The organism is Vibrio sp. ED004 (assembly GCF_023206395.1).
In the GTDB taxonomy this organism is placed as follows: Bacteria; Pseudomonadota; Gammaproteobacteria; order Enterobacterales; family Vibrionaceae; genus Vibrio.
Genome location: NZ_CP066149.1, coordinates 1,672,296 through 1,729,966, shown reverse-complemented (window position 1 = coordinate 1,729,966; position 57,671 = coordinate 1,672,296). Strand labels below are relative to the sequence as shown.

Here is a 57,671-nt window from a genome sequence, read left to right as displayed (position 1 = left end):
GCCATCGCAATGAAACTGACCACCAGCACCCACTTTAAGACTTCTGGCGACAGGTAATCTGCGATCACCACACCGAGCCATGCAGCGAGGGCATGATTGACGATAGTGGCAAAGAAAATAGCAGCTATGATCGGTATCGGTTTTCGATATCGACTGGCTAACAAAAGGGACAGCAACTGGGTTTTATCACCGATCTCGGCAAGGGCCACAGTTGTAATTGAAATAGCTAAAACGCTCACGACATGCTCATTTGGGATGGAGATTATTATATTTAACCAAAGACAAACCTCGCGCCCCATCCCGGTTCACGATGCTTGTCTAAGGTCTTGCTAAGCGCCACCAAGGTGGTGGTTGCCTCGAACGCCATGATGATTTTGCATCAATTATGTTGACGAACGAACTCATTCAATAGGATATGAATAAGTAAGCTACTCCCCAAAGACCGCGAGATTCTAATCACCCACGTAGTCAAACACAAGTGTCAAACTTATCAAAATATCCACTTGTGCCGAAAAACAAACATTAAAGGCAAAAAAATCCACTAAACGACATTTTAGACCACTAATTAAACAAGATTACCCCTACTCGCTTTACGAATATCTCGGTATACTCAGAGGTTATTTTTCTCATTCATTTAAAAGAATCGCGCGAACCTGACTATGCAAAAATACGATATCAAAACCTTCCAGGGAATGATCCTCGCGCTGCAGGATTACTGGGCTCAAAACGGTTGTACCATTGTTCAACCTCTAGATATGGAAGTAGGTGCAGGCACCTCTCACCCAATGACATGTCTACGAGCACTTGGCCCAGAGCCAATGTCTACAGCTTACGTACAACCTTCACGTCGTCCTACTGATGGCCGTTACGGTGAAAACCCTAACCGTCTGCAGCACTACTACCAATTCCAAGTAGCGCTAAAACCATCGCCAGACAATATCCAAGAGTTGTACCTAGGCTCACTAGAGGTTCTTGGTGTTGACCCACTTGTTCACGACATTCGCTTCGTTGAAGATAACTGGGAAAACCCAACACTAGGCGCATGGGGTCTTGGTTGGGAAGTATGGCTAAACGGCATGGAAGTAACTCAGTTTACTTACTTCCAACAGGTTGGCGGCCTTGAGTGTAAGCCAGTAACTGGCGAGATCACTTACGGTATCGAGCGTCTAGCAATGTACATTCAGGAAGTAGATTCTGTTTACGACCTAGTATGGAACGTAGCACCAGACGGTTCTAACGTGACTTACGGTGACATATTCCACCAAAACGAAGTTGAGCAATCAACATACAACTTCGAGCACGCAGACGTAGATTTCCTATTCACTTTCTTCGACCAGTGCGAAAAAGAGTGTAAAGAGCTACTTGAGCTTGAGAAGCCACTTCCGCTTCCAGCTTACGAGCGCATTCTAAAAGCAGGCCACGCATTCAACATCCTTGATGCGCGCAAAGCTATCTCTGTAACAGAGCGTCAACGTTACATCCTTCGTATCCGCAACCTGACTAAATCAGTTGCTGAGGCGTACTACGCGTCACGTGAAGCGCTTGGCTTCCCAATGTGTAAGAAGGACAAATAATCATGGCGAAGAATTTTCTAATTGAACTGGGTACGGAAGAGCTTCCACCAACAGCACTTCGTTCTCTAGCAGAAGCATTTGCTTCTAACTTTGAAGCAGGTCTTAAAACAGCTGAGCTTTCTCACGAAGGCATCAAGTGGTACGCAGCACCTCGTCGTCTAGCACTTAAAGTAACAGCACTGGCTGAAGGCCAAGCGGACAAAGTCGTTGAAAAACGTGGTCCTGCTGTTTCTGTAGCATTCGATGCAGAAGGCAACGCGACTAAAGCAGCACAAGGTTGGGCTCGTGGTAACGGTATCACTGTTGAGCAAGCTGACCGTCTGAAAACAGACAAAGGCGAGTGGCTTCTTTTCAAACAAGAAGTAGCTGGCAAACCTGTTCAAGAATTGGTGATGGACATCGCTGCGAAAGCACTAGCTGGCCTACCAATTCCTAAAGCAATGCGCTGGGGTAACTCAGACATTCAGTTTATCCGTCCAGTGAAAACACTGACAGTACTACTAGGTGATGAGCTTGTTGAAGGCGAAATCCTAGGTGTAGCATCTGCTCGTACTATCCGTGGCCACCGTTTCATGGGCGAACAAGAGTTCACAATCGATTCAGCTGACCAATACCCTGCGATCCTAGAAGAGCGCGGTAAAGTAATGGCAGATTACGAAGCACGTAAAGCGATCATCCTTGCTGACTCTCAAAAAGCGGCAGCAGCGGTTGGCGGTAAAGCTGACCTAGAAGATGACCTTGTTGAAGAAGTAACGTCTCTGGTTGAATGGCCAGTAGTACTTACAGCGAAGTTTGAAGAAGAGTTCCTAAAAGTACCTTCTGAAGCTTTGGTTTACACCATGAAGGGTGACCAAAAGTACTTCCCTGTTTACGACGAAAACAAGAAGCTACTTCCTAACTTTATCTTCGTATCAAACATCGAGTCTAAAGAGCCTCGTCACGTTATCGAAGGTAACGAGAAAGTTGTACGTCCACGTCTTGCTGATGCTGAGTTCTTCTTCAACACAGACCGTAAGCATCCGCTGATCGACCGTCTTCCTGAACTAGACCAAGCGATCTTCCAGAAGCAGCTTGGTACTATCAAAGACAAAACAGACCGCATCACAGAGCTTGCTGGCTACATCGCTGAGCAAATCGATGCTGACGTTGAGAAGTCTAAGCGCGCAGGCCTACTGGCTAAGTGTGACCTAATGACATCTATGGTATTCGAATTCACGGATACACAAGGTGTAATGGGCATGCACTACGCAACTCACGATGGTGAAGACGAGCAAGTTGCACTAGCACTTTACGAGCAGTACATGCCTCGTTTCGCTGGTGACGATCTACCAAGCACGGGTATCTCTTCTGCAGTTGCAATGGCAGACAAGCTAGACACTATCGTAGGTATCTTCGGTATTGGCCAAGCACCTAAAGGTTCTGACCCATTCGCGCTACGTCGTGCATCACTAGGTGTACTACGTATCATCGTTGAAAACGGCTACAACCTAGACCTAACGGATCTGATCGGTAAAGCGAAAGAGCTACTAGGCGACAAGCTGACTAACGAAAACGTAGAAGCTGACGTTATCGACTTCATGCTAGGTCGTTTCCGTGCATGGTACCAAGATGCTGGTTTCAGCGTTGATATCATCCAAGCGGTACTAGCACGTCGTCCAACTAAGCCAGCTGACTTTGACCAACGTGTTAAAGCGGTTTCTCACTTCCGTGAACTGGAAGCAGCAGAAGCACTAGCAGCAGCGAACAAGCGTGTAGGTAACATCCTTGCGAAATTCGATGGCGAGCTACCAGCTGAAATCGACCTAACGCTTCTTCAAGAAGATGCAGAGAAAGCACTGGCTGAAAACGTTGAAGTAATGACGGAAGCACTAGAGCCAGCATTCGCAACAGGCAACTACCAAGAAGCCCTAAGCAAGCTTGCTGATCTACGTGAACCGGTTGATGCATTCTTCGATAACGTAATGGTTATGGCTGATGACGAAGCGCTTAAGAAGAATCGTCTAACGCTACTGAACAACCTACGTAACCTGTTCCTACAGATTGCTGACATCTCTCTACTGCAAAAATAAGCACGAGTGAGGCAGTTGCTTTAAGTCATACTCTGAGCAACTAAAGGTAAATACCCAAAGGGAAGCGAAAGCTTCCCTTTTTGTTTTTGTGAACCAAGCATTTGTTTGTAGAGGTGTTATTGATTATCTGAATGAATCAGCGCTCAGACTGTAGAGGGCATTGTTTGCTATAATTGACCTGTTTATTCAGGGGAAGGGAACAATGAAAAAAACAGTACTCGCGCTTTCAATACTCGCACTCAGCGCATGCAGCCAAACCAGTGATGACAGCTTATTGCTGACGATTGATAACAACACTGTCGTATTTGAATCGACAGGAAAAGGCACTGTTATTGCTGAACAGGAACTCGCTAAAGGTAGCTATACCTTCTCTATCAGCGATACTCAAAATACCTGTGGCACCAACTATGCACTGGCTGAAGAAAACCGCATCAAATTCAATAAACCCCTTCGCCTAGACGACTGCGCCGAGAAGTCTGAATTAGATATCAAGGTCTTTCGCGCTAACACCTATCAGTTTACGCTCAATCCACAAACCAATGAGCTGACCGTTCAGATAAAGCCGAAGCAACAACAAGTACAAAGCTTTGCTTGTCCGGTTCCTAGTGACGAACCAACCATCATCGACGTTGCTCAAACCTTTGATAATGGCACCGTGGTTAGAGACGCTCTTTCAGGCAAACAAGTCACAGTAACTAATGGCAGCGTCACCATGCAGCCAGCAGAAAATAGCCAAGGTGTCTTGTTGCTAGAAAAGGTTGAACCCGAAACCAAAGCTGAATTTAGTTGGGATAACGCCACGGTTTACTTCGTGATGACCGACCGCTTCCACAACGGCAACCCTGACAACGACAACAGTTACGGGCGCAGCCAAGACGGACAAGAAGAAATCGGCACCTTCCACGGCGGCGATTTAGCAGGCTTAACCGAAAAGCTCGATTACATAGAATCACTCGGTGCTAATGCTATCTGGATAACGTCTCCGTTAGAACAGATCCACGGTTGGGTTGGCGGTGGTGATCGCGGTGATTTCAAGCATTATGGCTACCATGGTTACTACCACCAAGATTGGACCAAGCTTGATGACAACATGGGCACAGAAGATGAACTGAAAACCTTCATCGATACCGCGCACAGCAAAGGCATTCGTGTCGTGTGGGACGTGGTAATGAACCACACTGGTTACGCCACACTTGCTGATATGCAAGAGTTCGACTTTGGTAAACTCAACCTCACCGATGAAGAAGCAACAAAAACACTTGGCGAAAACTGGACAGACTGGCAACCCGCTAAAGGCCAAAACTGGCACTACTTCAATAACTACATCTCATACAGCGATAAAGAAGCGTGGGAAAAATGGTGGGGCAAGGCATGGCTGCGCAGCGATATCGGCGCTTATGATTCTCCGGGTTACAACAACCTCACCATGTCTTTGGCGCACCTGCCCGATTTCAAAACAGAATCGACAGAAACCACTGGGCTACCGAACTTCTATCGCAACAAATCCACCAGCGCGACCGATGAACTTAAAACACCTCGAGAACATCTAATTACTTGGTTATCTGATTGGGTGCGTGAATACGGCGTTGATGGCTTTAGGGTTGATACCGCCAAGCACGTTGAACTGGACGCTTGGGCTGAATTGAAGGAGAGCACCAATCAAGCACTTGCTGAGTGGAAGCAGAACAACCCAGACAAAGCCTTGGATGACCTGCCATTTTGGATGACAGGCGAAGTGTGGGCACACAGCGTGGTGAAGTCAGATTACTTCGCTAACGGTTTTGATTCGATCATCAACTTTGAATTCCAAAGCGATATCGCCCCTAAGGCGCTTAAGTGTCTATCCGATCTCGATGCTGATTACCTCCGTTACGCAGACAAGATCAACAGTGACAGCGAGTTCAACGTGTTGAGTTACCTATCGTCTCACGATACATCGCTATTCTGGACACAGCACGGCAGTGACTTTGCTAAACAAACCAAAGCCGCGAATGCATTAATGCTTGCTCCGGGCGCGGTACAGATCTATTACGGTGATGAAATCGCCCGTGACTTTGGCCCAACAGGTTCCGATCCAATGCAAGGCACTCGCTCGGATATGCCATGGGATCAAATCACCGGCGAGCGTGCAGAGTTGTTAGAACACTGGCAAGCGCTTGGCCAATTTCGCCAACGCCACCCAGCCATCGCGCAAGGTAAGCACATCATCCGCAACAACAAAGGCTATTACGCCTTCGAACGCCAATACCAAGATGACAAGGTGTTGGTTGTGTATACCGGTTCGAAGTAAGCACGCATGGTTTTCAAACGAAATTAATCAAAGGGGAAGCTTCGGCGTCCCCTTTTTGATCACTAAAAGCACGTTCAATAGGCAAGCTGTCACTCATTAGCCAAACTTTATAGAAGTTTTTTTCGTGTTAGAGCATTTGGCGCTATGCGTCGCAAAAACATTGCGGTATGTTCAAGGAACACACTGATGGCAGGCATAAGGTCTGCCTTAATGACACATAACAAGCAATCACAATGAATTAGGTAAAATAAGTAATGCAGTTCTCTAAGTTTGGTGAAAAGTTTAATCGATACTCTGGAATCACTCGTTTAATGGATGATTTGAATGATGGCCTGCGCACTCCAGGCGCTATCATGCTCGGTGGTGGCAACCCAGCCGCTATCCCAGCCATGCTCGATTACTTTAACCAAGCCAGTGCCGACATGCTCGCCAGTGGAGAACTCATCGCCGCCCTCGCTAACTACGATGGTCCACAGGGCAAAGACAGCTTCATTAAGTCATTAGCTGCAATGCTAAAAGAGACCTATGGCTGGGACATCAGCGAAAAGAACATCAGCCTGACTAACGGCAGTCAAAGCGGCTTCTTTTACCTGTTTAACCTATTAGCAGGTCAACAACCAGACGGTTCACACAAGAAAATCTTGCTGCCGATCGCTCCTGAATATATAGGCTACGGTGATGCAGGGATTGATGATGACATTTTTATCTCTTACCACCCAGAGATCGAGCTGCTAGAAAACCGTCAGTTCAAATACCACGTCGACTTTGAACAACTCAAGGTTGATGACTCAGTGGCCGCTATTTGTGCTTCTCGCCCAACCAACCCTACGGGTAATGTGCTGACAGACGAAGAAGTGCGTAAGTTGGACAAACTCGCACGTGAAAACAACATCCCGCTACTGATCGATAACGCTTACGGCCTACCATTTCCAAACATCATCTTTGAAGACGTGGAACCGTTCTGGAATGAAAACACAATTCTGTGTATGAGCCTATCTAAGCTTGGTTTGCCAGGTGTGCGTTGCGGTATCGTGATCGCGAGCGAAGAGGTTACGCAAGCGCTGACTAACATGAATGGCATTATCAGCTTAGCGCCAAGCAGTGTGGGTCCTGCGATTGCCAACCATATGATTGAGAACGGTGACTTACTACGCTTAAGCAGCGAAGTGATTAAGCCTTTCTATAAAGATAAGTCTTTGCGCGCTGTTGAACTGCTGCAAGACACTATCGACGATCCACGCTTTCGAATCCACAAACCAGAAGGCGCTATCTTCTTGTGGTTATGGTTTGATGAATTGCCTATCACGACAATGGAGCTGTATGACAGATTGAAAGCTCGCGGCGTATTGATTGTTCCAGGTGAATACTTCTTTATCGGTCAAGAAGACGAGTGGGATCATGCTCACCAGTGCTTACGTATGAACTACGTACAAGACGATGAAGCGATGCAGAAAGGCATTAAGATCATTGCTGAAGAAGTGAAAAAGGCTTACTCAGAGCAGTAATCAGAGCTTTTAGCTTACCGTAGACCAAATACAAAAAGAGCACCTCATTGGGTGCTCTTTCACTTTTACTTCCCGATTGTTTTTGTCACTTGAATACCCTAAATAATTGGGGGTTCAGCTAGGCGACTAGAAAATTCAGCCCAATGAGCATAGGGAACCTATGTGATTAGGGGGAATTTACGACGTCAACAACGCTGTAGCTTCAAGTATGACGGGTATTAGCCTTCTAGTAGACTATTACCATTAATAGCAATCTTACGAGGTTGCATCGCTTCTGGGATTTCGCGTTCTAGGTCGATGTGAAGAAGACCATTTTCCATGCTTGCGCCTACCACTTTTACGTAGTCTGCCAGTTGGAATTTACGCTCGAAATCACGCTCTGCGATACCTTGGTATACGAAGGTTTTCTCTACTTCTGCTTTACGCTCACCTTTAACAATTAGCATGTTCTCTTTCTGAGTAAGATCTAATTGGTCATCAGCAAAACCAGCAACGGCCATAGTAATACGGTAGTTGTTCTCGTCTTTTTGCTCGATGTTGTATGGAGGGTAACCGCCAGAAGAGTTCTTCGATGTGTTCGCTTCCATCATGTTGAATAGACGATCGAAGCCGATTGCGTTGCGGTAAAGTGGAGTGAAATCTACAGTTCTCATAATGCTATCCTTTTAGTAAGCAATAGTCTTAGCCGTGAATTTTACTTAGATCGAACCTGTTTGATCCAGTAAACAGCTAAGAGATTCAATTCGCATTCCTCGGGCTTCACCTCTATTGGCGACAACACTGGGACATGACAATGAATCAATTTTTAAGTTGTGTGCTGCAAAAGTTATCCTCTATTGAGCGACACTTCGTCAGCGGTAATGAAGGTTCTGTTTCTTCTCTTGTAGAGCAAGACAGTCATCCTCTTCATAAATAGATATGTGGATTGAACAAAACAGTTTCAAGGGATTATTTTTAAATATTTTTCTAGCCCATTATTTTTCAATCACTTAAAAACAAAAAAGACCGCCATTTCTGGCAGTCTTTTACGGAATTTAGATTGCTTTTGGGGACAATCTACACATCCAAGTTGGCAACCTTCAATGCGTTCTCTTCGATGAAGTTACGACGAGGCTCAACTTGGTCACCCATTAGCGTGGTGAACAGTTGGTCAGCGCCAACCGCATCTTCGATCGTTACTTGCATCATACGACGAGTTTCAGGATCCATTGTGGTTTCCCAAAGCTGATCTGGGTTCATCTCACCTAGACCTTTGTATCGTTGTAGGCTTAGACCACGACGAGACTCTTTAACCAACCAGTTCAGAGCTTCAACGAAGTTCGTTACCGCTTGAGTACGCTCACCACGTTTGATGTAAGCGCCTTCTTCGATAAGACCGTCTAGTGCTTCTGCTAGGCTTGCTAGCTTGCCGTATTCTTTCGAGTTGAATAGCTCAATACTTAGCGCATGTTCGTGTGTCACACCGTGAGTACGAACCACAATCTTAGGTAGGCTTAGACCTAGCTCTTCATGTTTTTCAACTTCTAGAGAGTACTGGCTTGCACCAACCTCTTTCGCGTTTAGTTGCTCAACCAGCTGCTTACCCCAAGTTTCTACTGCTGATTCATCGTGACACTGCTCTGCAGTTAGACGAGGCATGTAGATCATTTCATGCATCAGTGCATGCGGGTAACGGCGGCTCATGCGCTCAACCAGTTTGATACCAGAGTTGTATTGTTGAACAAGCTTCTCTAGCGCTTCACCTGCCAATGCTGGTGCATCAGGGTTAACGTGTAGAGCTGCGTTGTCTAGTGCCAATGATACTTGGTACTGGTTCATTGCATCTTCATCTTTGATGTACTGCTCTTGCTTACCTTTCTTCACTTTGTAAAGTGGTGGCTGAGCGATGTAGATGTAACCACGTTCGATTAGCTCTGGCATTTGACGGTAGAAGAAGGTCAACAATAGCGTACGAATGTGCGAACCATCGACATCGGCATCGGTCATGATGATGATGTTGTGGTAACGCAGTTTATCTGGGTTGTATTCGTCACGGCCGATACCACAACCAAGTGCTGTGATTAGCGTTGCAACTTCTTGTGAAGAAAGCATCTTGTCGAAACGAGCTTTCTCTACGTTGAGGATCTTACCTTTAAGTGGAAGAATCGCTTGGTTCTTACGGTTACGCCCCTGCTTAGCTGATCCGCCAGCAGAGTCCCCTTCCACAATGTATAGTTCAGACAGTGCAGGATCTTTTTCCTGACAGTCAGCAAGCTTACCCGGTAGGCCAGCTAGGTCTAAAGCGCCTTTACGACGAGTCATTTCACGCGCTTTACGAGCGGCATCACGAGCACGTGCTGCATCGATAATCTTAGAACAAACAATCTTAGCTTCGCCCGGGTTCTCAATTAGGAACTCAGACAGTTTCTCACCCATCGCTTGCTCAACCGCAGACTTCACTTCAGAAGATACTAGTTTGTCTTTAGTTTGGCTTGAGAACTTAGGATCTGGCACTTTCACCGAAATTACAGCAGTTAGACCTTCACGAGCATCATCACCTGAAGTCGCAGTCTTCGCTTTCTTAGAGAAGCCTTCCTTGTCCATGAAGCTGTTCAGAGTACGCGTAAGCGCAGCACGGAAGCCAGCAAGGTGAGTACCACCATCACGTTGAGGAATGTTGTTTGTGAAACAGTAGATGTTTTCTTGGTAACCATCATTCCACTGCATCGCTACTTCTACAGTGATCCCATCTTCACGTTCGTGGTCGAAGTGGAAGATTTTTTGGATGATCGGTGTCTTGTTGGTGTTTAGGTGATCAACGAACGCCTGAATACCACCTTCAAACATGAAGTGATCTGATTTATCTTCTTCACGCTCATCAATTAGCTTGATAGATACGCCAGAGTTTAGGAACGACAGTTCACGTAGACGCTTAGCAAGAATATCGTAGTGGAAAAGTACATTTGAGAATGTATCTTCACTTGGCCAGAAACGAATCTCTGTACCCGTTTTATCTGTATCGCCGATAGCAGCAAGAGGAGCTTGCGGCTCACCGTGGTGATACGTTTGAGTATGGATTTTACCACCGCGGTGGATAGTAAGAGTAACCTGCTTAGACAGTGCGTTTACTACTGAAACACCAACACCGTGCAAGCCACCTGATACCTTGTATGAGTTATCATCAAACTTACCACCAGCGTGAAGAACCGTCATGATTACTTCAGCAGCAGACACTTGCTCTTCTGGGTGTAGTTCAGTTGGAATACCACGGCCGTCATCGCGTACCGATACTGAATTGTCTTCATGGATAGTAACAATGATGTCATTACAGTGACCAGCAAGTGCTTCATCAATAGAGTTATCTACTACCTCGAAGACCATGTGGTGCAGACCGGTACCATCATCCGTGTCGCCAATGTACATTCCAGGACGCTTACGAACCGCATCCAGACCCTTCAGTACTTTAATACTCGATGAATCGTAATTATCTGACATAGTTACTCTCTGACTAATTATCCTTGCTCTATTTTGCCATGTTCCACATGAAACATCCTGCTATTTTCATCATGCATATCTGCAATCTGATCAGCGGTAATAGAGCTTACAAAAACTTGAGCCTCGGTCGCCTTTAAACACTCAGCAAGACGTGCGCGGCGTTGGCTATCTAATTCGGAAGCGAAGTCATCTATTAAATAGATACACTGCTTTCCTGTCATTTGAGTGAGGTGTTGCCCTTGTGCTACTCGCAATGCACACACCATCAACTTCAATTGACCTCGTGACAAGACATCTTCCACAGGAGTGCCGTTCACTTTTATCTTTAGATCCGCTTTGTTTGGTCCACTAAAGGTGTAACCAAGCTGCTGATCCCTTTCAAAATTCTTTTCTAATATCTCGGCGTATGGGGTGTCTTTATCCCAACCGCGATAGTAGTTAATCTTTATCTCAAACTCAGGTAGGAAGGTCGCGCAGATTTCTTCGGCGACTTCTTTAAGCTGATCAACGTAGGTGGCACGCCACTGGCTGATACTTTCAGCTAAACGGGCCAGTTCTTGATCCCAATAGCTCAACTCTCGATAGTGGGTTGCCGTTTTCAATAATGCGTTTCGCTGTTTATTGAGGCGCTTTACCCTACCCCAAGCATCATAAAAACCCGACTCACTGTGGAAGACTCCCCAATCAATGAATGCTCGGCGATGCTTAGGTCCATCTGTCAGTAAATCAAACCCTTCAGGGTGAATCAACTGCAAAGGTAAGACTTGAGCTAACTGAGCCAACTTTTGCCCAGTTTGACCGCTTATTTTAACCTCTGTCGTGCCATCGCGCTGCTTATTAATGCCAATTGGCAGCTCAAATTGATCCGAGGTCATAAAACGGCCATGTACAAACAGCTCACTACACTCGTTTTGTATGATACGACCGGTGAGTGAACTCTTGAATGAGCGGCCGTGTCCGAGCAGATACACCGCTTCAAGGACGCTGGTTTTGCCGCTTCCGTTAGCCCCTATAAGAAAGTTAAAGCCTGATGACGGTTGAATGTCACAGGCTTCAATATTTCTAAACTGCTTAACGATTAAGCGCGATAAAGGCATAACGTCTTCATATTAATCTTCAATCACGACTCGGTAGGTAAACGTTGTTGATCGGTAAACATGGTTGATTCACAAACAACGCTTATAAGCGAATTGGCATAACAACGTACATTGCGCTGTCATCTTGTGCATTTTCAATCAAAGCACTCGCATTCGCGTCTGACATTGAGATACGAACTTGTTCGCAACGCAGTGTGTTCAGAACGTCCAATACGTAACTTACGTTGAAGCCAATCTCTAGTGCATCACCGTCGAAGGTAACGTCTAGCATCTCTTCCGCTTCTTCTTGCTCTGGGTTGTTCGCGGTAATACGCATCTCGCTATCAGCAAGGTTAACGCGAACACCACGGAATTTTTCATTCGAAAGAATCGCAGCGCGAGAGAATGCAGAGCGTAATTCATCACAACCCGCTTCTAGCGTTTTGGTGGTATTTTGCGGCATTACACGACGATAATCAGGGAAGCGACCATCAACGAGCTTAGAAGTGAAGACATAGTTGTTCACTTCAGCACGCACGTTTGAGTTACCAATTTGCAGCGTTACTGGCTGTTCTGGAGCATCCAATAGCTTCACTAGCTCTTGAACACCCTTACGAGGAACAATGATCTGCTTTTGAGCAAAATCCGCACCTAGCTGTGCTTGAGATACCGCCATACGGTGACCATCAGTCGCGACGCTGCGCAGGATAGAACCTTCAATCTCAAACAACATACCGTTGAGGTAGTAACGAACGTCTTGGTTCGCCATTGAGAATTGAGTTTTCTCGATAAGACCGCGTAGCTCAGCTTGTGTTACTGACACTTCAACTTCACTGCTCCAGTCTTCAATATTTGGGAAATCAGCCGCAGGCAAGGTTGCCAATGAGAAACGGCTACGACCAGAGCGTACTTGAACACGGTCGCCATCCAATACCACAGTGATGACTGAGCTATCAGGTAAACCACGACAGATATCTAGGAATTTACGAGAAGGAACAGTGATGCTGCCTGCTTCGAAATCACCTTCAAGCGTTACACGGCTGATCAGTTCAACTTCTAGATCCGTTGCTGTCATCGACAACACGTTATCTTCTACTTTAATCAGTAGGTTTCCTAGAATTGGAAGCGTTGGCCTGCCACCTAGCGCGCCAGACACTTGTTGTAATGGCTTAATCAGATGACTACGTTCAATGGTAAATTTCATATCTTGCTCTTACGGTCTAAATGGCACACATCATAGTGCGTGGCCAAGATTCTGCTTATTAAGGTTAAGAATACTGTGTATTAAGAAGAAAGGGTACGAATCAAGTTCGAATAATCTTCTTTAATGTCGTGGCTCTCTTCACGCAGCTGAGCAATCTTACGACAAGCGTGCAGTACGGTCGTGTGGTCACGGCCACCGAATGCATCACCAATCTCAGGCAAGCTGTGGTTAGTCAGCTCTTTCGCCAGTGCCATCGCCAATTGACGTGGACGAGCAACAGAACGAGAACGACGTTTAGACAGGAGATCGGCTACTTTGATTTTGTAGTACTCAGCCACTGTCTTTTGAATGTTATCAATGGTGACCAGCTTCTCTTGCAGTGCAAGAAGGTCACGCAGTGCTTCACGTACGAAATCGATCGTGATCGGGCGACCTGTGAAGTTTGCATTAGCAATCACACGGTTCAATGCGCCTTCAAGTTCACGAACGTTAGAGCGTAGACGCTTAGCAATAAAGAACGCCACTTCGTCCGCAAGGTGAATTTGGTGGTCTTCTGCTTTCTTCATTAAGATCGCAACACGCGTCTCAAGCTCTGGTGGCTCAATCGCTACCGTCAAACCCCAACCGAAGCGAGATTTAAGACGATCTTCTACGCCGTTGATCTCTTTTGGATAGCGGTCAGAAGTTAGGATGATCTGTTGGTTGCCTTCAAGCAGCGCATTAAAGGTATGGAAGAACTCTTCTTGAGAACGCTCTTTATTAGCGAAGAATTGGATGTCATCGATAAGCAATGCATCAACACTACGGTAGTAACGTTTGAATTCTTCGATCGCGTTGTTTTGCAGTGCCTTTACCATATCCTGAACAAAACGCTCAGAGTGCATGTACACCACTTTCGCATTTGGCTTGCCATCAACAATGGCGTTACCTACGGCGTGCAACAAGTGAGTTTTACCTAGACCTGTGCCACCGTATAGAAATAGAGGGTTGTACGCCGCGCCTGGGTTATCCGCCACCTGACGAGCTGCTGCCAAACCCAGTTGGTTCGACTTACCCTCAACAAAGTTATTGAACTTATGCTTAGGGTTCACGTTGGAACGGTGGTTAATGTCCACGGCTACAGGCTCTTCATCACGCCACGTGTTGTGAACAGGCTTACGAGCTTGCAATTGTGCCGGAGCAGATGACTCAGCGGCCACATCGGCTGCCGTACGTGTACGAGTCGGTGCTGGTGTCGCTGGCTTTGGTGCAACCACGCGCTTGCTTCCCACTTCAAAATGCAGATGTGGGATATCATTACCGCAATATTCTTGCAGCAAGCGGTTGATGCTATTTAAGTACTTATCACGAACCCAATCGAGTACGAATCGGTTCGGAGCAAATAGAGTTAGAGTATTGTCATTGAGCTCCGCTTGTAACGGACGAACCCACATACTGAATTCTGTAGCTGGTAACTCTTCTTGAAGCTGTTGCAAACACTGCAACCAAAGCGAAGATGACACGGTGCCCCCACTCTATTTAAGTAATATGAAATGACTGCTAATTTTACCTGTTGATAAGTCAGATCACCAGCAATTGATCACAGATCCAGTGAATAAGATCCAAGTTATTCACAATAAATTTGTAATTAATCGGTGGATCCACACATCTTGCCCCTAATTTACTCACATAACGATCCACTTATGCCCGGATCCTTGCTAGTTATCCCCAAATCAGGAATGCAATCTGGTTATGGTTAATAACATCTGGTTATTTATTCTATTGTGCATTTTCCCAGTAACATCCAATCCCATAAATATAAGGAGTTACCAAATGAATAACTGGATTAAGGCTGCAATTGCGGCTATCGCACTCTCTGCTGCTACTGTTCAAGCCGCGACTGAAGTTAAAGTCGGCATGTCTGGTCGCTACTTCCCGTTTACTTTCGTTAAACAAGACCAACTACAAGGTTTTGAAGTGGATTTATGGGATGAGATCGGTAAGCGTAACGACTACAAGGTTGAATACGTAACGGCAAACTTCTCTGGTCTGTTCGGTCTTCTTGAAACGGGTCGAATCGATACCATTTCAAACCAAATTACTATGACGGATGCACGTAAAGCGAAATACCTATTCGCAGACCCATACGTAGTAGACGGCGCACAGATTACCGTTCGTAAAGGTAATGACAGCATCAAAGGCATCGAAGACCTAGATGGCAAGACAGTTGCGGTAAACCTAGGCTCAAACTTTGAACAACTGCTTCGCAGCTACGACAAAGACGGCAAGATCAATGTGAAGACCTACGATACAGGTATTGAACATGATGTAGCACTAGGTCGTGCCGATGCATTCGTAATGGATCGCCTATCAGCACTAGAGCTTATCAAGAAGACTGGTCTACCATTACAACTAGCAGGTCAGCCATTCGAAACAATTGAAAACGCTTGGCCTTTCGTTGACAACGACAACGGTAAAAAACTGCAAGCAGAAGTAAATGAAGCATTAGCAGCAATGCGCGCAGATGGTACGCTAGAAAGTATCTCTCAGAAATGGTTTGGTGCGGACATTACTCAGAAGTAATGACTCACTTTCTCCATTGAAGGCCCACTGCTTTACACAGCGGTGGGCTTTTTGCTTTTGTGTAACCGATTAAAAAGCCTGATATAACCGTACTTCGAAAGATAACAACACTTCCAATAAAAATACGAGATAGATTATGGGATTTGACTTTAATTACATGCTAGAGCTGTTGCCGATACTGCTGAAGTATCTGGGCACCACCATGGAGATGGCTATTTGGGGCTTATTCTTTGCTCTGATCTTGTCTCTGATACTGGCGAACATTCGTGTATTCAAAATCCCAGTACTCGACCAGCTAAGCCAATTGTATATTAGCTTCTTCCGAGGCACGCCACTGCTGGTACAACTATTCCTCCTTTATTACGGCTTACCACAAGTATTCCCGTGGATGGTTGGCTTAGACGCCTTCAGCGCCGCTGTGATTGGTTTAACCTTGCACTTTGCCGCGTACATGGCTGAAAGTATTCGTGCGGCGATTATTGGTATTGATCGTAGCCAGATGGAAGCCAGCCTTTCAGTAGGTATGACGACCAGCCAAGCGATGCGCAGAGTGATCTTACCACAAGCCACCCGCGTGGCACTGCCATCATTGATGAACTACTTTATCGACATGATTAAGTCGACTTCACTTGCATTCACCCTAGGTGTAGCCGAAATCATGGCTAAAGCTCAGATGGAGGCCTCTTCAAGTTTCCGCTTCTTCGAGGCTTTCTTAGCAGTCGCGCTGATTTACTGGGGCGTGGTGGTTATCCTCACTCGTATTCAAATTTGGGCCGAAGTGAAACTGAATAAGGCGTATGTACGATGATCAAATTACAAAATATCCACAAGCAGTTTGGTGACACCGAAGTTTTGAAAGGGATCGACCTAGAAATCAAGCAAGGTGAGATAATTGTCATCATAGGTTCAAGTGGTACTGGTAAATCTACCTTACTGCGTTGTGTGAACTTTCTAGAGCAGGCCGATCAAGGCACCATTTCGATTGATGATATTAATGTCGATGCTCAGAAACACACCAAAGCAGAGGTACTTGCACTGCGTCGTAAGACCGGTTTTGTGTTCCAGAACTATGCCCTATTCGCTCACCAAACCGCGAGACAGAATATTGCCGAAGGTTTGATTACCGTTCGTGGTTGGAAAAAGCAGCAAGCCCATGAAAAAGCACAACAAATACTCGATGATACTGGTTTAGGTGACAAAGCCGATAGCTACCCAGCAGCGCTCTCTGGTGGCCAGCAGCAACGTGTAGGTATTGGCCGTGCAATGGCACTACAACCTGAGCTTTTGTTGTTTGATGAGCCGACATCTGCGCTTGATCCTGAATGGGTTGGCGAAGTGCTTAACTTAATGAAAAAGTTAGCAAATCAGCATCAAACCATGCTGGTGGTTACCCATGAAATGCAGTTTGCTCGAGAGGTTGCAGACCGAGTGATCTTCATGGCTGATGGCCATATTGTTGAGCAGGGATCTCCACAGGATATTTTTGGTAATCCACAGGATCCTAAATTAAAAAAATTCTTAAATAAGGTTGGGATCGACTAAGGATCCTTGTGATTTTAGTTAATCTACGTATAATCCCCCGACCGGAATTTTAGTTAACCCAATCATTGACACTTTTTGTGACAGTGATTACAATTCCGCCTCTTTGTTGAGAGGCGTCGGTTTTCCTTTCTTATATAAAGAAGAGAAAAAATGCCCACGCCGGGTTTAACAAAAACCTAAAACTACTGATCAGTAAGGTAATTACAAATGAAACGCACTTTTCAACCTACAGTTCTAAAGCGTAAGCGTACTCACGGTTTCCGTGCTCGCATGGCTACTAAGAACGGTCGCGCAACAATCAATGCACGTCGTGCAAAAGGCCGTAAGCGTCTTTCTAAGTAATCTTTGATTATTTTGAATAAGCTAGCCTTCGGTCGGGAGTTACGCTTGTTAACTCCCGAACATTATCAAAATGTCTTCAAGCAAGCTCATCGAGCTGGCTCTCCTCATTTCACCATCATTGCTCGAAATAACTCTCTTTCAAATCCTCGCCTTGGATTAGCCGTTCCGAAAAAGCAGATTAAAACCGCAGTTGGTCGTAACCGATTCAAGCGTCTTACTCGTGAAAGCTTTCGTAACACTCAACACAAACTTCCTAACAAAGATTTTGTTGTAATCGCTAAGAAGAGCGCGCAAGATTTAAGCAATGAAGAAATGTTCAAGCTACTCGACAAATTATGGCTTCGCCTGTCTCGCCCTTCGCGTGGATAGCGCTAATACCCATCTATTTTTATAGATGGTTTATTAGTCCACTCATCGGCCCACGCTGCCGATTTACTCCAACCTGCTCTTTATATGCGATAGAAGCGTTGAAAGCTCACGGTTTTGTAAAAGGGTGTTGGTTATCAGGCAAACGTCTATTAAAATGCCATCCTTTGAACGAAGGGGGCTTTGACCCCGTTCCACCAGTCCAAAAACAAGACAGAGATAAATAACGATGGATTCTCAACGTAATATCCTGTTAATCGCATTGGCATTGGTTTCTTTCCTACTTTTCCAACAATGGAACGTAGCTAAGAACCCAGCACCACAAGCGGTTGAGCAGGCACAATCTGGCAGCCCCCTACCAGCGCCATCTTATGCAGATGATCTAGACCCGGCTCCTGGTCAAGTTGCTTCTGCAAAAACTATCACAGTAACAACTGATGTACTGACTCTGTCAATTGATACGGTTGGTGGTGATGTCGTTAAAGCAAACCTAAATGATTACTCTGCTGAGTTCGATTCAGAAGATACTTTTGTTCTTCTTAAAAACGAACCAGGTCACCAATTTATCGCTCAAAGCGGTCTAGTTGGTCCTCAAGGTATCGATTTAAGCAGCACTAACCGCCCTAGCTACACGGTTTCAGCAGACAGCTTCAAGCTAGCTGAAGGTCAAGATGAACTACGCATCCCAATGACTTACCAAGCGAACGGCCTTGATTACACAAAAACATTCGTACTTAAGCGCGGCAGCTACGCGATTGACGTTGAATACGATGTAATCAACAACTCTGGTAACAATGCGACATTCGGCATGTACGCTCACCTACGTCAAAACGTTATGGATGACGGCGGTAGCCTAACAATGCCAACTTACCGTGGTGGTGCTTACTCTACGGAAGATACGCGTTACAAAAAATACAGCTTCGACGATATGCAAGATCGCAACCTGTCTCTTAACCTAGCAAACGGTCAAGGTTGGGCAGCGATGATTCAGCACTACTTTGCAAGTGCTTGGATCCCACGCGACGAAGCAGGCAGCAACCTTTACACTCGTGTAATCGGTAACCTTGGCGACATCGGTGTTCGTATGCCGAACAAAACCATCGCTACAGGCGACGAAGCAAGCTTTAAAGCAACGCTTTGGGTTGGTCCTAAACTTCAAGACCAAATGGCTGCTGTTGCACCGAACCTAGACCTAGTAGTTGATTACGGTTGGTTATGGTTCATTGCTAAACCACTTCATACTCTGCTTTCGTTCATTCAAGGCATCGTTGTGAACTGGGGTCTAGCGATCATCTGTCTAACGTTTATCGTTCGTGGCGCTATGTACCCACTAACGAAAGCTCAGTACACGTCTATGGCGAAAATGCGTATGCTTCAGCCTAAGCTGACTGCAATGCGTGAGCGTATTGGCGATGACCGTCAACGCATGAGCCAAGAAATGATGGAGCTTTACAAGAAAGAGAAAGTAAACCCACTAGGTGGTTGTTTACCTATCCTTCTGCAAATGCCTATCTTCATTTCGCTATACTGGGCACTAATGGAGTCTGTTGAACTACGTCACTCACCGTTCTTCGGTTGGATTACTGACCTTTCAGCACAAGACCCATACTACATCTTGCCACTTCTGATGGGTGCTTCAATGTTCCTAATCCAGAAGATGAGCCCGACAACTGTAACGGATCCAATGCAGCAGAAGATCATGACCTTTATGCCGGTTATGTTCACATTCTTCTTCCTGTTCTTCCCTTCAGGTCTGGTTCTATACTGGCTAGTATCGAACATCGTAACTCTGATTCAGCAAACGCTTATCTACCGCGCGCTGGAAAAGAAAGGCTTACATTCTAAGTAAGTTCGATAATAGAAAGAACTAAAGAAAGGCGACCAAAAGGTCGCCTTTTTGTTTTTAGCTGATTACAATTCAGCTAATTGATTAATCGTGAACGCCCCTTTTTGGCTTTCACATGCTAGCAGGCACACCTATGACTACAGATACGATTGTTGCTCAAGCGACCGCGCCCGGCCGTGGTGGCGTCGGTATTATCCGCGTTTCCGGCCCATTGGCGACTCAGGTTGCCCTAGAAGTAACAGGAAAGACACTTAAGCCTCGCTACGCTGAGTACCTGCCTTTTAAATCGGCCGATGGCATCGAGCTCGACCAAGGTATCGCGCTTTACTTCCCTAACCCACATTCGTTCACTGGCGAAGACGTGTTGGAGCTGCAAGGCCACGGCGGCCCAGTGGTTATGGACATGCTCATCAAGCACATACTAACCATCTCAGGCGTGCGTGCTGCGCGTCCAGGCGAGTTCTCTGAGCGTGCCTTCTTGAACGACAAGATGGATTTAACCCAAGCAGAAGCGATTGCTGACTTGATTGACGCAAGTTCAGAAGAAGCGGCAAAGTCAGCGCTGCAATCATTGCAAGGTGAGTTCTCTAAGCGCATTAACACACTGGTAGATTCACTGATTCATCTACGAATCTATGTTGAAGCAGCTATCGACTTCCCAGAAGAAGAAATTGATTTCCTGGCTGATGGTAAAGTAAGTGCTGACTTACAGGCTATCATCGACAATCTGGAAGCCGTGCGCCAAGAAGCCAATCAAGGTGCCATCATGCGTGAAGGTATGAAGGTAGTGATTGCTGGTCGCCCAAATGCAGGTAAATCGAGCCTATTGAATGCACTGTCTGGCAAAGAGTCAGCGATTGTGACCGACATTGCCGGTACTACACGTGATGTACTGCGTGAGCACATCCATATTGACGGTATGCCACTGCACATTATCGATACCGCAGGCCTGCGTGATGCGTCTGACGAAGTCGAAAAAATCGGTATTGAACGCGCTTGGGAAGAAATTGCTCAGGCTGACCGAGTTTTATTTATGGTGGATGGCACGACAACAGACGCTACTGACCCGAAAGATATCTGGCCAGATTTTGTTGATCGTTTACCAAATAACATCGGTATGACGGTGATTCGTAATAAAGCGGATCAAACCAGTGAAGAGCTGGGCATTTGCCATGTGAACGATCCAACCCTAATCCGCCTATCAGCGAAAACAGGCCAAGGTGTTGATGCTCTGCGCAGTCATCTTAAGGATTGCATGGGCTTTGCTGGTGGTCATGAAGGTGGATTTATGGCGCGTCGTCGCCACTTAGATGCCCTAGAACGCGCATCTGAGCACCTGGATATTGGCCAACAACAACTTGAAGGCTATATGGCTGGAGAGATCTTAGCGGAAGAGCTTCGTATCACTCAACAGCACCTCAATGAGATCACAGGTGAGTTCAGCTCAGACGATCTTTTAGGTCGCATCTTCTCTTCTTTCTGTATCGGTAAATAACCTTTAAAGGCCAGCATTAGTTGGCCTTTTTCTTTAATAAGGACAGTTTAATGATCCACATTATTACAGGCAGCACCCTAGGCGGCGCCGAATACGTTGGCGATCACCTTAATGATCTTCTTGAAGAACAAGGTCATGAGATCACCCTACATAATCAGCCTGAGTACGATGATATTCCACAACAAGGCTTTTGGTTATTGGTGACTTCAACTCATGGTGCGGGTGAGTTTCCAGACAATATTAAGCCTTTTATTGACGCATTAACCCAACACTCTCCAGACTTAAACCAAGTTCGCTTTGCTGTCGTGGCGCTTGGCGATTCAAGCTACGATACCTTCTGTTTAGCTGGGAAATCCGTCCACAACCAACTGGAAAACCTCGGTGCAAAACCGATTTCAGCGTGTTTTACCATCGATGTATTGGAAACTCCGGTACCTGAAGATGCTGCAGAAGCCTGGTTTAACGATCATAGCGACCAGTTTTAACCTCTCCTTTCTTCCCAGAAGCGGCTTATGCCGCTTTTTTTGGCTCCAAATATCGTGATTGTGAATAACTTTTTTCAAAAAAATCGAAAATAAGCGATTTATTTTCGATTTTATCTGTGGATAAGATCATACATATACGGTGATTAACCTATAGTTATCCAAATAACAAGTTTTAAGCCAATTTACCCCTGTTAATAAGTAGCCATTTTGATCCCAGCTAATCCTCATCCTGATCAAAGTTAGATCACATCATTTGATCCAAAAAAGATCCATGATCTCGTTGATCATTTCCGACTTATCCACAGACCACCTCGATCCTAATAATAGATCTAATAAAAGATCTCCTTAAAGATCTTATCTATATTAATTAAAAACAGCTTTCTCGAAAAATTCCAAAAACGTTTTCTCAGGCTATTAAAACAGGTAGAATATCGCTCCTTTTTATCAGTCTAGAAAACGTTTGAATACCTGAGGTCGGTTCATGCTTTATCACGAAAAATTTGACGTCATCGTTGTTGGTGGTGGCCATGCAGGAACGGAAGCCGCACTCGCATCTGCACGTACTGGTCAAAGTACGTTATTACTTACTCATAATATCGATACATTAGGACAAATGTCTTGTAACCCAGCCATTGGCGGGATTGGTAAGGGCCACTTGGTAAAAGAGGTCGATGCAATGGGTGGATTAATGGCGCAAGCTATTGATCATGCAGGTATTCAGTTCAGAACATTGAACGCATCAAAAGGCCCTGCGGTTCGTGCAACTCGTGCACAAGCTGACCGCGCGCTTTACAAAGCGTTTGTTCGTAACGTTCTTGAAAACACACCAAACCTGACTTTGTTCCAACAGTCGGTTGATGATTTGATCGTTGAACAGGATCAAGTGGTGGGTGTGGTGACACAGATGGGCCTTAAGTTCCGCGCTGATGCTGTGGTATTGACTGTAGGCACATTCCTAGGCGGAAAGATCCATATTGGTATGGAGAGTTCTTCAGGTGGTCGTGCGGGTGATCCACCATCGATCGCACTGGCTGACCGTCTTCGTGATCTTCCATTCCGAGTTGATCGCCTGAAAACAGGTACACCGCCACGTATCGATGCACGAAGCGTTGATTTTTCTGAGCTTGAAGTTCAGCACGGTGATAATCCAACCCCTGTTTTCTCGTTCATGGGTAGCCGAGCACAACAGCCTCGTCAAATCCCGTGTTACATCACGCATACCAACGAGAATACACACGACGTTATTCGTGCCAATCTTGATCGCAGCCCAATGTACGCGGGTGTGATTGAAGGTATTGGCCCTCGTTACTGTCCTTCGATTGAAGACAAAGTGATGCGTTTTGCTGACAAGAACAGCCACCAAATCTTTATTGAGCCTGAAGGTCTAACGACACATGAGCTATACCCGAACGGTATCTCAACCAGTCTGCCGTTTGATGTACAGGTTCAAATCGTTCGCTCTATGAAGGGCTTTGAAAATGCTCATATCGTTCGCCCAGGCTATGCGATTGAGTACGATTTCTTTGACCCTCGCGATCTTAAGCTGACTTACGAAACCAAGTTTATCAAGGGTCTGTTCTTTGCTGGTCAGATCAACGGTACAACGGGTTACGAAGAAGCAGCGGCACAAGGCTTAATGGCCGGCCTGAATGCGAGTTTGTTTACGCAAGGCAAAGAAGGCTGGAGTCCACGTCGTGACCAAGCTTACATGGGCGTTCTTATTGATGACCTATCAACAATGGGCACCAAAGAACCTTACCGTATGTTTACGTCTCGTGCGGAATACCGTCTGTTGCTTCGCGAAGATAACGCTGATATCCGATTGACTGAGAAGTCTCGTGAACTTGGCCTTGTTGACGATGCGCGTTGGGCCCGTTTCAACGAAAAAATGGACAGCATGGAGAAGGAGCGTCAACGTCTGAAAGAAACTTGGATTAATCCAAAGTCTGAGGACATCGGTGCATTAAACCAGATCCTAAAAACACCAATGTCTCGCGAAGCGAGTGGTGAAGATCTTCTTCGTCGTCCTGAAATGACTTATTCACAGCTCACCGCATTGGATCGTTTTGGCCCTGCATTGGAAGATCAACAAGCGTCTGAGCAAGTTGAGATCCAAGTGAAGTACGAAGGTTACATTCAGCGCCAACAAGACGAAATCGAAAAATCACTGCGTCATGAAAACACCAAACTGCCTGCTGATATCGATTACAGCGAGGTGAAAGGGCTTTCTAACGAAGTGGTTCTAAAACTGACAACTACTAAACCAGACTCTATTGGTATTGCTTCTCGTATTTCAGGTATCACACCTGCAGCAATCTCAATCTTATTGGTTTACCTGAAAAAGCACGGCCTATTAAAAAAAGGTGAGGAAGCATAATGAGCGCATTACGCGAGAAACTGGATCACCTGATTGGCCAGACTGAATTAGAAGTATCTGAAAAACAACGAGGCCAATTGGTTGGCTACGTTGAGTTGCTCAATAAGTGGAACAAGGCGTACAACCTAACGTCAGTTCGTGATCCGCTAGAAATGATGGTGAAACATATCTTAGATAGCATCATTGTTAGCACTCACTTACAAGGTAAGCGCTTTATTGACGTTGGCACTGGCCCTGGTCTTCCTGGGATTCCGCTCTCAATCATGAATCCTGACTGCGAGTTTTACTTGCTAGATAGCCTGGGTAAGCGTATTCGTTTTATCAAACAGGTGATTCATGAGCTGGGTATCGACAACGTTGTGCCGGTTCAAAGTCGTGTTGAAGAGTTTCAACCTGAAGAAAAGTTTGATGCAGTGCTCAGTCGTGCATTTGCATCAATGACAGACATGGTAGAGTGGTGTCACCATTTACCTAAAGAGCAATCCGGTGTATTTTTGGCTCTTAAGGGACAACATCCTAGAGATGAAATCGACCTGTTACCTGAATGGTGTTCAGTGACAGGCATTAAAGCTTTGCAAGTGCCAGAGCTTGATGGAGAGCGTCATCTAGTAACTTTATCGCGTCAGGGATAATCAGCGAGGCCATAGTGGGTAGAATCGTAGCAATTGCCAACCAGAAGGGCGGCGTAGGAAAAACAACAACTTGCATTAATTTAGCAGCATCAATGGCGGCGACAAAACGCAAGATATTGGTTGTTGACCTCGATCCTCAAGGTAATGCCACTATGGCGAGCGGTGTCGACAAATATCAAGTTGAAGCAACTGCTTACGATTTGTTGGTTGAAGACACCCCATTTGATGAGGTAGTTTGTCGAAGTACATCCGGCAATTACGACCTCATCGCCGCTAACGGTGATGTTACTGCGGCAGAAATCAAGCTGATGGAGGTCTTTGCTCGCGAAGTTCGCCTTAAGAATGCACTGGCATCCATTCGCGATAATTATGATTTCATCTTTATTGATTGCCCACCTTCTCTAAATCTTCTTACAATTAACGCGATGGCTGCGGCCGACTCCGTGTTAGTTCCAATGCAATGTGAATACTTTGCTCTGGAAGGTTTGACTGCGTTGATGGATACCATCAGTAAGCTCGCTGCGGTTGTTAATGAGAACCTGAAGATCGAAGGTCTTCTGCGTACTATGTATGACCCTCGAAACCGCTTATCGAACGAAGTATCTGATCAACTCAAAAAACACTTCGGTAGCAAAGTCTACCGAACTGTGATCCCTAGAAATGTGCGTCTGGCAGAAGCGCCAAGTCATGGCAAGCCAGCAATGTACTACGACAAATATTCCGCAGGTGCTAAAGCATATCTTGCTCTGGCAGGCGAAATGTTGCGTCGTGAAGAAGTCCCAGTATAGGTCTAACCAAAGGAATTCGCTCAATGTCTAAGCGTGGTTTAGGAAAGGGGCTAGATGCATTGCTTGCAACTAGCTCGTTGGCTCGTGAAAAACAGCAAGTTGCTTCTCATAGTCAGGCGTTGTCTGCAGATGGAGAGCTAACAGAATTGGCTGTTGGTTGCTTGAAGCCAGGTGTTTATCAACCGCGTAAGGATATTGCGCCTGAAGCGTTAGAAGAACTAGCCGCTTCAATCCAGTCTCAAGGCATTATTCAGCCAATCGTAGTACGTCCTTTAGCGCACGACCAGTTTGAGATCATCGCTGGTGAGCGTCGTTGGAGAGCGGCTCGTCAAGCAGGCCTAAAACAAGTGCCATGTCTGATCAAGCGAGTGGAAGATAAAGCCGCGATTGCGATGGCATTGATCGAGAATATTCAGCGTGAAGACCTGAATGTTATCGAAGAATCACAAGCGCTAGAGCGTCTACAGAACGAATTTGAACTAACGCACCAACAAGTCGCTGATGTGATCGGTAAATCGAGAGCGACGGTCAGTAACTTATTACGTCTAAATCAGCTCGAAAATGAAGTAAAAGGTTTAGTTTCCAATAAACAACTGGAAATGGGGCATGCTCGAGCACTGCTTGCGCTAGAGGGTGATACCCAGGTTGAAGCTGCAAATACTGCGGCAACCAAAAAAATGACCGTGCGTCAAACTGAGCAACTTGTCAAAAAGTGCTTAAAACCAGACGTTGAACCTGAATCGAAGCCTGAAGATACAGAAGCTATCGAACTTTCACGAAGACTCACGGAAAAATTGCAAGCAAACGTTTCAGTTACTCGTTCTGTTAGCGGTAAGTCAAAAGTGACAATTACTCTTGATGAGCCTCACAAATTAGAGCAACTTATTGCTAAACTAGAGTACTAAATGAGATAATTGATTTAGGTCAATTATGTAATAAACAAGTAATTTCGTACAAAAGTTGTAGGTTTGTATACAAAAATGTAAATGATTGCTGCATTGTTATTGCAATCAATTTGGCTGAACGTATAATTTTCGCCAATTTCTCAGCACGCTTTTAAGCGAGTAGTAAAGAAGGCTTAAAAGAGGAACGAATACATGGTAGCGGCGTTAGCAAGACCAGGACGAGTGCTTGCAAAGCAAATGTTATTGATCGAGCTTAGCGCGGTTATATTAGTGGCGATAGGGTTAGGTTTAGCTGTTAATCCTGATTGGGGTTTTGCTGCATTAATCGGTGGCGGTATTTTTGTCATCGCGAATGTAGTTTTTTGTGTGTGTGCTTTCCTATTTTGTGGAGCTCGCGCAACTAAGTTGGTTGCGGCGTCGTTCTATGCAGGCGAAGCGCTAAAAATCCTTATCACAGTTCTACTATTCTCTATTGTCTACATGTATATGCAGGTGGAATTAGTTCCCCTCAAACTGACCTATTTACTGGTTCTAGGTATTAATATCTTTGCGCCAGTGCTTTTCATTAACAATAAAAAATAGGATGAGTTATGGCTGCGCCAACAGCATCCGGATACATTGAGCACCACTTACAAAACCTTTCTTTAGCTAAGTTTGGTCTTGTAGAGGAGACAAGTTTCTGGAACGTACATATAGACAGTCTGTTTTTTTCGGTGTTGACAGGGATGTTATTCCTTTGGGTTTTTCGCTCAGTCGCTAAGAAAGCAACAGTAGGTGTACCTGGTAAGCTTCAGTGTTTTGTTGAAATGGTAGTGGAATTCGTTGGCGACAACGTTAAAGAAACTTTCCATGGCCGCAACCCTCTGATTGCCCCACTAGCACTGACTATATTCTGCTGGATTATCTTAATGAACTTGATGGACTTAGTGCCTATCGATTTCTTACCATATCCTGCAGAGCATTGGCTAGGTATCCCTTACTTGAAAGTGGTTCCTACAGCTGATGTAAATATAACCATGGCAATGGCTTTGGGTGTTTTTGCTCTGATGATCTACTACAGCATCAAAGTGAAAGGCCTAGGCGGATTTGCTAAAGAATTGGCACTGCATCCATTTAATCACCCAATCATGATTCCATTTAACTTGGTACTTGAGGTAATTTCGTTATTAGCGAAGCCACTATCTCTAGGTATGCGTTTATTTGGTAATATGTTTGCGGGTGAGGTGGTGTTTATTCTTATCGCGGCAATGCTACCGTGGTACTTACAATGGGTAGGTGCACTACCTTGGGCTATCTTCCATATCTTGGTTATTTTGATTCAAGCGTTTGTTTTCATGATGTTGACAATCGTTTACTTATCAATGGCTCATGAAGATAGTGATCACTAAAAAAATTTTTAAGCTTTATTCTAACTATTAATGTTAATCGGAGAACGTAAATGGAAACTGTACTAAGTTTTTCAGCAATCGCTGTTGCTATTATTGTTGGTCTTTGTGCCGTAGGTACTGCAATTGGTTTTGCTATTCTTGGTGGTAAATTCCTAGAAGGCGCTGCGCGTCAACCTGAAATGGCTCCAATGCTACAAGTTAAGATGTTCATCATCGCTGGTCTACTGGATGCTGTTCCAATGATCGGTATCGTAATCGCACTACTATTCACGTTTGCTAACCCATTTGTAGGTCAACTAGCAGGCTAATTAACTCTCAATAGTTAATTAAATTTTTGTAGTTGATTCTTAACGAGGGGTAGCTGTTGTGAATATGAACGCAACTCTGTTAGGTCAAGCAATTGCTTTTTCACTTTTTGTTTGGTTCTGCATGAAATATGTATGGCCACCAATTATGCAAGCAATTGAAGAGCGTCAGAAGAAAATTGCTGACGGTCTAGTAGCCGCTGAACGCGCTGCTAAAGACTTGAACCTGGCACAAGCCAACGCTTCTGAGCAAATGAAAGAAGCAAAGCGCACTGCAACTGAGGTTATTGAACAGGCAAACAAACGTAAAGCTCAAATTATTGATGAAGCTCGCGAAGAGGCTCAGGCAGAACGCCAGAAGATCTTAGCGCAAGCTGAAGCAGAAATTGAAGCTGAGCGCACACGTGCCCGTGATGACCTGCGCAAACAAGTCGCAACTCTGGCTATAGCTGGTGCTGAGAAAATCCTTGAACGTACTATCGATAAAGATGTACACGATGATCTTCTTAACAACATTACTGCAAAACTTTAAAGCAAGGGGCTGTATATGTCTGATTTGACTACAATCGCACGCCCCTATGCTAAAGCAGCGTTTGACTTTGCGGTAGATAAAGGTGAGCTCGACCAATGGGGTCAGATGCTTACTTTTGCTGCCGAAGTGGCACAAAATGATGATGTTCATAATTTATTAAGCGGTTCTATGACTGCTGAAAAATTAGCTGAAGTATTCATTGTAATTTGTGGCGAACAATTTGATGAATTCGGTCAGAACTTAATTAAAGTGATGGCAGAGAATGGCCGTTTAATGGCTTTTCCTGATGTTTGCAAAGAGTTCTTTATACTCAAAAAAGAGTATGAGAAAGAGATCGACGTTGAAGTGACTTCAGCCGTTGAACTTTCTGAAGAACAACGCGCAGATATCAGCAGCAAATTGGAACAGCGCCTAGCGCGCAAAGTTCAGCTGAATTGCAGTATAGATGAGACTCTACTTAGTGGAGTTATTATTCGAGCCGGAGACCTAGTCATCGATAACTCAGCGCGCAGTCGTTTAGACCGCCTGAGCGATGCATTGCAGTCTTAATGGGGATTGGAGCATGCAACTTAATTCCACTGAAATTAGCGATCTAATTAAACAACGTATTGAATCTTTCGACGTTGTTAGTGAAGCTCGCAATGAAGGTACTATCGTTTCGGTAAGCGATGGCATCCTTAGCATTCACGGCCTAGCGGACGTGATGCAAGGTGAAATGATTGAACTACCGGGTGGCCGTTACGCGCTAGCACTTAACTTGAACCGTGATTCGGTTGGTGCTGTTGTAATGGGCCCATATGCTGACCTACAGGAAGGCATGAAAGTTACAGGTACTGGTCGTATTCTAGAAGTACCAGTAGGTCCAGAAATGCTTGGTCGTGTTGTAAACACACTAGGTGAGCCAATTGATGGTAAAGGTCCTATCGAAGCGAAACTAACTTCGCCTGTAGAAATTATCGCACCAGGTGTAATCGACCGTAAATCGGTAGATCAACCTGTTCAAACTGGTTACAAGTCAGTTGACTCAATGATCCCTATCGGTCGTGGTCAACGTGAACTAGTAATCGGTGACCGTCAGACTGGTAAAACAGCAATGGCGATCGATGCGATTATTAACCAAAAAGATTCTGGTATTTTCTCTATCTACGTAGCTATCGGCCAAAAAGCGTCGACTATTGCTAACGTAGTTCGCAAACTAGAAGAGCACGGCGCACTAGCAAACACTGTTGTTGTTGTTGCATCGGCTTCTGAATCTGCAGCGCTACAATACCTAGCGCCATACGCAGGTTGTGCGATGGGTGAATACTTCCGTGATCGCGGTGAAGATGCACTGATTGTTTACGATGATCTATCTAAGCAAGCTGTAGCTTACCGTCAAATCTCGCTACTACTTAAGCGTCCACCAGGTCGTGAAGCGTTCCCAGGTGATGTTTTCTACCTTCACTCTCGTCTACTAGAGCGTGCTGCTCGTGTAAGCGAAGTATACGTAGAGAAGTTCACTAACGGCGAAGTGAAAGGCAAGACTGGTTCTTTAACTGCTCTTCCTATCATCGAAACGCAAGCTGGTGACGTATCTGCATTCGTACCAACGAACGTAATCTCGATTACTGATGGTCAGATCTTCCTACAAACTGAGCTATTCAACGCGGGCGTACGTCCAGCTGTTGACCCAGGTATCTCAGTTTCTCGTGTAGGTGGTTCGGCGCAGACTAAAATCATCAAGAAGCTATCTGGCGGTATCCGTACTGCACTAGCTCAATACCGTGAACTTGCAGCATTTGCACAGTTCTCATCGGATCTTGATGAAGCGACTAAGAAGCAGCTAGACCACGGTCAAAAAGTTACAGAACTGATGAAGCAGAAGCAATACGCTCCTATGTCTGTATTTGACCAAGCTCTAGTAATCTTCGCTGCAGAGCGTGGATACCTTCAAGACGTTGAACTTTCTAAAGTTCTAGACTTTGAAGCTGCTTTACTGTCGTTTGCTCGTGGTCAATATGCCGATCTAGCAACACAGATCGACACAACGGGTGCTTTCAATAAAGAAATCGAAGCTGAGCTGAAGAAGCTTGTTGACGATTTCAAGGCAACCCAGACCTGGTAATTGGTGGGTGGTCTTAGGGCCACCTCATACCATTAACGGAGAGTAACGATGGCCGGCGCAAAAGAGATACGTAATAAAATCGGTAGTGTTAAAAGCACACAGAAGATTACGAAAGCAATGGAAATGGTAGCAGCTTCAAAAATGCGTCGTTCTCAAGACGCAATGGAAGCTACTCGTCCATATGCAGAAACAATGCGTAAAGTGATCGGTCATTTGGCTAATGGTAGCCTCGAGTATAAGCATCCTTATCTTGAGGAACGTGAAGCCAAACGTGTTGGTTACATCATCGTTTCTACAGACCGTGGTCTTTGTGGTGGTTTGAACATTAATCTGTTCAAGAAAGCCATGAACGACATGAAAGATTGGTCTGAGAAAGGTGCTGATGTGGAGCTTGCAATTGTAGGTTCTAAAGCAACAGCATTTTTCAACAACAGCGGCGCGAAAGTAGCAGCTCAAGTTTCTGGTCTGGGCGATCGCCCAAGCCTTGAAGACTTGATTGGCTCTGTAAGCGTTATGCTGAAGAAATATGATGAAGGCGAATTAGATCGCCTGTTCGTAGTGTTCAACAAGTTTGAAAACACTATGGTACAAGAACCAACGATCGATCAATTACTTCCTTTGCCTAAATCAGACAGCGAAGACATGAAACGCGATCATGCTTGGGACTACATTTATGAGCCTGAGCCAAAACCACTACTAGATGCACTACTGGTTCGCTACGTCGAATCTCAAGTATATCAAGGTGTGGTCGAGAACCTTGCTTGTGAGCAAGCGGCTCGAATGATTGCTATGAAATCAGCAACAGATAACGCTGGTGACATTATTGATGACTTAGAACTTGTGTACAACAAAGCGCGTCAAGCGGCGATTACACAAGAACTTTCTGAGATCGTTTCAGGCGCAGCTGCGGTTTAAGCTTAGGTAAAACTAAATAGTTAGAGGATTAACGATGGCTACAGGTAAGATCGTACAGATCATCGGTGCGGTAGTCGACGTAGAGTTCCCACAGGGTGAAGTACCTCGTGTATACGACGCTCTGAATGTTAATGAAGTACAAGAACGTCTAGTTCTTGAAGTTCAGCAACAACTTGGCGGTGGCGTAGTTCGCGCAATCGTAATGGGTAGCTCTGATGGTTTACGTCGTGGTTTGACAGTTGAAAATACTGGCGCTCCAATCTCAGTACCAGTAGGTACTAAGACATTGGGTCGTATCATGAACGTCCTAGGTGACGCGATTGATGAGTGTGGTGAAATCGGTGCTGAAGAGCATTACGCAATTCACCGTGAAGCTCCAAGCTACGAAGAGCAGTCTAACGAGACAGCTCTTCTAGAAACTGGTGTTAAAGTAATCGACTTGATTTGTCCATTCGCTAAGGGTGGTAAAATCGGTCTATTCGGTGGTGCTGGTGTAGGTAAGACCGTTAACATGATGGAACTTATCAACAACATCGCACTTCAACACTCAGGCCTATCTGTATTTGCAGGTGTAGGTGAGCGTACTCGTGAAGGTAACGATTTCTACTTTGAGATGCAGGAAGCTGGCGTTGTAAACGTTGAAAAACCTGAAGAATCAAAAGTAGCGATGGTTTACGGTCAGATGAACGAGCCACCAGGTAACCGTCTACGTGTTGCACTGACTGGTCTAACAATGGCAGAGCGCTTCCGTGACGAAGGTCGTGACGTTCTACTGTTCGTTGATAACATCTACCGTTACACACTAGCAGGTACTGAAGTATCAGCACTTCTAGGTCGTATGCCTTCTGCGGTAGGTTACCAACCTACACTAGCTGAAGAAATGGGTGTTCTACAAGAGCGTATCACGTCAACTAAATCTGGTTCTATCACGTCTGTACAGGCGGTATACGTACCAGCGGATGACTTGACTGACCCGTCTCCAGCAACAACGTTCGCTCACTTGGATGCAACGGTTGTACTTAACCGTAACATCGCATCTATGGGTCTATACCCAGCGATCGACCCGCTAGATTCTACTTCACGTCAACTGGATCCATTGGTAGTTGGACAAGAGCACTACGATATCGCTCGTGGCGTTCAGTCTACTCTTCAGCGCTATAAAGAGCTGAAAGATATCATTGCTATCCTAGGTATGGACGAGCTATCTGAAGAAGATAAGCAAGTTGTATCTCGTGCTCGTAAGATTGAGAAGTTCCTAACTCAGCCTTACCACGTAGCGGAAGTATTTACAGGTGACCCAGGCGTTTACGTACCTCTTAAAGAGACTCTACGTGGCTTCCAAGGTCTTCTATCTGGTGAATACGATGACATTCCAGAGCAAGCGTTCATGTACTGTGGTGCAATTGACGAAGCTATCGAGAATGCTAAGAAGCTATAAGGCTAACTAGGAGGCGATATGGCAGCAATAACCTTTCACCTAGACGTTGTAAGTGCAGAGAAACAAATTTTCTCAGGCCTTGTTGAGACGTTTCAGGTGACCGGTAGTGAGGGTGAGCTTGGTATTTTCCATGGTCATACTCCACTGCTGACCGCTATCAAGCCTGGTATGGTGCGTATTGTTAAGCAGCACGGCCACGAAGAAATCATTTATGTTTCTGGTGGTATGGTAGAAGTTCAGCCTGGTACAGCGACTGTACTGGCTGATACAGCTATCCGTGGTGAAGAGCTAGACGCAGCAAAGGCGGAAGAAGCTAAACGCAAGGCTGTGGAGAATATCCAAAATCAGCATGGCGACATAGACTTCGCACAAGCGGCCGGTGAACTGGCTAAAGCCATTGCTCAGTTACGAGTTATCGAACTGACAAAACAGCGTCGTTAATCTTTTATAAGATTATAGACTCTGAGATAAAGGCGACCTAAGGGTCGCCTTTTTGCATTTCTAGATTCTCAAAAATGCCTCTTTTACGTATCACTACTGGTTAAATGGTTATTGCGATTTAATTTTTTGGCCAAAAACGGTTACAATATCGGCTTAATAAAAATAACGTTGGATAGGTTTACAATGAAGTTTAGCGCGGTAATTCTCGCGGCGGGCAAAGGCACTCGCATGTATTCAAACACACCAAAGGTTCTGCATACGCTTGCAGGTAAGCCAATGGTGAAGCATGTTATCGATACATGTAATGGTTTAGGCGCTCAAAATATCAACCTGGTTTACGGCCACGGTGGTGATCAGATGAAGGCTACTCTAGCTGAAGAATCTGTAAATTGGGCACTGCAAGCTGAGCAGCTGGGTACAGGCCACGCTGTGGATCAAGCATCTGCACATTTCGCTGATGATGAAAAAGTATTGGTGCTATACGGTGATGTTCCACTGATTTCACCTGAAACCATTGAAAACCTATTAGACGCTCAACCAAACGGTGGTATCGCGCTACTTACGGTCGTGCTAGACAACCCAATGGGATACGGTCGCATTATTCGTCGTAATGGACCTGTTGTGGCTATCGTTGAGCAGAAAGATGCAACGGATGAGCAGAAGCTTATCAAAGAGATCAATACTGGCGTTATGGTGGCGACTGGTGGTGATCTGAAGCGTTGGTTGTCTGGTTTAAGCAACGACAACGCACAGGGTGAATATTACCTGACTGACGTTATCGCAGCCGCTCACGATGAAGGTCGTGCGGTTGAAGCTGTGCACCCAGTAAGCCCAATTGAAGTAGAAGGTGTTAACGACCGCTCTCAACTGGCTCGTCTAGAGCGTGCTTACCAAGCAGAACAAGCTGACAAATTATTGAAGCAGGGCGTTATGTTACGCGATCCTAGCCGCTTTGATCTACGTGGCGAACTGCAATGTGGTATGGACGTTGAAATCGATACCAACGTTATCATCGAAGGCAGCGTAAGCATTGGTGATAACGTGGTTATCGGTACCGGCTGCGTGTTGAAAGACTGTGAGATTGATGATAACACCATCATTCGCCCATACAGCGTAATTGAAGGCGCAACGGTCGGTGAAGACTGTACGGTTGGTCCATTTACTCGCCTACGTCCAGGTGCAGACATGCGTAACGATTCGCACGTTGGTAACTTTGTTGAAGTAAAGAACACTCGCCTTGGTGAAGGTTCTAAAGCGAATCATTTAACGTATTTAGGCGATGCTGAAATTGGTCAGCGTGTAAACGTGGGTGCGGGTGCAATTACTTGTAACTACGATGGTGCGAATAAGTTTAAGACCATCATTGGCGACGACGTATTCGTTGGTTCAGATAGTCAATTAATCGCGCCTGTTACGATTGGTAATGGTGCAACTGTTGGTGCTGGCTCTACAGTAACACGTGATGTTTCTGAAAATGAGTTGGTTATCAGCCGTGCGAAAGAACGTAAGATTGCTGATTGGAAACGTCCAACTAAGAAGTAAACTCTAACGTTCAAAATATATTTTTATGAAAGCCAGTAGCATCGCTACTGGCTTTTTTGTATCGGCCACTCACTGCTAACAAAATAATCAATTTGGCAATTGTATTTTTTTAATAGATTGTTAATATTCGGGCTGTGGTTCGGTATAAATGGGTTGATGTACGGTGATATTGGTTGAAAAGAAATGGCAAACATTGCCGATCATTATTTTGTCTTTTTCAATGTTAATAGGTCTCTATGGCTTTTATGTAACGCTGGAAAAGTTGGTTGTTGAAAATGAGCGTGATCATCTTGTCTCTTTGATGTCAGATGTCGTGTTCGAGGTCCGTGAAGATAGTCGTTTATTCTCGGAAGGCGTAGATGTTGATGATTATATTGGTAATCTTACCCAAGCTAGTACACGATTAAGAATTCAGGTTATTAATCCTGATGGTGTTGTGATTGGGGATACGGACCTTTCTGATCATGCGCTTGCAGGCGTTGAAAACCACAGCGATCGACCTGAATTTCAACAAGCTCTAAAAACAGGCTTCGGCAGTGACGTGCGTTTTAGTACGGTCACTTCGGTTGATCGTATCTATTACTCCCATAAAGAATCCATGAACGGTAGCAGTTTCGTTATCGTTATCTCTTCACCGATGCATCAACTGAAACAGATGAACTTCCAATTGATGGGGATTCTGGTTGGTATGGTTGTGTTGAGTTTGAGCTTCTTGATTGGCACCTCATACGTGAGCAATCGCCAAATTGTTCATCGAGTGGAAGAAGAACAGAAAAAGCAAGACGAGCGCATTCGCCAACGAACCCATGAAATCGAGTTGATGCACCGCCTCGCGAATATGCTTGCCGCATGTAATAACATGGTCGAGGCACAACAGATCGTTTCGGATATCTTGCCGCGAATTCTCGGTAACGTGAACGGCAGTGTTTCTTTGATGCGTGCATCGCGTAACCAGTTGATCACTCAGCTCGATTGGGGAGAGACTTGGCCGGGAAGCGCGAGCTTTGCTCCAGAAGAGTGTTGGTCACTGCGTAAAGGACGTGCACATCAATCGAATGATGATTTCCACTCGTTAACCTGTGGTCACATGCATGAGATGGAAAACAACCAAACCTTGTGTATTCCGTTGACGGCACATGGCAACACCATCGGCATCATGCACCTTTATTTCGGTGTTGGTGACATCAAGATTGATCCCATTACCGAGCAATTAGCCTTCAGTGTTTCAGAGCATTTAGGCTTAGCATTAGCTAACTTGAGCTTACAAGAGAAGCTTCGCTCACAAGCATTGAGCGACCCTCTTACTGGCTTATTCAACCGTCGTTTCTTTGAGCAGAAACTGGAAGAGCACTCAATGAATTCGGCCACCAGCGAACAGCCATTATCGCTATTGATGCTCGATTTGGATCACTTCAAACGTTTTAATGACAACTTTGGTCATGATGCAGGTGATTTCGTATTAAAGGAGATCAGTGCGCTACTTAAACAGAGCGTCAGTGAAGATGAGATTGCTTGCCGATTAGGTGGTGAGGAGTTGGCGGTACTGCTTCCACATTATTCAATGCAAGAAGCGACTGAGTTTGGTCAAACCTTGTGTGATGCTGTGCGTTCGATGCACCTTGAACATAAAGGTTTGTCATTAGGTCAGTTGGGTGTTTCGATAGGTGTAGCTACTTACCCTAAGCCAGCCTCTGATACCGAGTCTTTGGTTAAGATGGCCGATAACGCTTTGTACATGGCGAAAGACATGGGCCGCAGCCGAGTGGTTAACTATGATGAATATAGCCGCCATAAAGCGCCAGCGTTAGAAATTGTCGACGGTGAAGCTGCTTCGAAATTGTCTTAAACTGAGACTGAATTTAGATATAAAAAAAGAGCGAGTAACCTCGCTCTTTTTTGTTTTCGTTAAACGAGGAACTAGTCTTGTTTCTCGTCTGCTACTACTCGAGAGTTGTCTGGCGTAGCGAAGTGTTCTGAAAGCTCTTTGTTCGAAACAATGTAGCCAACCCACAATGCACCCAAACAAATCACAACTGCGATACCTGTTGCGCTTAATGCTTGGCTAGCCATTGCCGCTACCAATGCACTTGATAAGCCACTGATGCTGATTTGCAGGCTGTTTTGTAGACCAGCAGCTGTTGCTGGGCTCTGTTTAGCGCTTGATAGGGCACGGTTAACTACGATTGGGTAAAGTGCACCATTTGCTACAGCAATCAAACAGAAAGGCGCAAGTAGAGGCCAGATGGAAGTCAGTTCCCACTGTGATGCGATAAAGATAAGCATCGCTGATACGCTGAACAAACCAATAAGGTTTCTTAGTACAATACTATCGCCATACTTATTCACCGCTTGCTTACCGAAGTAACCACCCGCCATGAATGCGATTGTTTGTGGGATGAAACTTAGGCCGATGTCTTTTGCTTCATAACCTAGTTGAGCCATGATCTCTGGCATACCCGTTAGGTAAGCGAAGAACGCCGCAGATGCCGAAGCAAACATTAAAACATTACCCATGTAAGGTTTTGATTTAAGCAACATCTTGATGTCTGTCTTAATCGATGTCTGCTTTACTTCAGGCGCTTCTTTTGGCTGAGCCATTGTTGTCGCCACTAGCAGTGCACCCATCAAGGTTAATGTGATGAAGATACTATGCCAGCCAAAGCTATCCGCAAGTAAAACACCTAGCTGAGGTGCTAGTGCAGGAGATAGTGCGACCAAAGGCATGATGGTTGCAAAAATTTGCTGGCTACTGCTTTGTGAGTAACGCTTGATAACCATGGCTTGCCAGATTACCGCCGGAGCACATACACCGATTGCTTGAATGAATCGTAGTGTCAGTAGGTGCCATACCTCGGTGCTGAATGCTAAGCCGAATGAAGCTGCCGTAAAGATTACAAGACCAACCGCCAGCGTATTGCGGTGACCATACTTGTCACTTGCCAGACCCCAAAGAAGCTGACCCATTGCCATACCGCCAAGGAATACGGTTAGAGATAGAGCAATCTGCTCCGGGCCGGTTGCGAAATCAACTTCCATTGCCTTAAATGCAGGAAGGTACATATCGGTCGCAATAAAGCCAAGCATTGAAAGAACTGCAAGGTAGACCAATTGAAATTTAGAAATATTCATAAGATGCCATTAAGCTAAAGGTAGTGATGTTTTTGTCATCAAAAAAATTGTTTGATATACAGAAGTTAAAGCCCCTGTTTATTTATGCTGACATTCTATTTTTCAGATCTGATAAAATAAAACGCTAAAATATGTAGTTATCAATCAAAAAATTTGAAGGCTTATGTTCTCTAAATCCTCTTTAGAAATGCTCGATACTGTGGCTCGCTTGGGTAGTTTTACCGCAGCTGCTGAACAGTTGCACAAAGTACCGTCTGCGATCAGCTACGGTGTTAGACAGGTTGAGCAAGAACTGGATGTTCTACTTTTCAGACGGTTACCGAGAAAGGTTGAGCTGACACCTGCTGGTGAGTTGTTCATTGAAGAGGCTCGTGCGTTGTTGAGACAGATGGAAGAGGTCAGTGCCCAGACTCGCCGCGCGGCTCGTGGTTGGAAGAAAACCTTGCGCCTAACGCTCGATAACGTGGTTAAGCTCGATAAGATGAAGCCGATGATTGAAGAGTTCTACCAAACCTTTGAGTTTGCAGAGCTCCAGATCAACATGGAGGTGTTCAACGGCTCTTGGGAAGCGATAGCACAGGGCAGAGCGGATATCGTGATTGGCGCAACCTCTGCGATTCCGGTTGGTGGCGACTTTGAGGTTAAAGATATGGGACGGTTAGATTGGGCGTTTGTAATGTCGCCAAGTCATCCGTGTGTGCGAGAGCAAAACCTCAATGAAGAGTTTGTTAGCCAATATCCCGCGATATGTTTGGACGATACCTCTAGTGTGCTCCCTAAGCGACACACTGGCCACTACTCAAATCAAAGACGCCTGTTGTTACCCAACTGGTATAGCGCGATTGAATGTCTTAAAAATGGAGTAGGGGTGGGTTATATGCCAAGACACATTGCTGCACCTATTATCGAGCAAGGCTTGCTGGTGGAGAAAATACTGCCTGAACCGAGCCCGCAGAGTCATTGTTGTTTGGTTTGGCGAAAAGACGATAATCATAAGTTGATCGAATGGATGGTGAAGTACCTAGGATCAAGTGAACAACTTCATCAAGATTGGTTGGATCATCGCAAGGCGATCTAATGATCCATTTAAAAGTGATCTTTTGGGTGCTTGGTTTGAATGGGCACCAATAAAAAGAGCGAGTAAAAACTCGCTCTTTTTGGTTCGATAGCTTAATTCTTAAGACAAGAAGAACTTGTAAGAAGGGTTATCGGTTTCATCTTTACACTGATAACCAAGCTCTCGTAAATGTGTTGAGAACTGAGCTAAATCATCATCGCCAAGTTCGAAGCCACACAATACGCGACCATAATCGGCACCGTGGTTACGATAGTTGAACAGGCTTATGTTCCAGTGGGTACCTAAGGTATCAAGGAACTTAATCAAGGCACCTGGGTATTCCGGAAACTCAAAGCTGTATAGGCGTTCTTTCAATGGTTTTGATGGTTTGCCGCCAATCATGTAACGAATGTGCAGTTTTGCCATCTCATCATCAGAAAGGTCGACGACCGGGTAGCCGCCGTCACGCAGGTCATTGATGATGTGCTCAAGCTCTTCCTGACCACCTTGCAGACGCACACCAACGAAGATATTCGCTAGGCTTTCGTCGTTGTGGCGGTAGTTAAACTCCGTCACCGCTCGGCCGCCAATAATATTGCAGAACTCTAGGAACGCACCTTGTCGCTCAGGGATAGTCACCGCAAGCAAACCTTCGCGTTTCTCACCTAGTTCACAACGTTCAGACACATAGCGCAGACCGTGGAAGTTGGTGTTAGCACCAGACAGTACCGTCGCCAGTTGCTTGCCTTGCAGTTGGTTCTGCTCAGCAAACTTTTTCAAGCCAGCCAGAGCAAGCGCTCCCGAAGGTTCAGCAATCGCACGAGTATCTTCAAAGATGTCTTTCACCGCCGAGCAGATCTCATCGCTAGACACCGCAATGTGGCCATCAATGTACTGCTGACATAAGCGGAATGTCTCTTCACCAATGCGCTTAACCGCGACGCCATCGGCAAACATACTGACTTGGTCAAGAACCACTGGTTCACCAGCATCCAGCGCTGCTTTCAAGCAAGATGAGTCTTCTGGTTCAACCGCGATGACTTTGATTTCTGGCATCAACTGTTTAACCAGTACAGCAACACCCGCAGCTAAGCCACCACCACCGACAGGCACAAAGATATAATCCATGTGACCATTCTGCTGAAGCATCTCCATACCCATGGTACCTTGCCCAGCGATCACTAATGGGTGATCGAATGGAGGTACAAAGGTGTAGCCGTGTTCAGCAGAAAGGCGTTCAGCCTCTGCCTTAGCTTCATCAAAGTTGCTGCCGTGCAGAACCACGTTACCGCCAAAGCCACGTACCGCATCAACCTTGATGTCTGGTGTGGTTTTCGGCATCACAATCGTGGTTTGAATACCAAGTTTAGAACCGGACAGCGCCATACCTTGAGCGTGGTTACCCGCCGATGCAGCAATCACACCGGCAGCTTTCTGTTGCTCTGAAAGGCTTGATACCATGTTGTAGGCACCACGTAGCTTGAACGAGTGGACCGGCTGACGGTCTTCTCGCTTTAGCTGAACCTGATTACCAATACGAGTACTTAAGCGAGGCATCTCTTGCAGAGGAGTCACTATTGCCGCTTCGTAAACTGGCGCTCTCAGGATCTGACGCAGGTAATCTGCGCCAGTTTGTTTTACGGGACTGACCGTGTCATCACTCATAGACTAGCCCTCTAGCTTAGACTTATCACGCACGGCGCCTTTGTCGGCACTGGTTGCCATGCTTGCGTAAGCTTTCAGTGCGAATGAAACTTCACGCTGACGGTTTTCTGGTTTCCAGCCTAGTGCATCTTGCTTAACACGACGCGCTTCAAGTTCAGCTTCAGGCACATCAAGTGTGATAGAACGGCTAGGGATGTCGATAGTGATGATGTCGCCAGTATTTACTAGACCAATCACACCGCCACTTGCTGCTTCTGGAGAAGCGTGACCGATAGACAGACCCGAAGTACCACCAGAGAAACGACCATCAGTCAGTAGTGCACACGACTTGCCTAGGCCCATTGATTTTAGGTAAGTGGTTGGGTAAAGCATTTCTTGCATGCCCGGACCACCTTTAGGACCTTCGTAACGAATTACAACCACTTCGCCCGCTTTCACTTTGCCACCTAAGATGCCATCAACAGCACTGTCTTGGCTTTCAAATACGATAGCTGGGCCTTGGAATTTCAGGTTCTCTTCATCAACACCTGCCGTCTTAACGATACAGCCATCAACTGCGATGTTCCCCGAAAGAACTGCTAGGCCGCCTTCTTGGCTGAATGCGTTCTCTTTGGTACGGATACAACCTTCTTTGCGGTCGTCATCAAGACGATCCCAACGACAATCTTGTGAGAAAGCTCTGGTGGTACGGATACCAGCAGGGCCAGCGCGGAAGAACTTAAGCACGGCTTCATCTTCTGTCTGCATGATGTCGTATTGAGCTAGCTGCTCTTGCATGCTTAGACCAAGAACGGTGCGAGTTTGGTTGTTCAGTAGACCTGCACGATCAAGCTCACCTAGGATAGCCATTACGCCACCAGCACGGTGAACGTCTTCCATGTGGTATTTAGGTGTTGAAGGAGCAACCTTACATAGGTGTGGAACGCGGCGAGACATCTCGTCGATATCGCCCATATCAAAATCAATCTCACCTTCTTGAGCTGAAGCTAATAGGTGAAGAACGGTGTTACTAGAGCCGCCCATCGCGATATCCAGTGCCATCGCGTTTTCAAAGGCTGCACGGTTAGCAATGTTGCGTGGCAGTGCTGATTCGTCGTCTTGCTCGTAGTAACGCTTAGTTAGGTCAACGATGCGCTTACCAGCATTGATAAATAGCTCTTCACGGTCAGCGTGGGTTGCTAGCATAGAACCGTTACCAGGCTGAGATAGGCCAAGCGCTTCAGTTAGACAGTTCATTGAGTTAGCCGTGAACATGCCTGAACAAGAACCACATGTTGGACATGCAGAGCGCTCTACTTGCTCACTTTGCTCATCTGAAATCGTTGGATCGGCACCTTGAATCATTGCGTCAACAAGGTCTAGCTTGATGATTTGATCTGAAAGCTTGGTTTTACCCGCTTCCATTGGGCCGCCAGAAACAAAGATCACTGGGATGTTAAGGCGCATTGCAGCCATCATCATTCCCGGAGTGATTTTGTCACAGTTAGAGATACACACCATCGCATCCGCACAGTGAGCATTCACCATGTACTCTACTGAGTCTGCGATCAGCTCACGTGATGGCAGTGAGTACAGCATGCCGCCGTGACCCATTGCGATACCATCATCTACAGCGATGGTGTTGAATTCTTTAGCGATACCGCCCGCTTTCTCGATTTCACCTGCAACCAATTGACCCATATCTTTAAGGTGAACGTGGCCTGGTACGAATTGGGTGAAAGAGTTTACGACCGCGATGATTGGCTTACCGAAGTCATCATCTTTAACGCCAGTTGCACGCCATAAAGCGCGCGCACCAGCCATGTTGCGTCCGTGGGTAGTCGTTGCTGAACGATAGATTGGCATTGCTTAAATCCTTATAAAATATTTGGCTGTTGCTTACTTAGTTGTTTGCGTTTGGTTTTCTGAAGTTTGGTCTGCTGGGTAAACATAATCTAACCAACCCCACTTATCTTCAGTAGTGCCATTGAATAAACCAAAGTAAGCTGCTTGAACTTTTTCAGTGATAGGACCGCGTTTGCCTTCACCTACTGTAATTTTGTCTACGCTGCGAACCGGAACGATCTCTGCTGCTGTACCTGTCATGAAGACTTCGTCAGCAAGGTACAGGGCTTCACGAGCAATGTTCTCTTCACGGATTTCATACCCCATGTCTTTTGCTAGTGTCATGATCGAATCACGAGTAATACCCGGCAGAATTGCGCTGGTTGCTGGTGGCGTTGATAGAATGCCATTACGTACTACAAAGATGTTTTCGCCAGCACCTTCAGAAAGGTAGCCATCAACACTCAGTGCGATACCTTCATCGTAACCATGACGACGAGCTTCACCACCAACCAGTAGTGAAGATAGGTAGTTACCACCGGCTTTTGCTGCGGTTGGGATCGTGTTTGGAGCAGCACGGTTCCAGCTAGAAATCATCGCATCAACGCCATTTTCTAGCGCTTCTTCGCCTAGGTAAGAACCCCAAGGGAAAGCAGCGATGATCAATTCCATTTCAGTATTTTCTGGCGGGCAGACACCCAAACCAACGTTACCTACGAAACCTAGAGGGCGGATGTACGCTGACTCTAGCTTATTTTGGCGTAGCGTTTCGCGAGTCGCTTCCATAATTTCTTCCTCAGTGTAAGGAATAGGGAAGCGGTAGATTTTTGCTGAGTCTTTTAGGCGCTTAGCATGTTCAGGGTGACGAAAGATAACCGGCCCTTTTGGTGTGTTGTAGCAACGAACACCTTCAAACACAGAAGTACCGTAGTGCATTGCGTGAGTCAGGACGTGAACGTTCGCCTCTGCCCAAGGAACCATTTCACCGTTAAACCAAATATAGTCTGCTGTTTTAGCTGTCATGTTTGCGGTTCCTTATGCGTTTATCTTTTGTTGTAAGTTGTTGTTTGGCAGTTCATTACGACTGATAGAAATGACGTCAACGGTACGCACATCCCACAGCTTTTCGATTTGGTTTACCAAGAAAGAGATCGGACGGTCACTGTCGACGATGATCTCAACACTCGCCACTTTGCTTTCGTGGTTTTGAGTGCCCGCAACTTGCTTAACAATGAAGCCACGGTGGCGGATAACACGAAGAACACGCTCTAGTAGTACAGGCTTATCATCGGCTTTGATGTCTAATAGGTATCTTTTCATGTTATGTGTTCTCCAACATCTCACTGTTTGAAGCACCTGGCGGTACTAGTGGCCATACGTTTTCTTCTTCATCGATAAGAACATGAAGTAGGTAAGCGGTTTTGCTCTCTAGCATCTCTTTCAATGCTGGTTCTACTTCTTCTTTACGAGTGATGGTTTTTCCTGGGATATCGAACGCTTTCGCGAGCATCACGAAATCAGGGTTGTCATCTAAGATAGTTTCACTGTGGCGGCCATCAAAGAACAGCGATTGCCATTGGCGAACCATGCCCAAACGAGAGTTATTAAGCAGTACCATCTTCACTGGGATCTGACGACGCTTCAATGTGCCAAGCTCTTGGATGTTCATCATGAACGAGCCGTCACCAGAGATAAGTATAGATTGGTCATCAGGACGCCCAACCGATGCACCCATTGCAGCTGGCAAGCCAAAGCCCATGGTGCCTAAACCGGCAGAGGTAATGAAGTTCTGTGGATCGCGAGGCTGAATATGCTGAGCAGCCCACATTTGGTGTTGGCCCACATCGGTCGAAACCATAGAGCTTGCTGGCATCATGTCTGAAAGTTGCTTCAACAGCAGTGGAGCAAAGATCAGATCGCCAGGGTGGTCGTAACGCCATTTGAATGAGCTACGAAGGCCTTCAGAGTGGTGAACCCAAGAGGAGATGTCTTGGCTTAACTCTAGTTGAGGCATGATCTTGTTGATGTCACCACGAATTGGCGCATTGGCAAGACGCAGTTTGCTGAACTCAGCGGCATCGATATCGATATGGATAACTTTAGCGTGCGGTGCAAAGGTATCGAGTTTGCCGGTTACTCGGTCATCAAAACGAGCACCGACAACAATCAATAGGTCGCTCTCTTGAACCACAAGGTTAGCGGCTTTAGTGCCGTGCATACCCAGCATACCAAGGTAGTGTGGGTCGTCACGTTCGATAGTCCCCAAGCCTTTCAGCGTGCTTACCGCTGGCATTGGGTTAAGGCGTAAAAACTCGCGAACCGCATCGGTTGCTTTAGCAAGTTGAACACCACCACCTACGTATAAAACAGGACGGGTCGCTTGAGACAAAAAGTACTGTGCCTGTTCAATGGCATCAGTTGTCGCAACAGGAATTGCGGGTGGAGTAAATTCAGGAAGAGTGTTAACGGGTGCTTCTGCTAGTTGAACGTCTTTCGCTATATCGACGATAACCGGGCCAGGACGGCCAGACTTTGCTACCACAAACGCTTCTGCGAGGGTTGGAGCAAGATCTTCAATATCAGTTACTAGGTAGCTGTGTTTAGTACATGACAGAGACATACCAATTACATCCATTTCTTGGAATGCATCGGTACCAATGTGGGAACTTGCAACCTGACCTGTGATGGCAACCATTGGGATAGAGTCCATAAAGGCATCAGCAAGGCCTGTAACTAGGTTGGTAGCACCTGGGCCAGATGTTGCCATACAAACAGCGACATCTTGTGTTGCTCGAGCCATGCCGATCGCGGCCATAGCAGCGCCTTGCTCATGGCGACATAGGATATGTTCAACCCCGCCGTCATAGAGTGCATCGTAGATTGGCATGATGGCACCACCTGGGTAACCAAATACGGTCTCAATTCCTTGTTGCTTGAGTGCGGATACGACTAGTTCTGCGCCTTTCATCGGAATTCTCCCGTATTACCTTTATTTTGGTAACTGTTTCCTTTGTCTCTGCACATCTTGTGCTCCCATTCTTCCTGTAAATCGGCAAAGCCGAAAATGCTCAAAAATATAAAAATCGAATGTTTAAATTAGAAAAAACCCCCGGACTTGTCAGTGCGGGGGTTTTTTCTAATTCGTGGTTACTTTCTTCCCACTCGCCCCCGCGCAGTCTTAATAATGACTACGATAATCAGGTTAATCAGTGCGTAAATGCGAGCGTTAAAAATCATAATATTCGAGTTTTCTCGTTTATTGTCTTCAGTAAATGTCTACATCTCTAGTGTTATCACACAAATCTGCTGCATGACAAGGAAAATGTCATTCTTTTTTCACATTAAAACACCATTCCACCACGCTATATAACAACCTTATCGCTTTGGTGAGCAATGAATATCCAGGGCGAATACTTTTAAATCAAAGACAAAGGAAAGTTATGGGACTCGCGATAATTCATAGTCGAGCTAGTGTGGGTGTAGAGGCTCCAGAAGTGACCGTAGAGGTGCATATCAGCAATGGAATGCCCGGTTTTACGTTGGTGGGTTTACCAGAAACAACGGTCAAGGAATCTAAAGATCGAGTGAGAAGCGCGATCATCAATTCTCGCTTTGAGTTTCCATCCAAAAGAATCACGGTTAACTTAGCTCCTGCAGATTTACCGAAAGAAGGCGGGCGGTTTGACTTGCCAATCGCGCTTGGGATTTTAGTTGCGTCGGACCAGTTACCCACATCAAAAATAGCTCAACATGAGTTTATTGGTGAGCTGGCGCTGTCGGGTGAGTTGCGCTCGGTTAAAGGAGTTCTACCAGCTACATTAGCGGCGGATAGTGTTGAGCGATGCTTGGTGGTACCTCATCACAATGGCGATCAGGCAGCCCTAGTCGGGAAAGGGGCACATAAGTCTGCACAAACCTTGTTGGAGGTTTGTGCGGATATGTGTGGTCAGGCTCAGCTTGGTCTATATAGAACGGAACATCATCAGGCTGATGTTTCAGTGCTTCGCGACCTACAAGATATTATCGGCCAACAACAAGGCAAGCGAGCTCTGGAGATAGCCGCTGCTGGGAACCACAACTTACTGTTCCTTGGCCCGCCCGGAACAGGCAAGACCATGCTCGCTTCTCGACTGCGTGACTTGCTACCTGAAATGAGTGATGACGAGGCGATGGAAACCGCGTCGGTGGCTTCGTTAACGCAACAAGAGATTAATCAATACAACTGGAAGCAACGACCTTTTCGATCGCCTCACCATTCGAGTTCGATGGCGGCATTGGTGGGTGGTGGTTCGGTACCTCGCCCTGGAGAGATCTCTCTGGCCCACAATGGCTTACTGTTTCTGGATGAAATGCCCGAATTTGAGCGTAAAGTGCTTGATTCACTGCGAGAGCCACTAGAGTCGGGCGAGATAATTATTTCGCGCGCGGCGGGTAAGACTCGTTTTCCTGCGCGCTTTCAATTAGTCGGTGCATTGAACCCTAGCCCGACAGGTTATTACGAGGGAAATCAAGCTCGCGCAAACCCACAGATCATCCTTCGTTACCTCAATCGCTTATCCGGACCATTGTTGGATAGATTCGATATGTCTTTAGAGATCCCTCTGTTGCCAAAAGGAATGTTAGCCGAAGGTGGCGACCGCGGTGAAACGACTCAAGTAGTTAAGCAAAGGGTCAGGCAGGCGCGAGAGTTGATGTTATCTCGAAACCATAAATCGAATGCACTGTTAGGTAGCCGAGAAATTGAGAAGTATTGCCCATTAAGACGTGAGGATGCTGAGTTTCTGGAAACGGCGTTGCACCGATTGGGTTTATCGATTCGTGCTTATCATCGAATCATTAAGGTGGCACGAACCATTGCCGACCTTGACGGTAACGAGCAGATCGAAAAGAAACATCTATCAGAAGCGCTTGGCTATCGAGCGATGGATCGATTGTTGAAACAACTCACGGCACAAGCTGTCTAGCAAGTAGAAAAAAGCCTGCTTAGATGCAGGCTTTCGTTGGATTGCAGTTCATACTCGCTAAGGTTAGAACTTGTAGTTCAAGCCAACTGAAACGATATATTGAGACTCGTCGTAGAAGGTAATGTTCGAGTCGCTGGTGCCGTAGCCCGCCAGTGAAACAAACGACCAGTTTTCCCAATCCATGAATTGGTCATACTCGTAGGCAGCGAATAGGTTGATATTGTCGTCGCTGCGTTTCTTGTCGTAGATAGGGTTGCTGGCATCGTAAGAGCGTTGGTTATAACCCGCCGTTAGTGCGTACTGGTGACGCCCCATGCCACCAAACAAGCTTACCTCACCGCCGAATTGGTCGTAAGACTCAGCTTTACCATCTGCATCACGTGTTTGGTAGATGATAGATGGAATAAGCATCATGGTACGACTTAATGGCAGGCGATATTGACCTTTCAAATAGAGAGTATTTGCATCTCGTTTGAGCTCTTGCTCTTGAATATCATCCTTGTCGACATCTTTAGTCGCATAAGCCATGTCTAGTGAAAAAGCTGAGCCCGCAATGCTGCTTAGTTTCAAACGAAAGGCATTGCCAGTTTCATCGGTCTTCGTACGAGCTGATGTGGTGTTGTACGGATCAGCCCAGGTCTCACCTGACATAATGGTTGGCAGCAGTGACGCGTCGATCACCATGCCAGACTCAAGCTGGTATTTATAACCAACTTCTAGCACAACAGTACCCGTAGCTACGTCATCACGAGCGGTACCCGTGTAAACCTGGTGATTTAGCTTCTCACCAAAGGTATAAGCAACACTGCCTAAAGGGGCGACAAGAAACGAGCTTTCTGAAGAAGCCTTCTGATTTATAGATGAAAGATTGCTATCAGCATCGGTATTAAAGTTTGAGGTAGAAGAGGCGACTCCGGTATTGATAGAGATTTCACCACTGAAACCTTGTTGGTCTGCAAGCTTGGCAAAAGCAGGAGAAGCCGCAACGCTTAATGCCAAGAGAGTTATTTTTATTTTCATTTAAGGGCTCCTTGCCCACCGATTCTTAGGACGGGTTATTAATATCAGTAAAGCACTGCGTTTTCTGGCTTATTATTTATCAATGATGATTTTTGAACTAGCAAAAAAAAGGAAGCCGAAGCTTCCTTTCATCAATGACTTACTTCTTCAATAAGAAGTTCACGAGCTCGAAGTACTCATCAAGAGAGTTGATACCTTGAGCTTCTACTAGGTAGCGGTTGTTAACCACAACAGCTGGTACACCTGAAAGGCCGCTGTCTTTGAATGCTTTGTCGAAGCGACGAACCATAGAGTCTACTGCAAAGCCGTTATACGCAGCATCGAACTTCTTCGCATCAATACCTTCGTCTAGGAAGATTTGACGCAGCTCTTCTTCATCACGTGGTGGTTTGTTCATTGTGTGGATGCGGTTAAACATCACTGGCACCATTTTGTCTTCCACTTTCAGTGCAATCATGGTCGCGTAAGCTTTGCTCATTGGCAGACCCATGTTGCCCCCCATGAATGAAACATGGTTCTTCTGTAGCTTAGCGTCTTTAGGTAGCTGTTGTTTTAGCTGTTGGATGATTGGCTCAAAGCTATTACAGTGTGGGCAGTAAAAAGAGAAGAACTCTGTCACCATTGGTTTTTTTGATGCTTCTAGGTCGAGAACTTTGTAGTGTTCACCTTCGTTAAATTTCGCAGCGTGAGCTGAAAGGCTCAACATGATCAATGAGAAAAATGCGAATAGCTTTTTCATTTATCCAATCTCCATTATGTTTGAATTTTTATCTAGTTATATGTTGCGATTGCTGTTACCACTGAGGCATTAACGAAAGTGGTGGCTCTTGCAGGGTAGCAATTTGCTCTTTACAAGCAAGTACTTGTTGCTCCCAATATTTCGGGTCATTAAACCATGGGAAGGCCAAAGGAAACGCAGGATCATGCCATCGTTTCGCCAACCATGCCATGTAATGCACCATACGTAGACCGCGTAGTGGTTCGATTAGTTTCAGTTGTGCGGTATTAAAATCGCAAAATTCTTGGTAACTCTCTAGCAAAATATCCAGTTGCATCAGCTTATCTTGACGTTCGCCATTAAGCAGCATCCACAGATCTTGTATCGCAGGACCGTTACGTGCGTCATCAAGGTCGACGAACATTGGCCCATCGCGCCACAAGATATTGCCTGGGTGGCAGTCACCATGCAGGCGGATATTGTCAATGTTGCTTGGCCACTGGCTTTCTAGCTCTTTGATCAGAAGGTCAACGTCATTGAAGAACGCATTTTCTAGGTGCGTCGGGATAAACTGAGAGTTCTCTAGAATCTTACGTGGCTGATAAAGGTATTCATCTAAGCTGATAGTCGGGCGGTGCTGGAATGTTTTGCCTGCACTTGCTTTGTGAATTCGGCCAAGGAAGCGACCTACACCTTCCAATTGGTTTAAGTTATCCACTTCATACTGCCTGCCACCGACACTTTCAAATAGTGCAAATAGGTAGCCTTGGTATTCATGTAAGGTTGCACCGTTGATTCGCATTGGAGGAGCAACCGGCATCTCTTGTTCGATAAGCTCGAGTGCGAAGTCATGCTCTTCTTGGATCTGTGCTTTGTCCCAGCGTTGCGGACGATAAAACTTAACGACGTAGCGCTTACGGTCTTCATCGGTGAACTGATAGACACGGTTTTCGTAACTGTTGAGAGCGAGAAGCCCGGATTCAGCGCGAACTCCGATGCTCTCCAGTGCGTACCACATGAAGTCAGGAGTCAGGTTATCAAAGTTAAAGGCTTGCATCGTCATAGAATAAAAAAGGCTCATTACTGAGCCTTTTTCCATTTATTGGGTTGTTATACCAAGCACTAAGGTGCGGGTATCAGAGCTTCTTGATAAAGCGGCTTTCGACTTCCATCGTAAACTCTTCATTATCCGAGAGTATAAACTGAATTGTCGAAACTGGTGAGCTCAGTTTTTCTGGGTCGACGCCTAAACTGATAGGTAGGTTCAAAACCTCGCCTGGATCGACAGTAATCGTCTGTTTGCCATACCAGATAGAATCGGGCAGTCCGCTAACATCGAGTTTGTACTCTTGCTCTTGTTGAGTCTTGTTGATCACTTTCAAGGTGTAGGTATTTTCAACTAACCCTTGGTTATTGACTCTGAACAGCTGGTTTCTGTCACGCAGAACACTTAGGCCGGCAGGATCAACGCTCGCGATTTGGGCGAAGAACAAGCCCAGCATCACTATCAAGATGGCGCCATAGCCCAACAGCTTGGGACGCATTACCTTGGTCGAGTGACCTTCAAGTCTGTGCTCGGTGGTGTAATTGATCAGGCCTTTTTCATAGCCCATACGCTCCATGGTGTTGTCACAGGCATCAATACACGCACCGCAGTTAATGCATTCGTATTGTAAGCCGTCACGAATATCGATACCTGTCGGGCAGACTTGAACGCATAAATTACAGTCAATACAGTCACCAAGGCCAAGCTCTTTTGGATCGGCTTTACGAGAACGAGGGCCGCGGCTTTCACCACGTTCTGTGTCGTAACCAACGATGAAGGTGTCTTTATCGAACATTGCCGACTGGAAACGTGCGTAAGGGCACATGTGCAGACAAACAATCGAGCGCATCCAACCTGCGTTGGCATAGGTACAGCCCGCAAAGAACAATACCCAAAACACAGGCCAGAAAGTCGAGTTTAAGGTAAAGAAGCCAACCACTAACTCTTTGATTGGGATGAAGTAACCAACAAAGGTTAAGCCGGTCGCAATGGCAATCGCCCACCACGCAATGTGTTTGAGGGTTTTTCTGAGGATTAAATTGCTCGTCAGTTTGCCCGAGTCTTGTTTTCTTCGCTTATTGGCAGCACCTTCCAGTTTCTCTTCGAACCAGATGTACATGAAGGTCCAGACGGTTTGTGGGCATAAATAACCACACCAGACACGGCCTAAGAAGGTGGTTATGAAGAATAAGCCAAACGCGGCAATCATAAATAGGATCGCGAGTAGGGTCAGATCTTGTGGGTATAACGTTGTGCCAAAGAAGTTGAACTGTTGGCTGCCGATATCGAGCAAGATCGCTTGGCGTTCACCAAATGGAATCCATGGGATAAGCGCAAAAAGTAAAAGTAAGAACCAACCGCCATAGCGACGCAGTTGTTGGAATTTACCTTTGCTTTCTCGAACGTAGATTCGGTTACTTGGGTTAAATCGATCTCCATTACCTTTATGTGTTTTTGGGTTAAAGGTTTTAGGAGTCACATCTTTGATATCGATTTTATCCTGACTCATGGACTATCCTTTTTGTGGCTTATTTGCCCGGTTAAATCGGACATGACGACATTACTTGAAAGTATGGTTTAGAGAACCTGTTGAAATTGAGCTTGGTGCATTTGTTGTTATCGCACTCACTCTTATTATTTTAGAAGATTCTTATGGATGGCGATTATAGCGACAATCTTGTTCTCATTTCTTTAACGCTATCAACCTTTAACAACAAAAGTCATAACAGTTATGACGAAAAAATAGCGAACAGAAACAAAAAAGCGACCAGAGGTCGCTTTTTAGAATTGAGCAATTTATTGATAAGGCAATTAAGCTTTAACGCATTTAAGCTGTTAAAGGATGCCACGCGCTTTTAGAATCGCGGTTTTGAAATCATCTTCTTGGTCTTTTTTCAGGCCTGGGATCATTTCATCTTTTTCGCTGTTGCGCATTTTTAGGTGATAGATAAGAACATCGTCAGTCAGTTCTTCAAGCTTGCCTTGGTAGCCCGCTTCTTTTGATAGCTTAATGATGAATTCTAATAGGTTAAGCTCTTGATCTTTCTGCCACTCAGGTTCCATCAGTTCCAGCAGTTCTTCAATGCGATGACACTTCATACTTTATTTCTCCACAAATTTTATAATGATTTGTGGCTAAGGTATCAAATCGGATAGGGAATACCAATGTGTAAACACATTTCAATATGAGAGCGGGCAAGAAAAAAGCGCAGTAAAAACTGCGCTTTTCGTTAAGCGGCTTTAATTACTTTTGTTGCAGTCGGTGCCAATAAAGCAGTCTTCTGAACTAGAGTCATTGTAGGAGCCAATTTCTTAGCCGTTGGAGCAGCAACAAAGCCACTACGACGACGCATCGCACTACGGTTGGTGTGCGAGAACCTGACAGCTGTTGGGCGCATTAATTTACCTAACGGTCAGGCATATCCATTGCCAATCTAATGGCCTGATTTATCATGAGCTTCACTTCAATTACTTGAAGCGTCACTCGTCTGGCTTTCGCCAATCCGAAAAATAAATCAGGATAATGATATGCATGCATATCAAGGCTTAGATTATCACTATCTAAGTTATCAATCGACGCTTGAGTGATAATTAAACGATATTAGAGCTAAAATAGTGTGAGCAGTATATTTGAGTTTGAACCTCTTTCAGGCTTAAGATGATGCTTTAAAGGAGGTGCATATGTCGTTCTTAAAGAAAACGTTAGCAAGTTTTGGAATTGGATCTGCCAAGGTGGATTCTGTATTGCAACAGGAAGTGCTTTATCCAGGCAAGAAGGCGAGCATTATTGTGCATGTCTATGGTGGCGCTCAACCACAAGAGATCGACAATATCGATCTCAATTTATGTTGCCGCTATGTCAAAGAAGTCACCATGAATTCCCAGAGACAAGAGGGCGGTCATAAACGCCGAATGCACCAAATATACTCGTTGGCCAAATGGAGCCTACCGTATGCTTTTGTTATTCAACCAGGTGAAACTCGTGATTTTGAGTGTGAATTTGATGTCCCGCTGAATACACCGGTCACGATTGGTGACTCAAAAGTGTGGCTTGAAACTGGCTTGGATATTGCGATGGCGATTGATCCATCGGATAAAGACATCTTAACGGTTCGTCCTGATGCACTCCTCGATGGTATTTTCAACGAACTTGAAGCTCATGGCCTGCGTATCCGCCAAGTGGAATGTGAAGCGGTAGAAGGCTTTGAACTGCCGTTTGTTCAAGAGTTTGAGTTTGTTCCGACGACGGGGCCTTATCATGGCCGCTGGCGTGAACTTGAGGTTGTTGCTCATCGTGATGAAACGGAGCTTAAGCTTTGGTTTGAGATAGACCGTAATCGCGACGGTGCAAAAGGCATGTTGGCGAGTTTATTGGGAGTAGGTCAGTTACAGCGTCAATTGAGTGTGCCATTGGATACCTCTCCGGAAGAAGCTGGCAAGATGGTACTTGAGTATCTAGATAGCGCCTCTTAGTTGACCCTTTGGTTCTTTAGCTTTAGAGAGCACAGTCTCATCACACAGTTTAGGCGTCATTGATGTCATAAAAGATGTCATAAAAATTTAAGCTTACACGTGTAAGCTTAATGTGCAATACTAGGTCAATTGAACATTTACTCTAGTAGGATACTCATGTCTGCATCATCGGCGAGCGAATACAGCAACATCGAAGAACGCGCTAATGCGATAACTCATGGCTTGGGTGTTGTGCTTGGCTTGGTTGGTTTGATTCTGCTACTGATTCGTGCGTTTGACCATCAAGCCGACATGCTGACTATTGCGAGCATGGCGGTGTATGGCAGCAGTATTATCCTACTCTTTCTCGCTTCCACGCTTTATCACTCGATCACCACAGAAAAGACTAAGCGCCTACTGAAAACCCTCGATCACTGTGCGATCTACTTACTGATCGCGGGCAGCTACACGCCATTTTTATTGGTGAGTTTAAGAACACCATTGGCGATGGGCTTGATGGCGGTAATTTGGGGAATCGCGCTGGTGGGCATCATTATGAAGATTGCCTTCGTCTACCGATTTAAGCGTTTGTCATTGGTGACTTACTTGGCGATGGGTTGGTTGTCGTTGATTGTGGTATATCAACTGGCGATGAATATCGAGATGGGTGGTTTGGTGCTACTAGCACTCGGTGGTGTGATTTACTCGCTGGGTGTGATTTTCTATGTGGCAAAACGCATCCCATATAATCATGCCATCTGGCACTTGTTTGTGTTGGCGGGCTGCGCTTGCCATTTCTTCGCTATCTACTTGTACGTGACTCCGGTTTAGCGTTACTACGATAGACTTCTAACGTGTTGAAACGTCGGTAATCTCGACATCGATTTTATATTCCGGGTACTTATCAACATCAATTGCTAAGTACTTACCTTCGGCAGAAGTTTGTGGACGAAGGTAAGTGTCTGCCATACGTTTGATAGATTGCCATGTATTAATGCTTTCTTGATGAAGTAGCTCACCCGTTGGTGAATAGACCGTAACTTTTAAGGTTACTAACACTACCGCTTGCGTGCTCTGGTTAGTAATAGATATCGGTAGAATCAACTGCTCATTTTCGTAGAGTCCAGCCCCAATCAAAACATCCACACCTGATTTAGAAACCTGTAAGCTTGGTTTTGTATCACCAATCGTGATTGTAGTCCCGCGCGTACTTTTGGCTATCGGAATACTTTTTAGTGCAGGCTCTCCGTCAGATGAGATCTTACTATGATATTGCCATGTGAAATCGTCTTTCAGTAAAATTTCTTTACCATCAGGTAGAGTCACCAACTGGTCGGCGAAGGCTGAACTGCTCAGCAGTGCGCTTGCGATAAGTAGGTATGATTTCATCTCTGTTTCCTTAAATATTCGTGCAATTAGCGTCGCCAGAAGGCTGGGAAGAATAGAACGATCAGTGTCAGTATCTCAAGCCTTCCCATCAACATACCTAGGCTCAATAACCACTTAGCGGCGTCTGGCAGTGGAGCAAAGTTACCCGTCGGGCCAATCACACTGCCCATACCTGGGCCAACGTTGGCAACTGCAGTAATAGCGCCTGAGATACTGGTGATTGGGTCTAAACCCATCGCACTCAAGCCACCAGCAATTAAGATAATCGTAATAAAGAACATCAAACCAAACGCTACCAATGAACGCACGATGTCGTCGCTGACAGGACGTTGGTTATAGCGTTGAACAAATACGCCTGATGGGTGAATCAGCTTCATCATCTGTTTGTGAAGCATAGTCATCGCTATCTGGAAGCGGAAGATTTTGATACCACCAGAGGTTGAGCCTGAACAAGCCCCCGCCATCATCAGGAAGGCAAACAAGGTGGTTGGCAGAGCGCCCCACGCTGTGAAGTCTTCCAAGCCAAAACCTGTGGTAGTCACAACCGATACGATGTTGAACATCGAGACACGTAGTGCATCCAATACTGTGTAGCCATCCCTGACCACTAGCCATGTGGAGATCACCGCACTGGTGACTAAGAAAAGGTAAGCGAAGCCTCTCACTTGGGCATCTTTGTAGAGGATAGAGAGCTTTCTACCGCGCAGCGCACTGACAAAGAGTAGGAATGGTAGGCCACCTAAGAACATGAACACGGTGCCCACCCAGTGAGCGCTGTTGGAGAAGTGGTTCATAGAACCGTCTGAGGTTGAGTAACCGCCTGTAGAAAGCGTAGTGAATGAGTGGTTGATGGCATCAAACACGCTCATGCCTGCAAACAGATAGCTCACCAAGCACAAGCCTGTTAATACCAGGTAAACCGCTACGATGTTCTTGGCGACGGTTTTCGCTCTCGGGCTGCTTTTATCTGACCAATCGGAAGACTCGGTTTGGAACAGGCGCATACCACCGACGTTGAGCATTGGTAGAACGGCTACCGCCATAACGATGAAACCGATGCCACCTAACCATTGCAGTATAGAGCGCCATAATAGAATACTTGGCGCCATGCTATCTAAGCCACTCAGTACCGTGGAACCTGTCGTAGTAATACCGGACATGGTTTCAAAGTAGGCGTCAGTGAAGCTGATATGGTTGATGAACACAAATGGCAGCGCGGCGAAGGCACTGGCTATTGTCCACACTAGAGAGGTGATAAGGAACATATCCCGCACCCCAAGCCGAAACTTAGCGGAGCGACCCAAACTCAAGCAGATGAACGCGACGATGTGCGTGATCACCACTGATTGACCAAACTCGAGGAAGCCACCGGTGCCAGTAAAGAAGGCAACCAATGTGGGGATGTACATGAAAAGGGCGAGTTTTGATAACACTAACCCTATCACTAATAATATCGGACGAAAGTTGACCATAGCTTAATAGACCATCGCTTTGTGTCGGAGCCTCGTTCTCACAAGAAGGTTATGAGAAGACGCTTACGAAACAAGGCTATAAGAAGAACGGGCTCGGTTGGAATAGAGACTCAACATCAGGTACGTATTTCTTGTCCACTAGGAACATCACTACGTGGTCATCTTGTTCGATTACGGTTCTATCGTGCGCGATAAGTACCTCTTCTCCGCGAACAATCGCACCAATAGTCGTGCCCGGTGGCAGTTTGATGTCGCCAATTGCTCGGCCAACGACTTTAGATGTGGTTTCGTCACCGTGAGCAATCGCTTCGATCGCCTCTGCAGCGCCGCGACGTAGAGATGATACGTTAACAATATCAGCACGACGAACGTGAGTAAGCAGCGCAGAAATGGTTGCTTGTTGTGGAGAGATCGCAATATCAATCACACCTCCCTGAACAAGGTCGACGTAAGCACCACGCTGAATCAGTACCATTACTTTCTTGGCACCCATGCGCTTAGCCAGCATCGCAGACATGATGTTGGTTTCATCTTCATTGGTTAGGGCGATGAACACATCAACTTGATCGATGTTCTCTTCGGTGAGCAGCTCTTGGTCTGCTGCGTCACCACAGAATACTATGGTGTTTTCTAACTCTTCAGACAGCTTCTCGGCACGAGTGTAGCTGCGCTCGATAAGCTTGATGCTGTAGCTCTGCTCAAGGCGTTTCGCCAAGCTTGCACCAATGTTACCACCAC

The 57,671-nt window shown here is 45.8% G+C and carries 53 protein-coding genes and 1 riboswitch (2 of these 54 cut by a window edge); of the genes, 32 read left to right on the top strand and 21 right to left on the bottom strand.

Annotated features, from left to right (window positions below):
* On the bottom strand, positions 1-239 hold the beginning of the coding sequence (locus ITG10_RS07810) for a TMEM165/GDT1 family protein (protein WP_017632670.1). Its footprint begins 316 nt before the window's first position; 239 of the gene's 555 nt are visible here — the first part of the coding sequence; its start codon is at positions 237-239; its stop codon lies off the left edge, out of view.
* A gap of 34 nt (positions 240-273) precedes the next feature.
* Positions 274-449: riboswitch (yybP-ykoY riboswitch) on the bottom strand.
* Between the two features lie 210 nt (positions 450-659).
* Between ITG10_RS07810 and glyQ the strand changes: the two genes are divergently transcribed.
* From glyQ to ITG10_RS07790, 4 genes are all read left to right on the top strand, one after another.
* The gene (gene glyQ, locus ITG10_RS07805; RefSeq protein WP_017632669.1) at positions 660-1,574 is read left to right on the top strand and encodes a glycine--tRNA ligase subunit alpha; all 915 of its coding nucleotides are present in this window, start codon (positions 660-662) and stop codon (positions 1,572-1,574) included.
* A gap of 2 nt (positions 1,575-1,576) precedes the next feature.
* The gene (glyS, locus tag ITG10_RS07800) at positions 1,577-3,643 is read left to right on the top strand and encodes a glycine--tRNA ligase subunit beta (protein WP_017632668.1); all 2,067 of its coding nucleotides are present in this window, start codon (positions 1,577-1,579) and stop codon (positions 3,641-3,643) included.
* A gap of 202 nt (positions 3,644-3,845) precedes the next feature.
* The gene (locus ITG10_RS07795) at positions 3,846-5,933 is read left to right on the top strand and encodes an alpha-amylase (RefSeq protein ID WP_017632667.1); all 2,088 of its coding nucleotides are present in this window, start codon (positions 3,846-3,848) and stop codon (positions 5,931-5,933) included.
* 254 nt (positions 5,934-6,187) lie between these two features.
* Positions 6,188-7,438 carry a valine--pyruvate transaminase gene (locus ITG10_RS07790; RefSeq protein ID WP_017632666.1) on the top strand — a complete coding sequence of 417 codons (1,251 nt, stop codon included), beginning with the start codon at positions 6,188-6,190 and terminating at the stop codon, positions 7,436-7,438.
* A 218-nt stretch (positions 7,439-7,656) separates the two neighbouring features.
* On the opposite strand, the gene ITG10_RS07785 is transcribed toward ITG10_RS07790, so the two are convergent.
* From ITG10_RS07785 to dnaA, 5 genes are all read right to left on the bottom strand, one after another.
* Positions 7,657-8,091 (bottom strand): Hsp20 family protein, encoded by a 435-nt coding sequence (locus ITG10_RS07785; RefSeq protein ID WP_017632665.1) that lies wholly within the window; start codon positions 8,089-8,091, stop codon positions 7,657-7,659.
* A gap of 403 nt (positions 8,092-8,494) precedes the next feature.
* Positions 8,495-10,912: a DNA topoisomerase (ATP-hydrolyzing) subunit B gene (gene gyrB, locus ITG10_RS07780; protein ID WP_017632664.1), complete on the bottom strand. Its 2,418-nt coding sequence runs from the start codon at positions 10,910-10,912 to the stop codon at positions 8,495-8,497.
* 17 nt (positions 10,913-10,929) lie between these two features.
* On the bottom strand, positions 10,930-12,009 hold the full coding sequence (gene recF / locus ITG10_RS07775; protein WP_017632663.1) for a DNA replication/repair protein RecF: 1,080 nt from the start codon (positions 12,007-12,009) through the stop codon (positions 10,930-10,932).
* 82 nt (positions 12,010-12,091) lie between these two features.
* Positions 12,092-13,192, bottom strand: a complete 1,101-nt coding sequence (gene dnaN / locus ITG10_RS07770; protein WP_017632662.1) for a DNA polymerase III subunit beta — start codon at positions 13,190-13,192, stop codon at positions 12,092-12,094.
* A gap of 80 nt (positions 13,193-13,272) precedes the next feature.
* On the bottom strand, positions 13,273-14,694 hold the full coding sequence (dnaA, locus tag ITG10_RS07765; protein ID WP_017632661.1) for a chromosomal replication initiator protein DnaA: 1,422 nt from the start codon (positions 14,692-14,694) through the stop codon (positions 13,273-13,275).
* A 310-nt stretch (positions 14,695-15,004) separates the two neighbouring features.
* On the opposite strand from dnaA, the gene ITG10_RS07760 reads away from it, so the two are divergent.
* The 24 genes from ITG10_RS07760 to ITG10_RS07645 all read left to right on the top strand — a co-directional run bounded on the left by ITG10_RS07760 (position 15,005) and on the right by ITG10_RS07645 (position 37,043).
* Entirely contained in the window at positions 15,005-15,754 is a 750-nt protein-coding gene (locus ITG10_RS07760; RefSeq protein ID WP_009848135.1) for an amino acid ABC transporter substrate-binding protein, read from the top strand.
* A 136-nt stretch (positions 15,755-15,890) separates the two neighbouring features.
* Positions 15,891-16,562: an amino acid ABC transporter permease gene (locus ITG10_RS07755; RefSeq protein ID WP_017632660.1), complete on the top strand. Its 672-nt coding sequence runs from the start codon at positions 15,891-15,893 to the stop codon at positions 16,560-16,562.
* Entirely contained in the window at positions 16,559-17,296 is a 738-nt protein-coding gene (locus ITG10_RS07750; protein WP_248386765.1) for an amino acid ABC transporter ATP-binding protein, read from the top strand. The genes ITG10_RS07755 and ITG10_RS07750 overlap by 4 nt, the downstream gene beginning before the upstream one ends.
* A gap of 207 nt (positions 17,297-17,503) precedes the next feature.
* On the top strand, positions 17,504-17,638 hold the full coding sequence (gene rpmH / locus ITG10_RS07745; protein WP_004735800.1) for a 50S ribosomal protein L34: 135 nt from the start codon (positions 17,504-17,506) through the stop codon (positions 17,636-17,638).
* Between the two features lie 45 nt (positions 17,639-17,683).
* Positions 17,684-18,007: a ribonuclease P protein component gene (gene rnpA / locus ITG10_RS07740; RefSeq protein WP_017055478.1), complete on the top strand. Its 324-nt coding sequence runs from the start codon at positions 17,684-17,686 to the stop codon at positions 18,005-18,007.
* On the top strand, positions 17,974-18,231 hold the full coding sequence (gene yidD / locus ITG10_RS07735; protein ID WP_004735802.1) for a membrane protein insertion efficiency factor YidD: 258 nt from the start codon (positions 17,974-17,976) through the stop codon (positions 18,229-18,231). Before rnpA ends, yidD begins: the two co-directional genes overlap by 34 nt.
* Before the next feature lie 2 nt (positions 18,232-18,233).
* Positions 18,234-19,853 carry a membrane protein insertase YidC gene (yidC, locus tag ITG10_RS07730; protein ID WP_248386763.1) on the top strand — a complete coding sequence of 540 codons (1,620 nt, stop codon included), beginning with the start codon at positions 18,234-18,236 and terminating at the stop codon, positions 19,851-19,853.
* A 130-nt stretch (positions 19,854-19,983) separates the two neighbouring features.
* Complete coding sequence (gene mnmE, locus ITG10_RS07725) at positions 19,984-21,345, top strand: tRNA uridine-5-carboxymethylaminomethyl(34) synthesis GTPase MnmE (RefSeq protein ID WP_026084428.1); 1,362 nt, start codon at positions 19,984-19,986, stop codon at positions 21,343-21,345.
* 50 nt (positions 21,346-21,395) lie between these two features.
* On the top strand, positions 21,396-21,830 hold the full coding sequence (gene mioC, locus ITG10_RS07720; RefSeq protein WP_017632656.1) for an FMN-binding protein MioC: 435 nt from the start codon (positions 21,396-21,398) through the stop codon (positions 21,828-21,830).
* 481 nt (positions 21,831-22,311) lie between these two features.
* Positions 22,312-24,207, top strand: coding sequence for a tRNA uridine-5-carboxymethylaminomethyl(34) synthesis enzyme MnmG (gene mnmG, locus ITG10_RS07715; RefSeq protein WP_017632655.1), 1,896 nt, complete (start codon positions 22,312-22,314; stop codon positions 24,205-24,207).
* On the top strand, positions 24,207-24,839 hold the full coding sequence (rsmG, locus tag ITG10_RS07710) for a 16S rRNA (guanine(527)-N(7))-methyltransferase RsmG (protein ID WP_017632654.1): 633 nt from the start codon (positions 24,207-24,209) through the stop codon (positions 24,837-24,839). Before mnmG ends, rsmG begins: the two co-directional genes overlap by 1 nt.
* A gap of 14 nt (positions 24,840-24,853) precedes the next feature.
* Positions 24,854-25,627: a ParA family protein gene (locus tag ITG10_RS07705; protein ID WP_026084427.1), complete on the top strand. Its 774-nt coding sequence runs from the start codon at positions 24,854-24,856 to the stop codon at positions 25,625-25,627.
* A 23-nt stretch (positions 25,628-25,650) separates the two neighbouring features.
* Positions 25,651-26,532 (top strand): ParB/RepB/Spo0J family partition protein, encoded by an 882-nt coding sequence (locus ITG10_RS07700; RefSeq protein WP_017632652.1) that lies wholly within the window; start codon positions 25,651-25,653, stop codon positions 26,530-26,532.
* A 192-nt stretch (positions 26,533-26,724) separates the two neighbouring features.
* Positions 26,725-27,114, top strand: a complete 390-nt coding sequence (locus ITG10_RS07695) for a F0F1 ATP synthase subunit I (RefSeq protein ID WP_017632651.1) — start codon at positions 26,725-26,727, stop codon at positions 27,112-27,114.
* Positions 27,115-27,122: 8 nt separating this feature from the next.
* Positions 27,123-27,920 (top strand): F0F1 ATP synthase subunit A, encoded by a 798-nt coding sequence (gene atpB / locus ITG10_RS07690; protein ID WP_017632650.1) that lies wholly within the window; start codon positions 27,123-27,125, stop codon positions 27,918-27,920.
* 50 nt (positions 27,921-27,970) lie between these two features.
* Positions 27,971-28,228 carry a F0F1 ATP synthase subunit C gene (gene atpE, locus ITG10_RS07685; RefSeq protein ID WP_004411110.1) on the top strand — a complete coding sequence of 86 codons (258 nt, stop codon included), beginning with the start codon at positions 27,971-27,973 and terminating at the stop codon, positions 28,226-28,228.
* Positions 28,229-28,286: 58 nt separating this feature from the next.
* Complete coding sequence (atpF, locus tag ITG10_RS07680) at positions 28,287-28,757, top strand: F0F1 ATP synthase subunit B (protein ID WP_128644429.1); 471 nt, start codon at positions 28,287-28,289, stop codon at positions 28,755-28,757.
* Between the two features lie 15 nt (positions 28,758-28,772).
* A complete protein-coding gene (atpH, locus tag ITG10_RS07675; RefSeq protein ID WP_017632648.1) occupies positions 28,773-29,306 on the top strand; it encodes a F0F1 ATP synthase subunit delta in 534 nt (177 codons plus the stop codon).
* Between the two features lie 13 nt (positions 29,307-29,319).
* Positions 29,320-30,861, top strand: coding sequence for a F0F1 ATP synthase subunit alpha (gene atpA / locus ITG10_RS07670; protein WP_017632647.1), 1,542 nt, complete (start codon positions 29,320-29,322; stop codon positions 30,859-30,861).
* A 48-nt stretch (positions 30,862-30,909) separates the two neighbouring features.
* The gene (gene atpG, locus ITG10_RS07665; RefSeq protein ID WP_017058793.1) at positions 30,910-31,776 is read left to right on the top strand and encodes a F0F1 ATP synthase subunit gamma; all 867 of its coding nucleotides are present in this window, start codon (positions 30,910-30,912) and stop codon (positions 31,774-31,776) included.
* 34 nt (positions 31,777-31,810) lie between these two features.
* Positions 31,811-33,214: a F0F1 ATP synthase subunit beta gene (gene atpD / locus ITG10_RS07660; protein ID WP_019825544.1), complete on the top strand. Its 1,404-nt coding sequence runs from the start codon at positions 31,811-31,813 to the stop codon at positions 33,212-33,214.
* A gap of 18 nt (positions 33,215-33,232) precedes the next feature.
* Positions 33,233-33,655, top strand: a complete 423-nt coding sequence (locus tag ITG10_RS07655) for a F0F1 ATP synthase subunit epsilon (RefSeq protein ID WP_004735742.1) — start codon at positions 33,233-33,235, stop codon at positions 33,653-33,655.
* Positions 33,656-33,838: 183 nt separating this feature from the next.
* On the top strand, positions 33,839-35,197 hold the full coding sequence (gene glmU, locus ITG10_RS07650) for a bifunctional UDP-N-acetylglucosamine diphosphorylase/glucosamine-1-phosphate N-acetyltransferase GlmU (RefSeq protein ID WP_017631548.1): 1,359 nt from the start codon (positions 33,839-33,841) through the stop codon (positions 35,195-35,197).
* A 220-nt stretch (positions 35,198-35,417) separates the two neighbouring features.
* Entirely contained in the window at positions 35,418-37,043 is a 1,626-nt protein-coding gene (locus ITG10_RS07645; protein ID WP_128644386.1) for a sensor domain-containing diguanylate cyclase, read from the top strand.
* Between the two features lie 71 nt (positions 37,044-37,114).
* Here ITG10_RS07645 and punC read toward each other — a convergent pair whose 3' ends face one another.
* Entirely contained in the window at positions 37,115-38,326 is a 1,212-nt protein-coding gene (gene punC, locus ITG10_RS07640; protein WP_017631546.1) for a purine nucleoside transporter PunC, read from the bottom strand.
* Positions 38,327-38,489: 163 nt separating this feature from the next.
* Here punC and punR point away from each other — a divergent pair, with 163 nt between their 5' ends.
* Positions 38,490-39,404, top strand: a complete 915-nt coding sequence (gene punR, locus ITG10_RS07635; protein ID WP_017058788.1) for a DNA-binding transcriptional activator PunR — start codon at positions 38,490-38,492, stop codon at positions 39,402-39,404.
* A 99-nt stretch (positions 39,405-39,503) separates the two neighbouring features.
* On the opposite strand, the gene ilvA is transcribed toward punR, so the two are convergent.
* The 5 genes from ilvA to ilvG are packed head-to-tail and all read right to left on the bottom strand — an operon-like array spanning position 39,504 to position 45,840.
* A complete protein-coding gene (ilvA, locus tag ITG10_RS07630; RefSeq protein WP_017631545.1) occupies positions 39,504-41,048 on the bottom strand; it encodes a threonine ammonia-lyase, biosynthetic in 1,545 nt (514 codons plus the stop codon).
* 3 nt (positions 41,049-41,051) lie between these two features.
* Positions 41,052-42,893 (bottom strand): dihydroxy-acid dehydratase, encoded by a 1,842-nt coding sequence (gene ilvD, locus ITG10_RS07625; RefSeq protein WP_017631544.1) that lies wholly within the window; start codon positions 42,891-42,893, stop codon positions 41,052-41,054.
* 33 nt (positions 42,894-42,926) lie between these two features.
* Positions 42,927-43,895 carry a branched-chain amino acid transaminase gene (locus ITG10_RS07620; RefSeq protein ID WP_017631543.1) on the bottom strand — a complete coding sequence of 323 codons (969 nt, stop codon included), beginning with the start codon at positions 43,893-43,895 and terminating at the stop codon, positions 42,927-42,929.
* Between the two features lie 12 nt (positions 43,896-43,907).
* Positions 43,908-44,192, bottom strand: coding sequence for an acetolactate synthase 2 small subunit (ilvM, locus tag ITG10_RS07615; protein WP_017055442.1), 285 nt, complete (start codon positions 44,190-44,192; stop codon positions 43,908-43,910).
* Position 44,193: 1 nt separating this feature from the next.
* Positions 44,194-45,840: an acetolactate synthase 2 catalytic subunit gene (ilvG, locus tag ITG10_RS07610; protein ID WP_017631542.1), complete on the bottom strand. Its 1,647-nt coding sequence runs from the start codon at positions 45,838-45,840 to the stop codon at positions 44,194-44,196.
* Positions 45,841-46,312: 472 nt separating this feature from the next.
* Here ilvG and ITG10_RS07605 point away from each other — a divergent pair, with 472 nt between their 5' ends.
* Positions 46,313-47,836, top strand: coding sequence for a YifB family Mg chelatase-like AAA ATPase (locus ITG10_RS07605; RefSeq protein ID WP_017058783.1), 1,524 nt, complete (start codon positions 46,313-46,315; stop codon positions 47,834-47,836).
* Between the two features lie 63 nt (positions 47,837-47,899).
* Here ITG10_RS07605 and ITG10_RS07600 read toward each other — a convergent pair whose 3' ends face one another.
* From ITG10_RS07600 to ITG10_RS07575, 6 genes are all read right to left on the bottom strand, one after another.
* Positions 47,900-48,856, bottom strand: a complete 957-nt coding sequence (locus tag ITG10_RS07600) for a DUF2860 domain-containing protein (RefSeq protein ID WP_017631541.1) — start codon at positions 48,854-48,856, stop codon at positions 47,900-47,902.
* A gap of 139 nt (positions 48,857-48,995) precedes the next feature.
* A complete protein-coding gene (locus ITG10_RS07595) occupies positions 48,996-49,595 on the bottom strand; it encodes a thiol:disulfide interchange protein DsbA/DsbL (protein WP_017631540.1) in 600 nt (199 codons plus the stop codon).
* A 55-nt stretch (positions 49,596-49,650) separates the two neighbouring features.
* On the bottom strand, positions 49,651-50,637 hold the full coding sequence (locus tag ITG10_RS07590; RefSeq protein WP_017631539.1) for a serine/threonine protein kinase: 987 nt from the start codon (positions 50,635-50,637) through the stop codon (positions 49,651-49,653).
* Between the two features lie 73 nt (positions 50,638-50,710).
* Positions 50,711-52,129, bottom strand: a complete 1,419-nt coding sequence (gene ccoG / locus ITG10_RS07585) for a cytochrome c oxidase accessory protein CcoG (protein WP_017631538.1) — start codon at positions 52,127-52,129, stop codon at positions 50,711-50,713.
* Positions 52,130-52,455: 326 nt separating this feature from the next.
* Positions 52,456-52,719, bottom strand: coding sequence for a YihD family protein (locus ITG10_RS07580; protein ID WP_017631537.1), 264 nt, complete (start codon positions 52,717-52,719; stop codon positions 52,456-52,458).
* Positions 52,720-52,850: 131 nt separating this feature from the next.
* The gene (locus ITG10_RS07575; RefSeq protein ID WP_004735761.1) at positions 52,851-53,018 is read right to left on the bottom strand and encodes a hypothetical protein; all 168 of its coding nucleotides are present in this window, start codon (positions 53,016-53,018) and stop codon (positions 52,851-52,853) included.
* 283 nt (positions 53,019-53,301) lie between these two features.
* On the opposite strand from ITG10_RS07575, the gene ITG10_RS07570 reads away from it, so the two are divergent.
* Positions 53,302-54,093, top strand: a complete 792-nt coding sequence (locus ITG10_RS07570; protein ID WP_017631536.1) for a sporulation protein — start codon at positions 53,302-53,304, stop codon at positions 54,091-54,093.
* A 156-nt stretch (positions 54,094-54,249) separates the two neighbouring features.
* The gene (locus ITG10_RS07565) at positions 54,250-54,903 is read left to right on the top strand and encodes a hemolysin III family protein (protein WP_017631535.1); all 654 of its coding nucleotides are present in this window, start codon (positions 54,250-54,252) and stop codon (positions 54,901-54,903) included.
* A gap of 18 nt (positions 54,904-54,921) precedes the next feature.
* On the opposite strand, the gene ITG10_RS07560 is transcribed toward ITG10_RS07565, so the two are convergent.
* The 3 genes from ITG10_RS07560 to trkA all read right to left on the bottom strand — a co-directional run.
* Positions 54,922-55,461 carry a DUF3157 family protein gene (locus ITG10_RS07560; protein ID WP_017631534.1) on the bottom strand — a complete coding sequence of 180 codons (540 nt, stop codon included), beginning with the start codon at positions 55,459-55,461 and terminating at the stop codon, positions 54,922-54,924.
* A gap of 26 nt (positions 55,462-55,487) precedes the next feature.
* Positions 55,488-56,933 carry a TrkH family potassium uptake protein gene (locus tag ITG10_RS07555; protein WP_026084319.1) on the bottom strand — a complete coding sequence of 482 codons (1,446 nt, stop codon included), beginning with the start codon at positions 56,931-56,933 and terminating at the stop codon, positions 55,488-55,490.
* A 76-nt stretch (positions 56,934-57,009) separates the two neighbouring features.
* Positions 57,010-57,671, bottom strand: the final stretch of a protein-coding gene (gene trkA, locus ITG10_RS07550; RefSeq protein WP_004739332.1) for a Trk system potassium transporter TrkA. 715 nt of this gene lie beyond the right edge of the window; 662 of the gene's 1,377 nt are visible here — the last part of the coding sequence; the start codon falls outside the window, past its right edge — the gene reads right to left on this strand; its stop codon occupies positions 57,010-57,012.

Coding starts and splice junctions, on each gene's coding strand:
- yidC (WP_248386763.1), top strand. CDS start 18,234: ATGGATTCTCAACGTAATATCCTGTTAATCGCATTGGCATTGGTTTCT.
- yidD (WP_004735802.1), top strand. CDS start 17,974: ATGGCTTCGCCTGTCTCGCCCTTCGCGTGGATAGCGCTAATACCCATC.
- ITG10_RS07790 (WP_017632666.1), top strand. CDS start 6,188: ATGCAGTTCTCTAAGTTTGGTGAAAAGTTTAATCGATACTCTGGAATC.
- glyS (WP_017632668.1), top strand. CDS start 1,577: ATGGCGAAGAATTTTCTAATTGAACTGGGTACGGAAGAGCTTCCACCA.
- rpmH (WP_004735800.1), top strand. CDS start 17,504: ATGAAACGCACTTTTCAACCTACAGTTCTAAAGCGTAAGCGTACTCAC.
- ilvM (WP_017055442.1), bottom strand. CDS start 44,192: ATGAAAAGATACCTATTAGACATCAAAGCCGATGATAAGCCTGTACTA.
- ITG10_RS07590 (WP_017631539.1), bottom strand. CDS start 50,637: ATGACGATGCAAGCCTTTAACTTTGATAACCTGACTCCTGACTTCATG.
- ccoG (WP_017631538.1), bottom strand. CDS start 52,129: ATGAGTCAGGATAAAATCGATATCAAAGATGTGACTCCTAAAACCTTT.
- ilvG (WP_017631542.1), bottom strand. CDS start 45,840: ATGAAAGGCGCAGAACTAGTCGTATCCGCACTCAAGCAACAAGGAATT.
- ITG10_RS07755 (WP_017632660.1), top strand. CDS start 15,891: ATGGGATTTGACTTTAATTACATGCTAGAGCTGTTGCCGATACTGCTG.
- glmU (WP_017631548.1), top strand. CDS start 33,839: ATGAAGTTTAGCGCGGTAATTCTCGCGGCGGGCAAAGGCACTCGCATG.
- ilvA (WP_017631545.1), bottom strand. CDS start 41,048: ATGAGTGATGACACGGTCAGTCCCGTAAAACAAACTGGCGCAGATTAC.
- mioC (WP_017632656.1), top strand. CDS start 21,396: ATGATCCACATTATTACAGGCAGCACCCTAGGCGGCGCCGAATACGTT.
- atpG (WP_017058793.1), top strand. CDS start 30,910: ATGGCCGGCGCAAAAGAGATACGTAATAAAATCGGTAGTGTTAAAAGC.
- ITG10_RS07760 (WP_009848135.1), top strand. CDS start 15,005: ATGAATAACTGGATTAAGGCTGCAATTGCGGCTATCGCACTCTCTGCT.
- punC (WP_017631546.1), bottom strand. CDS start 38,326: ATGAATATTTCTAAATTTCAATTGGTCTACCTTGCAGTTCTTTCAATG.
- ITG10_RS07645 (WP_128644386.1), top strand. CDS start 35,418: ATGTTAATAGGTCTCTATGGCTTTTATGTAACGCTGGAAAAGTTGGTT.
- ITG10_RS07570 (WP_017631536.1), top strand. CDS start 53,302: ATGTCGTTCTTAAAGAAAACGTTAGCAAGTTTTGGAATTGGATCTGCC.
- mnmE (WP_026084428.1), top strand. CDS start 19,984: ATGACTACAGATACGATTGTTGCTCAAGCGACCGCGCCCGGCCGTGGT.
- ITG10_RS07785 (WP_017632665.1), bottom strand. CDS start 8,091: ATGAGAACTGTAGATTTCACTCCACTTTACCGCAACGCAATCGGCTTC.
- recF (WP_017632663.1), bottom strand. CDS start 12,009: ATGCCTTTATCGCGCTTAATCGTTAAGCAGTTTAGAAATATTGAAGCC.
- atpE (WP_004411110.1), top strand. CDS start 27,971: ATGGAAACTGTACTAAGTTTTTCAGCAATCGCTGTTGCTATTATTGTT.
- ITG10_RS07575 (WP_004735761.1), bottom strand. CDS start 53,018: ATGCGCCCAACAGCTGTCAGGTTCTCGCACACCAACCGTAGTGCGATG.
- ITG10_RS07560 (WP_017631534.1), bottom strand. CDS start 55,461: ATGAAATCATACCTACTTATCGCAAGCGCACTGCTGAGCAGTTCAGCC.
- ilvD (WP_017631544.1), bottom strand. CDS start 42,893: ATGCCAATCTATCGTTCAGCAACGACTACCCACGGACGCAACATGGCT.
- gyrB (WP_017632664.1), bottom strand. CDS start 10,912: ATGTCAGATAATTACGATTCATCGAGTATTAAAGTACTGAAGGGTCTG.
- ITG10_RS07795 (WP_017632667.1), top strand. CDS start 3,846: ATGAAAAAAACAGTACTCGCGCTTTCAATACTCGCACTCAGCGCATGC.
- dnaN (WP_017632662.1), bottom strand. CDS start 13,192: ATGAAATTTACCATTGAACGTAGTCATCTGATTAAGCCATTACAACAA.
- glyQ (WP_017632669.1), top strand. CDS start 660: ATGCAAAAATACGATATCAAAACCTTCCAGGGAATGATCCTCGCGCTG.
- ITG10_RS07605 (WP_017058783.1), top strand. CDS start 46,313: ATGGGACTCGCGATAATTCATAGTCGAGCTAGTGTGGGTGTAGAGGCT.
- atpH (WP_017632648.1), top strand. CDS start 28,773: ATGTCTGATTTGACTACAATCGCACGCCCCTATGCTAAAGCAGCGTTT.
- atpB (WP_017632650.1), top strand. CDS start 27,123: ATGGCTGCGCCAACAGCATCCGGATACATTGAGCACCACTTACAAAAC.
- ITG10_RS07565 (WP_017631535.1), top strand. CDS start 54,250: ATGTCTGCATCATCGGCGAGCGAATACAGCAACATCGAAGAACGCGCT.
- ITG10_RS07695 (WP_017632651.1), top strand. CDS start 26,725: ATGGTAGCGGCGTTAGCAAGACCAGGACGAGTGCTTGCAAAGCAAATG.
- ITG10_RS07555 (WP_026084319.1), bottom strand. CDS start 56,933: ATGGTCAACTTTCGTCCGATATTATTAGTGATAGGGTTAGTGTTATCA.
- mnmG (WP_017632655.1), top strand. CDS start 22,312: ATGCTTTATCACGAAAAATTTGACGTCATCGTTGTTGGTGGTGGCCAT.
- ITG10_RS07580 (WP_017631537.1), bottom strand. CDS start 52,719: ATGAAGTGTCATCGCATTGAAGAACTGCTGGAACTGATGGAACCTGAG.
- punR (WP_017058788.1), top strand. CDS start 38,490: ATGTTCTCTAAATCCTCTTTAGAAATGCTCGATACTGTGGCTCGCTTG.
- ITG10_RS07655 (WP_004735742.1), top strand. CDS start 33,233: ATGGCAGCAATAACCTTTCACCTAGACGTTGTAAGTGCAGAGAAACAA.
- ITG10_RS07750 (WP_248386765.1), top strand. CDS start 16,559: ATGATCAAATTACAAAATATCCACAAGCAGTTTGGTGACACCGAAGTT.
- atpD (WP_019825544.1), top strand. CDS start 31,811: ATGGCTACAGGTAAGATCGTACAGATCATCGGTGCGGTAGTCGACGTA.
- ITG10_RS07620 (WP_017631543.1), bottom strand. CDS start 43,895: ATGACAGCTAAAACAGCAGACTATATTTGGTTTAACGGTGAAATGGTT.
- rsmG (WP_017632654.1), top strand. CDS start 24,207: ATGAGCGCATTACGCGAGAAACTGGATCACCTGATTGGCCAGACTGAA.
- ITG10_RS07595 (WP_017631540.1), bottom strand. CDS start 49,595: ATGAAAAAGCTATTCGCATTTTTCTCATTGATCATGTTGAGCCTTTCA.
- ITG10_RS07700 (WP_017632652.1), top strand. CDS start 25,651: ATGTCTAAGCGTGGTTTAGGAAAGGGGCTAGATGCATTGCTTGCAACT.
- ITG10_RS07600 (WP_017631541.1), bottom strand. CDS start 48,856: ATGAAAATAAAAATAACTCTCTTGGCATTAAGCGTTGCGGCTTCTCCT.
- atpA (WP_017632647.1), top strand. CDS start 29,320: ATGCAACTTAATTCCACTGAAATTAGCGATCTAATTAAACAACGTATT.